Annotated in this window: 43 protein-coding genes and 2 pseudogenes (2 of these 45 running past the window's edge); 23 read left to right on the top strand and 22 right to left on the bottom strand. The window is 73.1% G+C overall.

What is annotated here, in order from left to right; translation table 11 throughout:
- Nucleotides 1-617, top strand: partial view of a DEAD/DEAH box helicase gene (locus AB0F01_RS17645; protein WP_362095963.1) — the final stretch only. Its footprint begins 1,582 nt before the window's first position; only the last 617 of its 2,199 coding nucleotides appear in the window; the start codon falls outside the window, past its left edge; the stop codon is at nucleotides 615-617.
- Between the two features lie 61 nt (nucleotides 618-678).
- On the opposite strand, the gene AB0F01_RS17640 is transcribed toward AB0F01_RS17645, so the two are convergent.
- Together AB0F01_RS17640 and AB0F01_RS17635 are read right to left on the bottom strand one after the other, a co-directional pair.
- Complete coding sequence (locus AB0F01_RS17640; RefSeq protein WP_362095960.1) at nucleotides 679-7,350, bottom strand: DUF3320 domain-containing protein; 6,672 nt, start codon at nucleotides 7,348-7,350, stop codon at nucleotides 679-681.
- Between the two features lie 359 nt (nucleotides 7,351-7,709).
- Nucleotides 7,710-8,040: pseudogene (locus AB0F01_RS17635) on the bottom strand (IS982 family transposase); the annotation flags it as partial.
- 775 nt (nucleotides 8,041-8,815) lie between these two features.
- On the opposite strand from AB0F01_RS17635, the gene AB0F01_RS17630 reads away from it, so the two are divergent.
- The 3 genes from AB0F01_RS17630 to betT all read left to right on the top strand — a co-directional run bounded on the left by AB0F01_RS17630 (nucleotide 8,816) and on the right by betT (nucleotide 14,517).
- On the top strand, nucleotides 8,816-10,282 hold the full coding sequence (locus tag AB0F01_RS17630; protein ID WP_362095957.1) for an aldehyde dehydrogenase family protein: 1,467 nt from the start codon (nucleotides 8,816-8,818) through the stop codon (nucleotides 10,280-10,282).
- A 184-nt stretch (nucleotides 10,283-10,466) separates the two neighbouring features.
- On the top strand, nucleotides 10,467-12,041 hold the full coding sequence (locus tag AB0F01_RS17625) for a GMC oxidoreductase (RefSeq protein WP_362095954.1): 1,575 nt from the start codon (nucleotides 10,467-10,469) through the stop codon (nucleotides 12,039-12,041).
- A 355-nt stretch (nucleotides 12,042-12,396) separates the two neighbouring features.
- Nucleotides 12,397-14,517 carry a choline BCCT transporter BetT gene (betT, locus tag AB0F01_RS17620; protein ID WP_362095951.1) on the top strand — a complete coding sequence of 707 codons (2,121 nt, stop codon included), beginning with the start codon at nucleotides 12,397-12,399 and terminating at the stop codon, nucleotides 14,515-14,517.
- A gap of 288 nt (nucleotides 14,518-14,805) precedes the next feature.
- Here betT and AB0F01_RS17615 read toward each other — a convergent pair whose 3' ends face one another.
- Nucleotides 14,806-15,435: an HD domain-containing protein gene (locus tag AB0F01_RS17615; RefSeq protein ID WP_362095948.1), complete on the bottom strand. Its 630-nt coding sequence runs from the start codon at nucleotides 15,433-15,435 to the stop codon at nucleotides 14,806-14,808.
- Nucleotides 15,436-15,628: 193 nt separating this feature from the next.
- Here AB0F01_RS17615 and AB0F01_RS17610 point away from each other — a divergent pair, with 193 nt between their 5' ends.
- Nucleotides 15,629-16,168, top strand: coding sequence for a hypothetical protein (locus tag AB0F01_RS17610; RefSeq protein WP_362095946.1), 540 nt, complete (start codon nucleotides 15,629-15,631; stop codon nucleotides 16,166-16,168).
- Between the two features lie 36 nt (nucleotides 16,169-16,204).
- On the opposite strand, the gene AB0F01_RS17605 is transcribed toward AB0F01_RS17610, so the two are convergent.
- On the bottom strand, nucleotides 16,205-16,996 hold the full coding sequence (locus tag AB0F01_RS17605) for a CDP-alcohol phosphatidyltransferase family protein (protein WP_362095943.1): 792 nt from the start codon (nucleotides 16,994-16,996) through the stop codon (nucleotides 16,205-16,207).
- Nucleotides 16,997-17,104: 108 nt separating this feature from the next.
- Here AB0F01_RS17605 and AB0F01_RS17600 point away from each other — a divergent pair, with 108 nt between their 5' ends.
- The 5 genes and pseudogenes from AB0F01_RS17600 to AB0F01_RS17580 all read left to right on the top strand — a co-directional run.
- Complete coding sequence (locus tag AB0F01_RS17600) at nucleotides 17,105-18,091, top strand: zinc-binding alcohol dehydrogenase (RefSeq protein ID WP_362095940.1); 987 nt, start codon at nucleotides 17,105-17,107, stop codon at nucleotides 18,089-18,091.
- A gap of 747 nt (nucleotides 18,092-18,838) precedes the next feature.
- Entirely contained in the window at nucleotides 18,839-19,237 is a 399-nt protein-coding gene (locus tag AB0F01_RS17595; RefSeq protein WP_362095937.1) for a 6-carboxytetrahydropterin synthase, read from the top strand.
- A gap of 167 nt (nucleotides 19,238-19,404) precedes the next feature.
- Nucleotides 19,405-20,556: a glycosyltransferase family 4 protein gene (locus tag AB0F01_RS17590; protein WP_362096065.1), complete on the top strand. Its 1,152-nt coding sequence runs from the start codon at nucleotides 19,405-19,407 to the stop codon at nucleotides 20,554-20,556.
- Entirely contained in the window at nucleotides 20,553-21,722 is a 1,170-nt protein-coding gene (locus AB0F01_RS17585) for a class I SAM-dependent methyltransferase (RefSeq protein ID WP_362095934.1), read from the top strand. Before AB0F01_RS17590 ends, AB0F01_RS17585 begins: the two co-directional genes overlap by 4 nt.
- Nucleotides 21,719-22,780 (top strand): annotated as a pseudogene (locus tag AB0F01_RS17580) (lysylphosphatidylglycerol synthase transmembrane domain-containing protein); the annotation flags it as partial. The gene AB0F01_RS17585 and the pseudogene AB0F01_RS17580, both read left to right, overlap by 4 nt.
- Nucleotides 22,781-23,331: 551 nt before the next feature.
- Here the strand turns inward: AB0F01_RS17580 and AB0F01_RS17575 are convergent.
- A complete protein-coding gene (locus tag AB0F01_RS17575; RefSeq protein WP_362095931.1) occupies nucleotides 23,332-24,207 on the bottom strand; it encodes a creatininase family protein in 876 nt (291 codons plus the stop codon).
- Between the two features lie 41 nt (nucleotides 24,208-24,248).
- On the opposite strand from AB0F01_RS17575, the gene ribA reads away from it, so the two are divergent.
- A complete protein-coding gene (gene ribA / locus AB0F01_RS17570) occupies nucleotides 24,249-24,911 on the top strand; it encodes a GTP cyclohydrolase II (protein ID WP_362095930.1) in 663 nt (220 codons plus the stop codon).
- A gap of 64 nt (nucleotides 24,912-24,975) precedes the next feature.
- On the opposite strand, the gene AB0F01_RS17565 is transcribed toward ribA, so the two are convergent.
- Nucleotides 24,976-26,214, bottom strand: coding sequence for a serine hydrolase domain-containing protein (locus AB0F01_RS17565; RefSeq protein ID WP_362095927.1), 1,239 nt, complete (start codon nucleotides 26,212-26,214; stop codon nucleotides 24,976-24,978).
- A gap of 118 nt (nucleotides 26,215-26,332) precedes the next feature.
- Here AB0F01_RS17565 and AB0F01_RS17560 point away from each other — a divergent pair, with 118 nt between their 5' ends.
- Nucleotides 26,333-26,779, top strand: a complete 447-nt coding sequence (locus AB0F01_RS17560; RefSeq protein ID WP_362095924.1) for a PPOX class F420-dependent oxidoreductase — start codon at nucleotides 26,333-26,335, stop codon at nucleotides 26,777-26,779.
- Here AB0F01_RS17560 and AB0F01_RS17555 read toward each other — a convergent pair.
- From AB0F01_RS17555 to AB0F01_RS17535, 5 genes are all read right to left on the bottom strand, one after another.
- Nucleotides 26,749-27,369 carry a histidine phosphatase family protein gene (locus AB0F01_RS17555; protein ID WP_362095922.1) on the bottom strand — a complete coding sequence of 207 codons (621 nt, stop codon included), beginning with the start codon at nucleotides 27,367-27,369 and terminating at the stop codon, nucleotides 26,749-26,751. The genes AB0F01_RS17560 and AB0F01_RS17555 overlap by 31 nt on opposite strands.
- Nucleotides 27,370-27,373: 4 nt before the next feature.
- Nucleotides 27,374-28,261: a phosphogluconate dehydrogenase (NAD(+)-dependent, decarboxylating) gene (gene gnd, locus AB0F01_RS17550; RefSeq protein ID WP_362095919.1), complete on the bottom strand. Its 888-nt coding sequence runs from the start codon at nucleotides 28,259-28,261 to the stop codon at nucleotides 27,374-27,376.
- Nucleotides 28,262-28,366: 105 nt separating this feature from the next.
- A complete protein-coding gene (gene opcA / locus AB0F01_RS17545) occupies nucleotides 28,367-29,302 on the bottom strand; it encodes a glucose-6-phosphate dehydrogenase assembly protein OpcA (protein ID WP_362095916.1) in 936 nt (311 codons plus the stop codon).
- Nucleotides 29,299-30,900, bottom strand: a complete 1,602-nt coding sequence (gene zwf / locus AB0F01_RS17540) for a glucose-6-phosphate dehydrogenase (RefSeq protein WP_362095913.1) — start codon at nucleotides 30,898-30,900, stop codon at nucleotides 29,299-29,301. The genes opcA and zwf overlap by 4 nt, the downstream gene beginning before the upstream one ends.
- Before the next feature lie 614 nt (nucleotides 30,901-31,514).
- Nucleotides 31,515-32,927, bottom strand: coding sequence for a glycoside hydrolase family 16 protein (locus AB0F01_RS17535; RefSeq protein ID WP_362095911.1), 1,413 nt, complete (start codon nucleotides 32,925-32,927; stop codon nucleotides 31,515-31,517).
- Between the two features lie 404 nt (nucleotides 32,928-33,331).
- Between AB0F01_RS17535 and AB0F01_RS17530 the strand changes: the two genes are divergently transcribed.
- The 3 genes from AB0F01_RS17530 (at nucleotide 33,332) to AB0F01_RS17520 (ending at nucleotide 35,828) form a co-directional block, all read left to right on the top strand.
- Nucleotides 33,332-34,666 carry a 6-phospho-beta-glucosidase gene (locus AB0F01_RS17530; RefSeq protein ID WP_362095908.1) on the top strand — a complete coding sequence of 445 codons (1,335 nt, stop codon included), beginning with the start codon at nucleotides 33,332-33,334 and terminating at the stop codon, nucleotides 34,664-34,666.
- Between the two features lie 100 nt (nucleotides 34,667-34,766).
- On the top strand, nucleotides 34,767-35,057 hold the full coding sequence (locus AB0F01_RS17525; protein ID WP_362095905.1) for a hypothetical protein: 291 nt from the start codon (nucleotides 34,767-34,769) through the stop codon (nucleotides 35,055-35,057).
- 207 nt (nucleotides 35,058-35,264) lie between these two features.
- The gene (locus AB0F01_RS17520) at nucleotides 35,265-35,828 is read left to right on the top strand and encodes a DinB family protein (protein WP_362095903.1); all 564 of its coding nucleotides are present in this window, start codon (nucleotides 35,265-35,267) and stop codon (nucleotides 35,826-35,828) included.
- A 232-nt stretch (nucleotides 35,829-36,060) separates the two neighbouring features.
- Here AB0F01_RS17520 and AB0F01_RS17515 read toward each other — a convergent pair whose 3' ends face one another.
- Entirely contained in the window at nucleotides 36,061-37,227 is a 1,167-nt protein-coding gene (locus AB0F01_RS17515; protein WP_362095901.1) for an ATP-grasp domain-containing protein, read from the bottom strand.
- Between the two features lie 331 nt (nucleotides 37,228-37,558).
- Here AB0F01_RS17515 and AB0F01_RS17510 point away from each other — a divergent pair, with 331 nt between their 5' ends.
- Together AB0F01_RS17510 and AB0F01_RS17505 are read left to right on the top strand one after the other, a co-directional pair.
- On the top strand, nucleotides 37,559-38,419 hold the full coding sequence (locus AB0F01_RS17510; protein WP_362095898.1) for a metallophosphoesterase: 861 nt from the start codon (nucleotides 37,559-37,561) through the stop codon (nucleotides 38,417-38,419).
- Between the two features lie 5 nt (nucleotides 38,420-38,424).
- On the top strand, nucleotides 38,425-39,102 hold the full coding sequence (locus AB0F01_RS17505; protein WP_362096062.1) for a 4'-phosphopantetheinyl transferase superfamily protein: 678 nt from the start codon (nucleotides 38,425-38,427) through the stop codon (nucleotides 39,100-39,102).
- A gap of 303 nt (nucleotides 39,103-39,405) precedes the next feature.
- Here AB0F01_RS17505 and AB0F01_RS17500 read toward each other — a convergent pair whose 3' ends face one another.
- From AB0F01_RS17500 to AB0F01_RS17490, 3 genes are all read right to left on the bottom strand, one after another.
- Nucleotides 39,406-39,642 (bottom strand): hypothetical protein, encoded by a 237-nt coding sequence (locus AB0F01_RS17500; protein ID WP_362095896.1) that lies wholly within the window; start codon nucleotides 39,640-39,642, stop codon nucleotides 39,406-39,408.
- A gap of 562 nt (nucleotides 39,643-40,204) precedes the next feature.
- Entirely contained in the window at nucleotides 40,205-40,744 is a 540-nt protein-coding gene (locus AB0F01_RS17495) for a toxin-antitoxin system, toxin component (protein ID WP_362095893.1), read from the bottom strand.
- Nucleotides 40,745-40,775: 31 nt separating this feature from the next.
- Nucleotides 40,776-41,435, bottom strand: a complete 660-nt coding sequence (locus tag AB0F01_RS17490) for a helix-turn-helix transcriptional regulator (RefSeq protein ID WP_362096059.1) — start codon at nucleotides 41,433-41,435, stop codon at nucleotides 40,776-40,778.
- 223 nt (nucleotides 41,436-41,658) lie between these two features.
- On the opposite strand from AB0F01_RS17490, the gene AB0F01_RS17485 reads away from it, so the two are divergent.
- From AB0F01_RS17485 to AB0F01_RS17475, 3 genes are all read left to right on the top strand, one after another.
- On the top strand, nucleotides 41,659-42,327 hold the full coding sequence (locus tag AB0F01_RS17485) for a hypothetical protein (protein ID WP_362095890.1): 669 nt from the start codon (nucleotides 41,659-41,661) through the stop codon (nucleotides 42,325-42,327).
- 459 nt (nucleotides 42,328-42,786) lie between these two features.
- Entirely contained in the window at nucleotides 42,787-43,215 is a 429-nt protein-coding gene (locus AB0F01_RS17480; RefSeq protein ID WP_362095888.1) for a hypothetical protein, read from the top strand.
- Between the two features lie 393 nt (nucleotides 43,216-43,608).
- Nucleotides 43,609-44,241: a TetR/AcrR family transcriptional regulator gene (locus tag AB0F01_RS17475; RefSeq protein WP_362095886.1), complete on the top strand. Its 633-nt coding sequence runs from the start codon at nucleotides 43,609-43,611 to the stop codon at nucleotides 44,239-44,241.
- Nucleotides 44,242-44,433: 192 nt separating this feature from the next.
- On the opposite strand, the gene AB0F01_RS17470 is transcribed toward AB0F01_RS17475, so the two are convergent.
- A complete protein-coding gene (locus AB0F01_RS17470) occupies nucleotides 44,434-45,477 on the bottom strand; it encodes a DUF2510 domain-containing protein (RefSeq protein WP_362095883.1) in 1,044 nt (347 codons plus the stop codon).
- Between the two features lie 809 nt (nucleotides 45,478-46,286).
- Here AB0F01_RS17470 and AB0F01_RS17465 point away from each other — a divergent pair.
- Nucleotides 46,287-48,980 carry an AAA family ATPase gene (locus AB0F01_RS17465; protein WP_362095881.1) on the top strand — a complete coding sequence of 898 codons (2,694 nt, stop codon included), beginning with the start codon at nucleotides 46,287-46,289 and terminating at the stop codon, nucleotides 48,978-48,980.
- A 285-nt stretch (nucleotides 48,981-49,265) separates the two neighbouring features.
- Here AB0F01_RS17465 and pcaD read toward each other — a convergent pair whose 3' ends face one another.
- The 4 genes from pcaD to pcaH are packed head-to-tail and all read right to left on the bottom strand — an operon-like array spanning nucleotide 49,266 to nucleotide 53,120.
- A complete protein-coding gene (gene pcaD, locus AB0F01_RS17460) occupies nucleotides 49,266-50,390 on the bottom strand; it encodes a 3-oxoadipate enol-lactonase (protein ID WP_362095878.1) in 1,125 nt (374 codons plus the stop codon).
- The gene (gene pcaB, locus AB0F01_RS17455; protein ID WP_362095875.1) at nucleotides 50,387-51,733 is read right to left on the bottom strand and encodes a 3-carboxy-cis,cis-muconate cycloisomerase; all 1,347 of its coding nucleotides are present in this window, start codon (nucleotides 51,731-51,733) and stop codon (nucleotides 50,387-50,389) included. Before pcaB ends, pcaD begins: the two co-directional genes overlap by 4 nt.
- Entirely contained in the window at nucleotides 51,730-52,338 is a 609-nt protein-coding gene (gene pcaG, locus AB0F01_RS17450; RefSeq protein WP_362095872.1) for a protocatechuate 3,4-dioxygenase subunit alpha, read from the bottom strand. Before pcaG ends, pcaB begins: the two co-directional genes overlap by 4 nt.
- Nucleotides 52,335-53,120, bottom strand: coding sequence for a protocatechuate 3,4-dioxygenase subunit beta (gene pcaH / locus AB0F01_RS17445; RefSeq protein ID WP_362095869.1), 786 nt, complete (start codon nucleotides 53,118-53,120; stop codon nucleotides 52,335-52,337). Before pcaH ends, pcaG begins: the two co-directional genes overlap by 4 nt.
- Before the next feature lie 333 nt (nucleotides 53,121-53,453).
- On the opposite strand from pcaH, the gene AB0F01_RS17440 reads away from it, so the two are divergent.
- Nucleotides 53,454-53,996 (top strand): MarR family transcriptional regulator, encoded by a 543-nt coding sequence (locus AB0F01_RS17440; protein ID WP_362095866.1) that lies wholly within the window; start codon nucleotides 53,454-53,456, stop codon nucleotides 53,994-53,996.
- 106 nt (nucleotides 53,997-54,102) lie between these two features.
- On the opposite strand, the gene AB0F01_RS17435 is transcribed toward AB0F01_RS17440, so the two are convergent.
- Nucleotides 54,103-55,071 (bottom strand): DUF3048 domain-containing protein, encoded by a 969-nt coding sequence (locus AB0F01_RS17435; protein WP_362096056.1) that lies wholly within the window; start codon nucleotides 55,069-55,071, stop codon nucleotides 54,103-54,105.
- A gap of 309 nt (nucleotides 55,072-55,380) precedes the next feature.
- Between AB0F01_RS17435 and AB0F01_RS17430 the strand changes: the two genes are divergently transcribed.
- Nucleotides 55,381-56,571, top strand: a complete 1,191-nt coding sequence (locus AB0F01_RS17430; RefSeq protein ID WP_362095863.1) for a zinc-dependent alcohol dehydrogenase — start codon at nucleotides 55,381-55,383, stop codon at nucleotides 56,569-56,571.
- A gap of 243 nt (nucleotides 56,572-56,814) precedes the next feature.
- Here the strand turns inward: AB0F01_RS17430 and AB0F01_RS17425 are convergent, their stop codons facing one another.
- Nucleotides 56,815-57,671, bottom strand: the 3' portion of a protein-coding gene (locus tag AB0F01_RS17425) for an ATP-dependent DNA ligase (protein WP_362095860.1). The gene runs 211 nt beyond the window's last position; only the last 857 of its 1,068 coding nucleotides appear in the window; its start codon lies beyond the right edge, outside the window — the gene reads right to left on this strand; it ends in the stop codon at nucleotides 56,815-56,817.

The raw sequence follows: 57,671 nt of genomic DNA, 5'->3' as shown, positions 1-57,671 counted from the left end.
GGCGCCTGCTGCTCGGCGGACGCAGCTGGCAGGTGACCTACATCGACTGGCTGCGTAAACGCGTCTTCGTCGAACCCGCTGACGGTGGCGGCATCGCCAAGTGGATGAACGGCGGCATCGCGGGCCTCTCGTACACCCTCACCCGTGCCATGCGCGAAGTGCTGCTCGGCACGGACCCGCCCGTCTCCCTCACCCGACGTGCCGAGGCGTGCCTGGCGGAGCAGCGCGAATCCGACGCCCCGGACACCGTCCGTCCCAGCGGCACACTGATCACACGCGTCGGCGCTGACGTCCGCTGGTGGACCTGGGCCGGCTACCGGGCCAACGCCACTCTCGCCGCCACTCTCCCCTCGGTGGCCGACCCCTTGCAGCGTCCCACGGATTGCTGGGTGCGCCTGCGCGAAGACCTCACGCCGGCCGACTGGCGCACGGCCCGCGAGAGCGCGGGCGAGGGTCTCGTCCTGCCGGATGTGGACCCGCGGGCCGTACGCGGTCTGAAGTTCTCCGCCGCTCTACCGGAACGCCTCGCCGTCGCCACGGTTGCGGCCCGCCTCGCCGACTTCGAGAGCGCCCGAGCCGTGCTCGCGGAGCCGGTGCGTTTCCAGCACAGATCATGAGACCGGGCGGACAGAAGGAGTCGGCCGCTCCCCTCCGACCGGCTCCGGCGTCACCACTGGATCACGTTGCGGGCCCTTCCAGAGGCACGAGCCCCGACGGCCCTTCCTCGACCGCATTCCGGGCGAGGAGCACGTCGATGTCGTGGTCGAATGCGGCCCGGATGTCCGGCCCCAGACGCAGCCATCCGAAGAACCGGGCCGTTTCCCTGGCCAGTTCCTCGCGGCGCATGCCCGGCGACTCCGACAGAATGCCGAGCATCGCGATCTGCCGTTCCACGGCGGGAACGTGAGACACCTTCTTGCGGTCGAAGTCCGGACTCGGCGTCCGCGCCGTCGTCACGCTGCGGTTGGGCAGGTCCCACACCGTTCCGGACCGGACAGCCTTCTTCTTGCGGCGCAGGCGTGCCAGTGCGTCCCGGACGCTGCTCTGTACGATCTGGCCGGACCGATCGAGCAGCCACGCGGTGCGTACCCGGCCGATCAGAACGTCTTCCTCGATGGGACCCTCCATGGTGACGACATGGAGAGCCACCTCCGCAACCACCCGCTGGGCAGCGGGGTCCCGAAGATCGACGCCCGGCAGGCCGGCGGCAGCGGACAAGGCGTCCTTCAGGTCGTACAGCTCCTTCCACCCCATGGCCCGGTACGGCCGGCTCCACTCCGACCGGTCGGACTCCACGGCCGGGACGATCGACACATCCACCGGCTCCAGCCCAGGCCCGGGAACCGGAGCGGCTTCCGCGGGGGGCGCGTAGGGGTCGGCTGCGCAGGCGGCCTCGACGGCCTCACGCAACCGCCGCTGCGCGTCCCGCCGATTGCGGTACCAGTCCGTCCCCCAGATGCGGTGCAGCTTCCAGCCCAGGCCGCGCAGAATCTCCTCCCGCAGCCGGTCACGGTCACGGGCCGCACGCGAAGAGTGATACATCGCGCCGTCACACTCGATGCCGATCGCGTAGGAGCCGGGAGCTCCGGGATGGCGGACTGCCATGTCGATGCGGAATCCTGCCACGCCAACCTGAGGCTGCACTGCGTATCCCCAGCCGCGCAGCGTGTCGAGTACATCCTCTTCGAACGGGCTCTCCGGCGCGGCATCGGCGTCGGGTGAGGCCGTGGCCAGGATTTCGGGTCCCTGCTCGGCGTACTGCAGGTAGCGCTTGAGGTGCTGGACGCTCTTGTTCGTGCTGTCCGGCAGGTCGGCGCCGTGGAACGAGGCCACGACCTCCACGCGGTGCCGCGAACGGGTCACGGCCACGTTCAACCGCCGCCAGCCTCCCTCGCGGTTGATCGGCCCGAAAGAGGAGTGCAGCTTGCCCTTCGCGTCGGGGCCGTACCCGACCGACAGGATGATCACGTCGCGTTCGTCGCCCTGCACCGTCTCCAGGTTCTTCACGAAGAAGCCGCCCAGGCGGTCCTCCGTGAAGTAACCGTCGAGGTCGGGCCTTGATCTGAGAGCTTCGGCCACAGCGTCCTCGACGGCGTCCGCCTGTGCCTTGGAGAGGGTGACGACACCCAGCGTCAGGTGGGGGCGCGTCGAGAAGTGGTGAATGACCCGCTCGGCCACCAGCTCGGCCTCACGGAGGTTATTGCGCTTGTTGCTCCGGTCATACACCCCGTCAGCCTTGTAGAACGCGACGCCCACGTCGTGGCCGTCGGTGACGGCGCCCGGGAACACGACCATGGAATCGTCGTAGAACTCGTGGTTGCTGAACGCGATCAGGTTTTCGTGGCGACTGCGGTAGTGCCAGCGCAAGGACAGCTCGCGCAGCACCCTGCTGGCCTTGCAGGCGTCCAGAATGGATTCGAACGAGTCGGGAGTCTCGTCGTCCCACTCGTCGTCATCGTCCGAGTCGCTGCCGGCGCTGAAGAACGATGTGGGTGGAAGCTGCCGCGGGTCGCCCGCCACGATCAGCGCGTCACCGCGGTAGACGGCGTTCACAGCATCCTGCGGAAGCACCTGTGACGCCTCGTCGAAGATCACCACGTCGAAGCGGAAGTCCGGGGGCAGGTACTGGCTGACCGTCAACGGGCTCATCATGAAACACGGTTTGATCCGCTGCACGATGTCGCGGGTCTCGTCCAGGAGCCGCCGTACCGGCATGTGCCGCCGCTGCAGTTTCGCTTGTCGGCTCAGGACCGCGGCCTGGCCGGTCGTCACCCGCCGGGGGCGTCGTGCGTTGCAGGCCTCGATCACCATCGCGTGCGCCGCTTGCACCAGCCCTCGGTCCAGTCGTCGATAGCGCTCCACCAACTGCTCGCGGTCGGTTGCCCGTACCAGTGTGAGACGGTCGTCGGACGCCAGTTGATGTTCCACCCAGGCCCGCAGCACTGCGCGCTCCACCGCCGCCGGGAACAACGACGCCGGCACATCTCGATCCGCGAGCTGCGCAGGCAGACCCTCCAGCCCGTACCGGGCCAGCACTGTGCGGGCCTCGGCCCAGCGGAGCCAGGCGTCAGGACCGTAGGGATCGTCGGACATGCGGTCCAAGAGCGTCCGGGCGGACGGAAATCCGGCCTCCAGCTCGGCGCGGATCTCCGCTGCTCTGCCCGGGGTGAAGTGGGCGACGAGGGCCTCCGCCCGCTCCAGCCAGTCGCGGTTGCGGCGGTCAACCGACGAGTCGGGCTCTGCGGTCGACAGCAGACGAGCGGCCTCGGGATCCAGAGGCGCGGCCGAGCCGGTGGCGGAAGCAGCACGCCTGACGCCGAGCGCCCAGTCCAGGGCACTGTGGACCGTGTCCTGGGAGGTCCGCAACCCCTCGTACAGCTCTCCGAGCAGACGGCGGTGGTCAGCCTCGGCGCTCAGCCAGTCCTCCACGGCCGCGCGAGCTGCCACAACGGCCGCGACACAGGACCGGGCCTCACCCAGGGACAGCCAGTCGGCCGTCCCACCCGGGGAGTCCGTGACACGCGACACCGAGTGGATGACGGAAGCGGCCTCGTCGAGTGGATCGAGGTGACTGCGCAGCCAGGCCGCACCGTCGGGGAACGAATGGGCACGCAAGGCAGTGGCAGTGGCCGTCAGCGCGGGGGATTGCGTGAAGTTCTCCCACTCGGCGCACTCCGACCGCAGACGGGCAGCCGTCTCCAGCAATCCCGCACTGGGGGGGTGCTGGGCGCACAGGACGCGTGTCGGACCACTGCGCCTGTCAGGGTCCGCGAGGGCCGGTCCGGCCAAACGGTGGACGTCGGACGCGGCGGCGAGCGCGGCTGCCAGCGCGGCGGTGCGAGGACGACCTTCTGGTGCGTACTCGCCGAGCAGTTCGGCGGACTCGGCAGTGTTGTCTGCCTCGGACCCCTCACCTGAGGCCGAGAGCAGCATGGCCCGGCGCAGCAGGCCGTCCTCGACCGCCGTCGTGATGCCAGGTGCATCCGGCCGGTCGTCCAGGCGGGTGTCCAGGCCCGAATACCAGGTGCAGAGCAGTTCTCGGTCGTCGTCCTCATGGGCGGCGAAATCCGCCTCCTCCCGCTGCGCCGCGTGCGCGGCCGCGACGGCCGCCCGCGCTGAGGCGAGGGTGTGACCCGATGATGCAGAGAACTCGCGACGGCCACAGGCCTGAACCGTGTCGATGAACCGTACGGCGTCCTCCAACGCCGGTACATGAGCGCGCAACCACGCGGCGGCCGCCGAAGGGCCGAGGCGATCCATGTCGGTGGCGTGTCCGCGCAGCCGAGGCTCCAACAGCGCCGAATTCCACGTGTCCAGGTCGTGCTCCAACCGCGTCGCCCATTCGGACAGTGCGACGTCGGGCACAGCGCCGTGGGCCAGTTGCGCCGCCATGCGGTTGCGACGGACGGGGTCCCTCAGCGTGTTCGCTGCGAGCCGGTGGGCGTTCTCGACCTGACGCAGCGCGCCATCCAGTGCCTCGAGGTCGGGCAGTTCGTCACTGGCATAAGTGGCGAGCAGTTCCGCGTTTGCGGTGACCGCGGCACGCACGGCCCGGTGTGCTTGCTGCCATGCCTCCGCCTTGTCCAGCTCGGCCTGCAGGCCGCTGGTCCAGGACCCACCGGTGCTGACAGCGCCAACAACCTTCCGGTCTGCTCTGACCTGAGCGGACAAAGCTGCTGCGAACCTCCGGCCGTTCTCCGAGAGGCGACGCACCGCTTCGGTCAGGCCTTCGGCGTAGGGGGTGCCCGGTCCGAACACGCCTTGCGCTTCCCTGCGGGCTCGGTCGAGTACCTCCATCAGCTGGTGCAGCTCGTCCACCGCACGACGTACGTGCGGCAGCACGTCCGGATCGAACCAAGCGGCCGGAGCCCGGTGGACGGATTCGGCCAATGCGGCCAGTTCACTGACGGACCGCGTCGCGAAGGCGGTGTCCGGTGAATCGCAGCCCAACAGGTCCGCCGCGCGCATCGCACAATCGGCGGTGCCTTCCAGCATGTCGGCGAGGGCCGACCAGCGAGCGGCGAGTGAGACGGCCTCATCCCGGCCGAGGACCGTGACATCGGCAGCGGACGGGTCCAGGACGTCGAGCGCGGCCTCTGCGGTCTCCGGTTCTTTCGGCAGGTGGGACGGCATCTCGGCCCAGCCGGGCCCCGCCTGCTCGCGTGCCGTCGCCAGTGCAGCGGCCGTGCGGTCGCGGCGAGCCTGGAATTCTGTCACCGCGGTCATCACGAGACCCAACGCTGCCTCCTGGGCGGCGGCCAAGCCCTCAGGGGAGAACCACGCCTCGAGCGGGCGGTGAGGAAGAGCGGACAGGTCCGCCAGATCGCACAAGGCCGTCGCCTCCGACAGCGAGCGCGGTTCGTCGAGGCCCATAGCCCCTGCGAGTTCACGAGCCGCGGCAGTGGCCCGCTGGAGCGAGCCGGCAGCCTTCTCGAAGTCCTGGCTCAGATCCCTCATTTGCTGCTCGGTCAGACCGGTGAGCTCCAGTCCTCTGGGCTGGAGCAGGAGGAGAGCCTCCTCTGCCGCCGGCGGCTCGGGGCGAAGCCGAGGGGAAATCTCCTCCCAGCGGTCGCCCAACAGATTCTGCGCGGTCTGCTCGGCACGCCGCACGCGCCGCAGCGTGCCGAGAAGGGACTCGACGGGATCGGTCACGGCGTGTGCCATATCGGCCTCGGTGAGCCACCATTCGGGCGCCGGAAGTCTCTCGTTCAGCAGACGGAGCAACTGGACGAGACGACCCACCTGGTCCGGTGTCGTGAACCGGCCACCCTCCCACGCGAGGGCTCCGTAGCCGTCCAGGGCGCAGAGCAGTCCGTTCAGAGCAGTGCGCGCCTCTTCCAGCACCAGGCCGGGGTGGGCTCGGTCCGTGCGTAGCCCTCGCCACGGGAAGTGCGGGTCGGCTACCGCCTGCCAGGCCTCCGCGACGCCCTCCGCGGCCCTGAGTACGTCGTTCAGGTCGGCTGCGGAGAGTGACGAGGGATCGAACCGACGGGTTGAACCATCTCCCGCAGCGGGAAGGTAGGCGACTGGTGCATCGTCAAGGCAGCCCACCCGGCCCATGACGTCGTGCAGGGTACGACCGAAGGGCTGACGCACTTCGTTCATCGCGGTGGCGTATGCGGACAGCGCCTCGCGGTCGAGGCGTGCCTGCTCCTTCTCCTGGTCGGGAAGTCCGGTCGCCTGGGGCTGTTCGGAGAGCGTGCGGCCGAGTTCCTGTGCCACAGCCCTGCGGCTGGTGTTGTGGCTGTGGAGGGCGAATGCGTAGGAGTCGAGGCCCACGGACTTCAGCCGCTGCAACACGACGTCCAGCGCAGCCGCCTTCTCGCTGACGAACAGCACCTTGCGACCGGCGTGCATCAGACCTGCGATGATATTCGTGATGGTCTGGCTCTTCCCCGTCCCCGGAGGACCGTCCAGTACGAACGACCTGCCCTGAACCGCTGCTGCGACGGCCTGCCGTTGCGACGTGTCTGCGTCGAGGACCAGCGGTGCTTCCTCCGGAGGGGCCAGTTCGTCCACCCGGTCCGCGGGCACTTCCTCGAAGTCGAAGCGGTCGGCGGCCAGGGCATCGCCGGGACCCGTCGCCACCGCCCGCACGAGGTCGCTCGAGAGAAGCCGGTGCTCGTTCTCCAGCAAGTCCCGATACATCGACTCCTTGTGCGACGCGAAGAGCGCCATGACGACTCGCTCCTCCACCTCCCACTGGGGCTTGCCGGCCACGGCCGAGCGCACGGCCGTGAGCACCCCTGTCACGTCACGGCATTCAGGTTCGGTGACGGGCGTCCAGTCGATGCCGAACTGCTCCAGTTTGATGGGCAGCGCGGGGTTGAGTTGGGCGTCCTCGTCATCGTTCGCCTGGAGGAGCACCTGTCCGGTGGGCGTTCGGACCAATTGCACGGGGAAGAGGATCAGTGGGGCCTGACTGCTGGTGGCCGCTCCGTCTTCACGCCAGTGCAGAATGCCGACGCCCAGGTGCAACGTCCACAGGCCGTAGTCGTTGAACACCTGAGTCGCCTTGGCGCGGAGGGAGCGGAGAGCCTTCTGCAGGGCAGGCGCTGTGCTCTTCTGCGTAACAACCTCGTCCTCGCCGGGCGGCGCGCACTGCTGCTCGTCGTCCTCCGTGACCTCGTCCGGGAGCGGCGCGAAGTGCAGCGCACGGCTCTCCAGCAGTCTCACCAGCTCTGCGGGCGCGGGGGCCGACAGCTCCAGCGTGGAGGCGCGGGTGTGTCTGAAGTTCAGCAGCCGGTTGCGTCCGCTGAGATCCACGAGAGAGGTGCGCCAGCCCGCCAAAATCGTCTTCAGGCGGTCCAGCTCGCTTCCGCCTCCAGCGGCACCCGGAATGCTCGTCACTTGTTCCCGCTCTCACGTCGCGCCACTCGGGCCCGGGAGGACGGCGCAGTTCTCTGGCGAGACGTGCCAGTTGGGCAGGCCCGCCGCATGCGGACCGACTCCTCAGAGTGCGACACGGTCGCCCCTGCCACACTCGCCCCCCACGGACGGACAAATTCTATGGTGAGGGTGTGGGAATCAGAAGTAGAACAGGTGAAAGTGATCCTCAAGGGCTTGCGGCCGGAGTGTTGAGTCCACGGATTGCACATGCCCAGGCCCGGCCGCGGTCTCAACTGACGGCGGACGGGCCTCCGTCGCGTACCGATGCGCCGACTTGATGATTGAGTCCGATGTCTTCAGTGGTCGTAGGCGATCAGTGGTCATTCGACTGCGGCGCCAGAGGCCCAGTTGTGCCAGATGCCGGCGGCGAGGGCGAGGAGCCGTTGGCCGGTGCGGGCGGAGACTCCGGCGGGGGTTCTCCCGCCGTGCTGTTCGAGGCTGAGCTGGCCTTTGAGGGTGTCGATGACGGCTCGATCCACTCCGGGCTCAGGCGATCTTTCCGTGTCGGAACGAGTCGTCCTTACGGTCCGGTCGCATGAGGTGGGCGCCGAAGCGCTCGCTGACGAAGCTCTCGAACTCCTCCCCGTCGAAGCCCTTGTCGGCGAGGACCACCTGCCCTTGGCGGACGAGGTGGTGGTCGCGTTCCAGCAGCGCGGCCATCACCTCGTGCGAGCCGGCGGCGCGTGCGTTCAACGCCGGTGTTCGGACGAGGACGTCGTGGAAGTGCTGGAACGGCTTCCCGCTCGTCTCCCGGGCCCAGACGGCGACCCGCAGGTGCCAGGCCAGACGCACCGTTGCCCGTGCGCGGATCAATGCGGCGTCGGGGTCGTCGGGGCCGACTCCCGTTCTCACGCTTGCAGCCAACTCCCGGGATGTGCGGTTCGTGGTCTCCCTACGTCGGCTTGAACGGAGCTGCGTCCCCAGTCACCCAGGTCCCTGCTCCGGGTCGGCAATCGGGCCGCAGCGTCCCGGTCGCCACGGGAGGCTGCGGCGCGTGCCTGTTCCACTCGAGGTCAGCAGCGGCCTGCCGGGTGTTCTGGGCCGACTGCGGAAGTGTCTTTCGCCGGCTGATCGAAGGTTCTGGGAGTGCGGGCCCGAGGCAGCCCCTCGGCACCCGCCATCGCGGTCCGCACGGGGAAGCCCGGAGCCGTCTCTCACCGTGTACGGGGAAGGCCGAGCTGCGCCACGGGTTGAGAACTCACCGTCGCTGGGCTCCGCTGATCGGCCGGGAGAGAATGGCGCCGCGTGACCCGGCCGCCGAGGCCCTTCGGGTGGCCGGACCGGCCCCCGACGTTAGCCCGCGCGGGTCAAGCACACCACCCGCTCGCGACATCGGCCGTGCGCCCCGCGCCGCCCCGCCGCAGCATGGCTTTGTTGCCGACCGGCAACCCGATCGGTTCCGGTCGGAAGCGAAGGAGGCCCCGCGATGGGCGAGCTGTACATCGACGGTGAGTGGACGAACGCGGCTGCGGGCGGGCGGCGGGAGGTGGTGAACCCGTACGACGCCTCCGTCGTCACGACGGTCGACGAGGCCGACGCCGCCGACGTGGACCGTGCCGTGCGTGCCGCGCGGCGGGCCTTCGCTGAGGAGGACTGGGCGAACGCACCCACCCGTCGGCGCGCCGACGTGCTGATGCGCGTCCACGACCTGCTGCTGCGCGACCGGGACGAGATCGCCCGCACCGAGACCCTCGACACCGGCAAGACGCTGACCGAGGCCCGCATCGACGTGGAGGACGTGGCGAACGCCTTCCGGTACTTCGCGGAACTGGCAGGCAAGGACGGCGGCCGGGTCGTGGACGTCGGGCCGGACGTGCTCAGCCGGGTCGTGTACCAGCCCGTCGGGGTGTGCGCGCTGATCGCGCCCTGGAACTATCCGCTGCTCCAGGCGTCCTGGAAGGTGGCGCCGGCCCTGGCCGCCGGGAACACCTTCGTCCTCAAGCCGAGCGAGACCACCCCGCTCACCACGATCGCCATGATCCGGCTGATCGAGGAGGCCGGCGCCCCGCCCGGTGTCGCCAACCTGGTGCTGGGTGCCGGGGCGACCGTAGGGGCGGCGCTCACCTCCCATCCCGAGGTCGACCTGGTGTCGTTCACCGGGGGCCTGGCCACCGGACGCGCCATCATGGCGGCCGCCGCCGAGGGGCCGAAGAACATCGCCCTCGAACTGGGCGGCAAGAACCCCAACATCGTGTTCGAGGACGCCGACTTCGACGCGGCCGTGGACTACGCGCTGGACGCGGCCTTCCTGCACGCCGGGCAGGTGTGCTCCGCCGGTTCGCGCCTGCTGGTGCAGGACTCCCTGCACGACCGGTTCGTCGACGCCCTCGCCGAGCGGGCCCGGGCGATCCGTCTCGGCAACGGCATGGAGGAGGGCACCGAGAGCGGGCCGCTCAGTTCCGCCGAGCACCGGGACAAGGTCGAGCGGCACATCGCCGCCGCCCTGGAGGAGGGCGCCCGCCTCGTCACCGGCGGCACCCGCCCCGACGACCCCGCCCTCAGCAACGGCTTCTTCCTGCTGCCCACCATTTTCGCCGACTGCGACCGCACCATGAGCATCGTCCAGGACGAGGTCTTCGGCCCGGTCGTCACCGTCGAGCGCTTCCGCACCGAGGACGAGGCCGTGGAACTGGCCAACGACACCCGCTACGGACTGGCCGGCGGTGTCTGGACCTCCGAGGCGAGCCGCGCCCAGCGCGTCGCCCAGCGACTCCGGCACGGCACCGTGTGGATCAACGACTTCCACCCCTACGTCCCCCAGGCCGAGTGGGGCGGTTTCGGCCGCTCCGGCGTCGGACGCGAGCTGGGACCCACGGGTCTGCGCGAGTACCAGGAGGCCAAGCACATCTACCAGAACCTCGCCCCGGGACCGTCCGGCTGGTTCAAGGGCTGAACCAGCGTCGCCCAGCCCACGGACGGAGCCGACGCAGCCCCCAGCACCCCGAAGACCACGTCAAGGCATGTCAGAGCACGTCAGCACGTCAGAGCCGTCAGAGCACGCCGGAGCGCGTCAGAAGCACGCCGGAGCACGCCGGAGCAGGCAACAGCACGCGAACAGCCCCGAAGAAAGGCACCCCATGGCCGCCCCCACCACCCCGCACGGCGCCGAGTCCTCGTACGACTACGTCATCGTCGGCGGCGGCACCGCCGGCTGTGTCCTCGCCGCCCGACTGAGCGAGGACCCCGACTGCCGCGTCTGCGTGATCGAGGGCGGCCCCAGCGACGTCGGGGACGAGCGCGTCCTGCGCCTGCGCAACTGGATCAACCTGCTGGGGACCGAGTACGACTACGGGTACACCACCGTCGAACAGCCCCGCGGCAACTCGCACATCCTCCACTCCCGGGCCCGTGTCCTCGGCGGGTGCTCCTCGCACAACACCCTGATCAGTTTCATGCCGCTGCCGCAGGACCTCGACGACTGGGTGGCCGCCGGCTGCACCGGCTGGGACCCGGCGACGATCCTGCCGTACCGGGACCGCCTGCTCACCAAGATCGTCCCGGTGGCCGAGGCCGACCGGAACCCCATCGCGAAGGACTTCGTCACCGCCGCCTCCCGCGCCACCGGCGTCCCCGTCATCGACGACTTCAACGCCGACCCCTTCGCCGACGGCACCGGCTTCTTCTCGCTCGCCTACGAGCCCGAGGGCAACCTGCGGTCCTCCGCGTCCGTCGCCTACCTCCACCCCGTCCTGGACCGGCCCAACCTCACCCTCCTCCTGGAGACGTGGGCCCACCGGCTGCTCACCGACGAGGCGGGCCGGCTCACCCGCGTCGCCGTCAGGGGTGCCGACGGGGAGCCCGCCACCGTGCGCGCCGAGCGCGAACTGGTGCTGTGCGCCGGGGCCATCGACACCCCGCGTCTGCTCATGCTGTCCGGCATCGGCCCGGCCGACGACCTGCGCAGCCTGGGCATCGACGTCCATGTCGACCTGCCCGGCGTGGGGGAGAACCTGCTGGACCACCCCGAGTCCATCATCCTCTGGGAGACGGACGGCCCGCTGCCGCCCAACTCCGCCATGGACTCGGACGCCGGCCTGTTCCTCCGGCTCGACAAGGGGCAGCCGCGACCGGACCTGATGTTCCACTTCTACCAGGTGCCGTTCACCGTCAACACCGAACGCCTGGGCTACCCCGTCCCGGAGCACGGCGTCTGCATGACGCCCAACGTGCCCCGGGCGCGCTCCACCGGACGCATGTGGCTGCGCAGTTCGAACCCGTCCGAGCACCCCGCGCTGGACTTCCGGTACTTCACCGACCCAGACGGCCACGACGAACGCACCATCGTCGAAGGGCTGAAGCTGGCCCGTGAGGTCGCCGCGACCGACCCGCTCAAGGACTGGCTCGTCCGCGAGGTCGCCCCCGGCCCGACCGTCACCTCCGACGCCGACCTGTCGGAGTACGGGCGCCGCGCCGCCCACACCGTCTACCACCCGGCGGGCACCTGCCGCATGGGGGCGGCGGACGACCCGATGGCCGTCTGCGACCCGGAGATGAGGCTGCGCGGCGTCGAGGGCGTGCGGATCGTCGACGCGTCGGTGTTCCCGACGATGCCGACGATCAACCCCATGGTCACGGTGCTGCTCGCCGCCGAACGCGCCGCCGATCTCCTCACCGGCAGGCAGGGGCCGAACGGCGGGAGCGGGACGCGGTGAGGGGGCCTGGGCCGCGACGGGCCGGCGGCGCCTTCGGGTTTCCCTTCTCCGGAACCCGCCCCGCCGGGCGGCCGGCCCCGGCCGTACGTGTCGCACAGGCTCGCGCCCCGGCGGTCCCGACCGCGTCCCACGGAGCACACCCGCCCCATCGACCACGGGGCCGAGTGGGTTTCCAGCCGGTCCGGCCGGTTCGATCCGCTGCCACCGGGGCATCAGGACTCTGCCTCGCCCCACGTGCCCCGTTCCCCGGGGCGTTCGAGCAATGACCTGAGGCCCTGCGAGGGCCGCGGACAACGGCAGTTGCCGCCCGCGCGGGACGGCATGTCCCGGGCCTCAGCGAAGGAGGAATGCGACCATGTCGAGCGCTGGAGACAAGAATCCCGCAGCGGTACCGGACGACGTGCAGGCGGACGAGGAGGCGGGACCGGCCCGGCTCAAGCCGGTCGTCTTCTTCGGCGCCGCCGGCCTGGTCCTCGCCATCTCGATCTGGGCGATCATCACGCCGAGCGGTGCGGAGACGGCGATCGGTGTGGCGGTCGGCAAGATCTCCAGCTGGTTCGGCTGGTACTACTTCGTCGCGGCGACCCTCTACCTGGTCTTCGTGGTGTTCATCGCGCTGTCCAAGTACGGCACCGTCAAGCTGGGCCCGAAGCATTCCAAGCCGGACTACGGCCTCTTCACCTGGGGCTCGATGCTGTTCGCGGCCGGCATCGGCATCGACCTGATGTTCTTCTCCGTCTCCGGGCCGGTCAGCCACTACCTCGCCCCGCCGCAGGGCGATCCGGAGACGCTCGAAGCAGCGCGTCAGGCCGTCGTGTGGACCCTGTTCCACTACGGCATCACCGGCTGGGCGATGTACGCGCTGATGGGCATGGCCCTCGGTTACTTCTCCTTCCGCTACAAGCTGCCGCTCGCGATCCGCTCGGCGCTCTACCCGATCATCGGCCGCCGCATCCACGGCCGGATCGGCGACACCGTCGACCTGGCGGCCATCATCGGCACGGTCTTCGGCATCGGCGTGACCCTCGGCATCGGTGTCGTCCAGCTCAACTACGGTCTGAAGGTCCTCTTCGACGTGCCGGAGGGGCTGGCCGCGCAGATCGCCCTGATCGTCGTCGCCGTGGGTATGGCCACCGCGTCGGCCGCATCCGGTGTGGACAAGGGCATCCGCCGGCTGTCGCAGCTCAACGTCCTCCTCGCCGCCCTGCTGATGTTCTACATCCTCGTCGTCGACGAACCGTTCCGGCTGCTGAACGCCGTCGTCCAGAACGTCGGGGACTACGTCAGCGGCTTCCCCTCGATGACGCTCAACACCTTCGCCTACGACCAGCCCACCGAGTGGCTGGACGCGTGGACGCTGTTCTTCTGGGCGTGGTGGATCGCCTGGGCGCCGTTCGTCGGACTCTTCCTGGCCCGCATCTCGCGCGGCCGGACCCTGCGCGAGTTCATCGCCGCCACGCTGATCATCCCGTTCCTGTTCACCGGCGCCTTCCTGGCCATCTTCGGCAACAGCGCCCTGTTCCTGGTGCGCGACGGGAACAAGGGATTCGGCGAAACCGCCATGAACGTCCCCGAACAGGGCTTCTACACCTTGCTGGACCAGTACCCGGGCTTCCTCTTCAGCGCCGGACTGGCGACGTTCGTCGGACTGCTGCTCTACGTCACCTCCGCCGACTCCGGGGCCCTGGTCATGGGCAACCTCAGCGCGGAGCTGCCCACTCCGGTGACCGACGCGCCCACCTGGCTGCGCATCTTCTGGGCGGTCGCGACGGGTCTGCTCACGCTCGCCATGCTGATCGTGGGCGGCGTCCAGGCCCTCACCAACGCCACCATCATCATGGGTCTGCCCTTCTCCTTCGTGATGTTCCTGATCATGGCCGGGCTCTTCCTGGCGTTGCGCACCGAACGCATGCTCGTCGAGGCCAAGGACACCACCCTTCCCGGATCGCTGTCCGGGCGCATGGCGCAGCACGGTCTGCCGGGGGCGCCGAACTGGCGGCACCGGCTGGCCCGGACCATGTCCTTCCCCGGCCGTCGGACGGCCGCCCGGTTCGTCGACCAGGTGTGCCGACCCGCATTCCAGGAGGTCGCCCAGGAACTGCGGCAGCAGGGAACGGAGGCCGAGGTCGTGGAGGGGGTCGTCGAGAACACCGGCCTCCCGCACGTCGGTCTGCGCGTACCGATCGGCACCAGCGACGAGTTTGTTTACGAGGTCTGGCCCGTCGAGCGGCCGACGCCCGCCTTCGCCACCCGGTCGGTCACCACGCACGACACCTACGTCCGCTTCGAGGTCCGGCTCGCCGAGGGCAACCAGGACTACGACGTCATGGGGTACACGAAGGAACAGCTCATCGCCGACGCCCTCGACCAGTACGAACGGCACCTCGAATTCCTGCGGGTGCGTCACGAGGCCAGCCGCTCCGGCTTCCCGGACCACCGTCCGGACGCCCCGGACGCCCACCTGCCGGAGGCGTAGGACCGGGCCGCGACCCGGCCGGGGTCAGGCCCTCGGCGGCCCCGGCCGCCGGATCGCCGGGCCTGCCGGGGCCACCGCTTGGCTGCTGGGCCGCACGACCGCCGGACCGCCCGACCGCTGGACCGCTGGACCGGCTGCCGGTCAGCCGGACTGCTGGCCTGCCGCGCTGTCGCAGGCGCCCAGGCGCCCAGACGGCTGGCGGGGCCTGCGGCCCGGCGCCCCGGCGGGCAAGGCGGCCCGGGCGTCCGGAGGCGCAGTGGCGCAGTGGCGCAGTGTGCGGCCCCGTCCTCAGAACTCCTCGGCCGGGCGGTTGGGGAGAGGGAGGGCCGGCGCCCCGTGGGGCGGCACGGGGCGCGCGAGATCCGGGTCCCCGAACTCCGCGCGCAGCGCCTCGAAAGCGGTCACCTTGTCCTCACCGAAGCGTCGGACGTGGTCGCGGTACTCCTCGGGGGAGAGGAACGACGACGGCCTGGACTTGGTGTGGAACTTGTCCGCGTACATCACCAGCCTCTCCTCCACCGTCTCCGCCAGGTAGTCGGCGGGAGGCAGCGGCAGGCCCTGCTTCAGGATGTCGTCCCGGGTGAGTCCCACTCCGGTGTGGTGGGAGCAGAACCGGCGCAGGGTCTCGGGAAGTTCCTCCCGCTCGAGGATCTCGTGTCCCAGCAGGCCGTGGCGGACGTAGTTGCGGTGGTCGAGCCGTCCGTCGGCCCCGTAGAGCCGGTAGACCCCGATGTCGTGGAGGAGGCAGCCGGCGCGGACCAGTTCGGCGTCCACATGGGAGAGACGGGGGTCGGAGAGCAGCTGCTCGGCGACACTCCAGACGATCTCGCAGCGCTGGTGGACGAGGTCGAACGCCTCGGCCGTCGGTGCGTACCGCTCGTGCAGGGCGCGGATCTCGTCTGGTCCCGGAATGCGCATCCGGGGAGGGTAACAACGGGGGCCTGCGTCAGCGGGCTGCGGGCCGTGTCACGCGATCGGGTGATGTCTCGGGGAACGGGCACGCGACGACCGGGCGGGCCGTTCGACGGAGTGACGGGGACTTCTTCCGAGGAGGGGAAAGCTCCTCCGTCCGGACGGACACTCACTCACCACACACAACGGGGGCACACAGATGGGTCTGCACTTCCACCGCAATCCTGACGGTACGACGACCGGGCGCAACGAGGCCAACGGCTTCACGGTGACGCACCGCGACGAGGAGGAGGTCAAGCGGCAGTTGTACGAGGACGCCGGGTGGACGTACACGCCCCCGCCGCCACCGGTCCCGCGCGGGTTCCACCGATTCCCGCTGGTGCACGAGGAGTTCGAGACGGCCGGGTTCGGGGACGAACGGTACGCGCAGGTGCGGAGGCATCCCCCGAAGGGGTGCGTTCCCGTCGACTGGGGGTGCTTCGCGCTGGAGTGCGAGCGGCCGGGGCGGACCCTCATGGACGCGGTCGCCGGCACGGTCGCGGAGATCCGGCGCGAGCACGGGCTGGTGATGACCAGCCTGGGCGTGGAGAAGCCGGACGAGTGGCTCGGCTCCGACCGGGACGGCCCGGCGGCGCGGACCGTGGCCCACCTGCTGCTGATGGCCGCCCACCGGGCGCGGATGCTCGGATACGGGCGCAAGGATCTCGTCCGGCTGCTCGACGCGACGGGGATCGCGTAGAGCGGGGCAGGGAGGCGTGCGGCCCCTGGCCCCGTGTCAGCCGGCGACCAGTTCCCGCCGGCCGGACTGCTCGGGCGACGGCTGCTGACCGGCCTGCCCGACCGGCGTCGCCGGGACCCGTGAGGTCCGCCACAGCCAGAACACGTCCCGGCCGAACGACCACAGCAGCAGTCCCAGCGCCAGCGCGACCACCGCGACGTTGGCCGCGTGCGGCAGCAGGGCCGCACCCGCCAGCAGCAACAGCACGCCCTGCAGCGCGGCCACGGTCTTGCGGGCCGTACTCGGCGGCAGAGGGGCGGTCAGCCAGGGCCAGACGCGTGCCGCGGCGACGAAGCCGTACCGCATGCCGCCGATCAGCAGCACCCATGGCCCCATCGTGATCGACAGGTACACGCTCAACACGAGGATCAGAAAGGCATCCACCTCCATGTCGAACCGGGCACCCAGCGCAGTCGACGTACCCGTCCTGCGCGCCACCTTGCCGTCGACGCCGTCGAGGAACAGGGCCACGGCCGTCAGGCCCACGAAGAGGGAGACGGGCGGTGAGTCGTGGAAGGAGTCGGCCACCAGGGCGGTGACGCCGCCGACGAGAACGGTCCGGCCGAGCGTGACACGGTTGGCGGCGCCGAAGGAGCGTGACCCGGACCGGTGCAGCGCCCGGGAGAGGACCGCCCAGGTCGCGAGGGCGAACGCGAGACCGGTGAGCCAGCCCGCCGGCCCCATGCCGATCGCCGAGCCGACCAGCACCAGCAGCAGGATCTGGATGCCCGCCCCCACGGCGGCCTCCTGCTGTACAGGCCTCGCGTCGTAACTGTTGTTCAGGGCCACCGAACACCCTCCGGCCGAGTGACAGATTTGATCAACGCCGCTACCTTGTGCGCGGCCTGTGCACCCCTCGGTACGCGTGCAGGTTCCCGATCGTTCAGGAGGATTTCGATGGACCGCACTGCTCGCGCGTTCTGGCTCGCCTCGCCCGGACGGGGCGAGATCCGCGAGGTGCGGCTGCCTCGGCCGGGCGACGACGACGTGCTGGTGCGGTCGTTGTACACCGGAGTGAGCCGGGGAACGGAGACTCTCGTGTTCCGCGGCGGGGTGCCCGAGAGCCAGCACGCGGCGATGCGGGCGCCGTTCCAGGAGGGCGACTTCCCGGGACCGGTGAAGTACGGATACCTCAACGTCGGGGTCGTCGAGGAGGGGCCGTCGCACCTCACCGGCCGGACCGTCTTCAGCCTCTACCCGCACCAGACGCGGTACGTCGTGCCGGCCGACGCGGTGACCCCTGTGCCCGACGGGGTGCCCGCTGGCCGGGCGGTGCTGGCCGGGACCGTGGAGACCGCGGTGAACGCCCTGTGGGACGCGGCTCCTCTCATCGGTGACCGGATCGCGGTGATCGGCGGGGGAATGGTCGGCTGTTCGGTGGCCGCCCTGCTGGCCCGCTTCCCCGGTGTCCGTGTGCAGCTCGTCGACAGCGATCCGGCCCGGGAGGCCACCGCTCGCGCCCTCGGCGTGGACTACGCCCTCCCGGAGGACGCCCGCGGCGCGTGCGATCTCGTCGTGCACGCCAGCGCCACCGAGCAAGGGCTCGGCCGGGCCCTGGAACTGCTGACCGCCGAGGGCACGGTCATCGAGCTGAGCTGGTACGGAGACCGCCGGGTCGCGCTGCCGCTCGGCGAAGCCTTCCACTCACGCCGGCTGGTCATCCGCAGCAGTCAGGTCGGTACCGTCTCCCCGGCTCGCGCTGGCCGCACCTACGCCGACCGGCTGGCCCTCGCCCTGGACCTGCTGGCCGATCCGGCGCTCGACGCCCTGATCACGGGGGAGTCCGCATTCGAGGAACTGCCGGACGTCATGCCCCGGTTGGCCTCCGGCGACATCCCCGCCCTGTGCCACCGCGTGCGCTACGACAACGACGACAACGCCTGACCCGGCGCACGAGCCCACGAGCCGCTCCGACCGACCGACCGATCCACCCACCCCGGCCGAGCCGCCCATCCTCGACCGACCCGCCCACCCCCGACCGACCCGCCCACCCCCGACCGACCACGCACTGCTCCCACGGCGTCCGCTCCCGAAGGCTGCCGCGCCGGACGGGGTCGGGACATCCGCAGCGCACGTACCAGCCACACTCGCACCGGGGCCCCCGGCGGATGCGCAGCCCGCTGGACCGGAATCTCCGCCGGGTGGGTGCGCGACGTGCCCCACTCGAAACCCGGCTGATTTGCCGCCCTGCCGCCCTGCCGCACTGCCCCCTTCCGTTCCGCCGCCCTGTCGTCCTCGCCACCCATGGCCGCCGCACGCGTCACCTGCGTCGGTGCGCCTCTCCTCGACCACCCGGGGGCACCGCCCCGCGACCATGCCGCCCCCGGTGTCGGCCACCGGAGGAGTCGTTGGCCGTTCGCCCACCGTTCCGGTCACCGGACGAGCCGACTCGTTCCGCCCGCCACGACACCACCGCCCGCCCCACCGGGCCCCACCGCCGGCCCCGCGCCCACTCCCCGGTCTCCCGGCCCGCTCCCCACCACGCCGGCGACCGCAAGGAACCGGCCGCCCCGCTGACCTGAGAAAAGAGGTACCGAAGGCTGAACACGGGAAGGGAGTCAGCCGTACTACACGACATCCCCGGCGGACTTCGGCCGGGGAGCAGACGCGCCGCACCTGGAGGGTCGTCCGTTGTTCAGCATCACCGTCCGCGATCACATCATGATCGCCCACAGTTTCCGCGGCGAGGTCTTCGGACCGGCCCAGCGCCTGCACGGGGCCACGTTCCTCGTGGACGCCACGTTCCGGCGTGAACAGCTGGACCAGGACAACATCGTCGTCGACATCGGTCTCGCCACGCAGGAACTCGGGGCCCTCGTCAGCGAGCTGAACTATCGAAACCTCGACAACGAGCCGGACTTCGCGGGGATCAACACGTCGACCGAGTACCTGGCCAAGGTCATCGCCGACCGGCTGGCGGAGCGCATCCACAAGGGCGCCCTCGGGGAAGGCGCCAAGGGCCTCTCGGGGCTCACCGTCACGCTGCACGAGTCGCACATCGCGTGGGCGAGTTACGAGCGTGCGCTGTGACCGACACGACCCTGCGCACCGCCGACACAGCCGCGACCACAGCCACAGCGACCACCACCGCCACAGCCGCCGAAACCGCTGCCACGGCCGCCGAAGCCGGCCCCACGGCCACCGAAGCCGGTGGCGCCGCCTCCGGCACCACCGCTGAACGGGCGAGGACCACCCGTCTGGGCTATGTTCCCCGACAGGCGTCCTCTCCCAGGAACGACGGGATCATCCCCATGTCCCTGCGCATGGTCCACTTCGTGATGCCGGGCGGTGTCGACGACCCGTCCGCGCCCAGCGGCGGCAATGCCTACGACCGCCGGGTCTGCCTCGACCTGCCCGGATTCGGGTGGGGCGTCCACAAGCACGCCGTGGCCGGTTCCTGGCCCCGCCCCGACTCAGCCGCCCGTGCACACCTCGCCCGCACGCTGCGCCGGCTCCCTGACGGCACCGCCGTCCTCCTCGACGGGCTGGTCGCCTGCGGTGTCCCGGACATCATCGTGCCCGAGGCGGAACGCCTGCGGCTGGCCGTGCTGGTCCACCTCCCGCTCGGTGACGAGACCGGGCTGGAGCCCGCCATGGCCGCGGAGCTGGACACCCGCGAGCGGGCGGTGCTCCGCGCGGTGCACGCGGTCGTCGCCACCAGCGACTGGGCGGTACGCCGCCTCGTCTCCCACCACGGCCTCGACCCCGAGCGGGTCCACGTGGCCGCGCCCGGAGCCGACATCGCGCCCCTCGCCCCCGGCACCGACGGAGTCTCCCGGCTGCTGTGCGTCGCGGCCGTGACCCCGCGCAAGGGCCAGCACCGGCTGGTGGAGGCCCTGGCGACGGTGGCCGACCTGCCGTGGACGTGCAGCCTCGTGGGCGGGACCGCCCACGACCCCGAGTACGTGGCCCACCTGCAGTCCCTGATCCGCACACACGGGCTGGAGGACCGGCTGGAACTGGCCGGGCCGCGGTCCGGCGCCGACCTCGACGCCAGCTACGCCGCCGCCGACCTGATGGTCCTCACCTCCTACGCCGAGACGTACGGGATGGCGGTCACCGAGGCCCTGGCCAGGGGCATCCCGGTCCTGGCGACCGACGTGGGCGGGCTGCCCGAGGCGGTCGGGCGCGCACCGGACGGCGGAGTGCCGGGCATCCTGGTTCCGCCGGAGGACCCGGCCGCCATCGCCGCCGAACTGCGCGGCTGGTTCGGCGAGCCGGACGTCCGGCGCCGGCTGAAGGCCGCCGCCCGCGGACGGCGTGCCGCGCTCGGCGGCTGGGCGAGCACCGCTCAGAGTCTGGCCGGCGTCCTGCGCCGGCTGCCGGCCGAGTCCCGGAGGGCCGCATGACCGAGCAGGTGACGACACCGCACGCCGGGGTGATCCCGGCCCAGCCCGGACCTCGGCAGGCCGCGGACACGGCCACCGGTCCGCGAGGGGGAACCATGCACGCGGGGAACCACACCGCAGGAACCCCGGCCGGGTCGGCCGGGTCGGCCGGATCTGCCGGATCCTCCGTCATCCCCGGTGCCGGCCCCGTCGCCCCACCGGCGGCAGCCGCCCCCGCTGCCCCGCCCCGATCACCCGCCGCCGCAGACGACGCGGCGCCCGGGCCCACCGCCCCCGGCGCGCTCCGGCCCGGCGAGCGGGCGACCGTGAAGCTGCGCGACACCGGCACCGAGGAACCGGCCCGGTACGCGCCCGAGTGGCTGCAGCTGCGGGAGCCCGCCGACGCGGTCGCCCGCTCCCACGACCTCCTCGACCCGCTGCGCATCCGGCTCGCCAACCTGCCGCAACGGGCCGACGGCCTGGTCATCCACGACATTGGCTGCGGCACTGGTTCCATGGGCCGCTGGCTCGCCCCGCACCTGGACGGTGCCCAGCACTGGATCCTGTACGACCGTGACCCCTACCTGCTGCACTTCGCGGCGGTGGGCTCTCCCCGGTCCTCCGCCGACGGCAGCCGGGTGTCCGTCGAAACCCGGCGCGGCGACGTCGCCCGGCTCACCCCGGACGCCCTGTCCGGCGCGTCCCTCGTCACGGCCTCCGCGCTGCTGGACGTCCTGACGCGAGAAGAGGTCGGCGCCCTCGCCGCGGCCTGTGCGGGTGCGGGCTGCCCGGCCCTGCTCACGCTGTCGGTCGCCGGACGCGTCGAACTGACCGCCCCGCATCCGATGGACCAGGAGATCACCGAGGCGTTCAACGACCACCAACGCCGGGGCGGTCTGCTCGGTCCCGACGCGGCGACGGCAGCCGCCGACGCGTTCGCCGAGCACGGCGCGACCGTGCGGCTGACGCCGAGCCCCTGGCGGCTGGGCCCGGAGCAGGCCGCCCTGACCGAGCAGTGGCTGCGCGGCTGGGTCGGCGCAGCGGTCGAGGAACGTCCGGCTCTGGCGGAGCGCGCCGGGCAGTACCTGAAGGAGCGCCTGGAAGCCTGCGCGGCAGGGGAGTTGCGGGTGGTCGTCCACCACACCGACCTGCTGGCCCTCTGTCGGCCGTCGGGCAGCACCGCATGAGTGCGCGGCTAGCGCCCGCCCCCGCTGCCGGGCCGTCCGCCACCCCGGCCGACGCGCCGCGGACAGCAGCGGGCCGGCAGGAGACGGGGGAGGAGTCGGCGGGACTGCCCGGCGCCCGAGGCCGCGCGCGGGTCCTGCTCGCGCGGCTCAACACCCCGGTCGTGCGCACCCGTCTCGGCACCCTCGCCGGGGTGGCCATCCTGGCCGTGCTGATGTGGCGCCTGGGCACCGGGGTCCTCCTGGACGGACTGCGCCGGATCGACGGCCCGGCCCTGCTCGCCGCGCTCGTGGTCGGGCTGGTCACGACCGTGTTCAGCGCCTGGCGCTGGTCCCTGGTGTCCCGGGGCCTGGGCATCCGGCTGCCGCTCGGCCGCGCCGTCGCCGACTACTACCGGGCCCTCTTCCTCAACGCGGCCCTGCCCGGCGGCGTGGTGGGCGACGTCCACCGGGCCGTGCACCACGGGCGCAGCAGCGGTGACCTGGGACGCGGCGTGCGGGCCGTGGTCCTGGAACGGGCGGCCGGGCAGCTCGCGCTGTTCGCCGCCGGTGCCGCCGTGCTGCTCATCATGCCCTCCCCGGTGCTCGACGAGGTCCGGCACGCCGCTCCGCTCGTGGGCCTCGGCGCGCTGGGTGCCTGTGCGGTCGCCCTCGCACTGCGCATGAACCGGGCGGCACCGTCCCGGCGCGGCCGGGCCCTGCGCCGGATGCTCGCCGAAGCCCGGGAGGGCCTGCTCTCCCGCAGCAACGGCCCCGGGGTGCTGATGTCCTCGCTCGTCGTCCTGACGGGGCACGTCGCGATGTTCGTGCTCGCGGCCCGCGTCACCGGGACGGACGCGGCGGTGAGCCGCCTGCTGCCGCTCGCCGTGCTGGCCCTGCTCGCCATGAGCTTGCCGCTGAACGTCGGCGGGTGGGGGCCCCGGGAGGGCGTCACCGCGTGGGCGTTCGGCGCCGCCGGACTCGGTGCGGGCCAGGGGCTGGCCGTGGCGGTGGTGTACGGGGTGCTGTGCCTGGTGGCCAGCCTGCCGGGGCTCGTCGTCCTCGCCGTCCGCTGGCACGCGGGACTGCGTGGCGCCCGGCGGGCCGTCGCCGCTCCCGAGGCGCCGGGGGCGGGCGGCGCCGGCCACCCGTGCGCCTCGCTCCACACCGTGGTGCCGGACGTGTCAGGGCCGTCCGGCACCCAGGTCGCCGCGCCCGCCCCGTCCGTAGTGCCCGCCCAGGTCGCCGTGCCCGCCCCGTCTGTAGTGCCCGCCCAGGTCGGACTGCCGGCCCCGGCCGCAGTGTCTGCCTCAGCCACAGCACCCGTCCCGGGCGCAGGGTCGACTTCGACCCCAGCGCCTACTTCGGCGCCGGCAGAAGCTCCGGCGAGAGCACCTGCCCCGGCCACCCTGTCGACCTCCGTAGCAGCAGCCGCCCCGGCGCCGGACTCCGCGCCAGTCTGTGCGCAGGACACCGCGCCAGCCTCCACACCAGCCTCCGCGCCGGACACCGCGCCGGTCTGTGCGCAGGACGTACGGACGACCGGGGCGCCCGCCGCGGTCACGTCCGTACCCGCACCTGCCGTACCACCGTCAGGAGTCCCACCGGTCCCGGCAGGTGTCCCGGTGACAGCTCACTCCGTGACGCTCACGTCGCCTCCCGGAGCCTCCGGTCCGCTCCCCGGGCCGCCACCAGGGGCGCCGCCCGAGAGGTCGTCCGGGGCCTCGCCCGAGAGGCCGTGCGGGGCCTCGCCCGTCAGGAGGGTGAAGTACGCGCCGAAGGAATCCGCGAAGGCGGCGAGAAGTTCCTTCCCCTTTTCCGCGGAGCCCAGAGAAGGGCGTCCGATGACACCGGAATCGGTATAGGCGGACATACCGAGGGTGAGCAGATGGCGCCGGTCGTCCGCGACGAAATCGGCGTTCTCGTATCCGGGACGGAGCAATTCGGGATGAGCGTGCAGAAGGATGGACGTCTCGATTTCCCCCGCGTGCATGTCCGTGAGCAGCGAGGTGGCCACCCCGGCCCGTTCGAGGGCGGCCTCCCAGTCCTCCACGGCCGGGAAGAGCGCCATGCGTTCGCCCCGCGCGGACGCCTCCTGGACGACGTTGCCGAGGACGTAGTTGCCTCCGTGCCCGTTGACCAGGACCAACGTGTCCACGCCGGACCGGCGCAGCGAGTCGGCGATGTCCCGTACGACGGCGTGCAGGGTCACGGAGGAGATCGATACGGTCCCCGGCCAGGCCGCGTGCTCGTGCGAGCAGGAGATCGTCACCGGAGGAAGGAGGTGCACCGGATACGCGCCGGCGATCTCCCGCGCGACGGCACAGGCCACCAGCGTGTCCGTCGCCAACGGCAGGTGGGCGCCGTGCTGTTCGTAACTCCCCACCGGAAGAATCGCGATCTGCCGTGAGACGACGGAGCCCCGCTTGCGTACATCCTCTGTAGTATCCGCCGGCAACAGACCGTGCACCGGGCCGGATGCCGCCGACCGCTTTGGTGAACCACTCATATCGTCACGGCCTTTCGTCTCTGCTTAGGAACCCGAGAATCATGACAGAAAACGTAGGCGTACTCGGCAAGAAGCCCCCGCGGCGGACCGGCGTGGAACGCGTCGTCAACGCCCCCCTGCCCACCGTGTACGGGCCCTTCCAGGCGATCGGCTATCTGGACCACGACCGCGGGGACGAGCAAGTCGCCCTCGTGCACGGTGACATCGGAGCGGAGGGCGTCCTGGTCCGGCTGCACTCGGAGTGCCTGACCGGGGACGCGTTCGGCTCGCAGCACTGCGAGTGCGGTGACCAGCTCGACGCCGCGATGCGTGCCGTGGTCGCCGAAGGGGCGGGTGTGGTCGTCTACTTGAGAGGTCACGAGGGCCGGGGCATCGGTCTGCTGGCGAAGCTGCGGGCGATGGCTCTGCAGGCCGAGGGGCTGGACACCGTCGAGGCGAACCTCGCTCTCGGCCTGCCGGTGGACGCCCGTGACTACGCCGTCGCCGCCGGCATGCTGCAGGACCTGGGCGTGCGCTCGGTGCGGCTGATGTCCAACAACCCCCGCAAGCGCGAGGCGCTGGTGCGCCACGGTGTGCAGGTCGCCGAGCAGGTTCCGCTGCTCATCCCGCCGTGCGAGAGCAACATCACCTACCTGCGGACCAAGCGGGAGCGCCTGGACCACCACCTGCCGCACCTGGACGCGGTGGCCGCCCACCCGTCCTGACCGGCGGCGCCGGCCGGGACCCCGGGGTCCCGGCCGCGGCCGCGGGCGGGCGGCGAGGCTCCGGTCAGGTGACCGCCTCGTGCACCAGCCGTCGGAGGTCACGGAAGACCGTGTGCGAGGACCTGGGCCGTACCTGCGTGTAGAACTGCACGGTGAGATCGCGGCCCGGGTCCACCCAGAACGCGGTGGTGGCGACCCCGGTCCAGCCGAAGGTGCCCGCGGACGACGGCTCCCGCGTCCGGGACGGATCGATCACCACGGACACGCCGAGACCGAAGCCGACGCCGTCGTTGCCGGGATCGTCGTGGGCCGGGCGGCTGCCGAACGCCCGCAGGTCGGCGCCGCCGGGCAGATGGTTGCGGGTCATCAGGTCCACCGTGTCCGGACGGAGCAGCCGCACACCGTCGAGTTCCCCGCGCCGCCGCAGCATCTCCGTGAAGCGGTGCACGTCGTACGCGGACGCCACCATCCCGCCGCTGCCCGACAGGAACCGCGGACGCCCCCGCAACGGCAGCCCGGCGACGGGCTCGATACCGCCGTCCTCCGTCTCCCCGTACAGCTCGGCGAGCCGTTCCGCCTGCTGCTCGCTCACTTCGAACCCGGCGTCCGGCATGCCCAGCGGGCGGAACACCCGCTCGGTCAGGAACACGTCCAGCGGCTGCCCGGACACCACCTCGATCACCCGGCCCAGCACGTTCGAGGCGACCGAGTAGTTCCACTGGGTGCCCGGATCGAACTGCAACGGCAGCCGCGCGTAGGCGTCGACGGTCCCCGCGAGGTCCGACCCCGGCAGTACCGAGGACTCCAGCCCGGCCTCCCGGTAGAGGGAGTCCACCGGATGGGTGCCGTAGAAGGCGAAGGTGAGGCCCGCGGTGTGCGTCATCAGGTGCCGCACCAGCATCGGTCCGGCCGCCGGCCGGGTCCGCACCTGCGGGCCGGACCCGCCGTCGTAGACGCGGGGCTCGGCGAACGCCGGCAGGTGGCGCCCCACCGGGTCGTCCAGCGACAGCAGGCCCTCCTGCACCAGCAGCAGCGCGCCCACCGCCGTCACCGGCTTGGTCATGGAGTAGATCCGCCACAGCGTGTCCGCGCGCACCGGCCGCCCGGCCGCCACGTCGCGCTGCCCGTACGCCGTCAGGTGGGCGACCCGTCCGTTCCGCGCCACCGACACCAGGAATCCCGGCAGCCGCCCCTCGTCCACCTGCCGGGCGAAATGCCGGTCCAGACGCTCCAGCGCCCCCGCGTCCAGCCCGGCCCGCTCCGGCCCGGTCTCTTGCTCCAGCACGGCTTCTTGCTCCCGCACGGTCATCGTTCTCCTCGGTCGTCCGCCGCACGCGCCGTGATCATGCGTGCGGTGCCTGCGGACTACCCCGCCGGGCGACCGGGGGAACGCGCGCCCCCGGCGAACCGTTGATCGAGGTATGACCCAGGACACCGCTCAGCACGCACTGCTCGCCCTGCTCGCCGAGGGCAACAGCGGGGTGCTCGCCACCCTCAAGGGCGACGGACGGCCGCAACTGTCGAACGTCAACCACGCCTACGACCCCGACGAACGGATCGTCCGCGTCTCCGTCACCGACGACCGGGCCAAGACCCGGAACCTCCGGCGCGACCCCCGGGCCTCCTACCACGTCACCACCGACGACCGCTGGGCCTACACGGTCGCGGAGGGCACCGCCGACCTCTCACCCGTCGCCCGCGACCCCTACGACGCCACCGTGGAGGAACTGGTCCGGCTCTACCGCGACGTGCAGGGCGAGCACCCCGACTGGGACGACTACCGCGCCGCCATGGTCCGCGACCGGCGTCTCGTCCTGCGTCTGCACGTGCAGCGGGCCTACGGCATCCCCAGACGCCCCGCGTCCTGACCGGGCCGCCCACGGGTGTTCCACTCGGCGATCACCGGACGCCCGTGCTCCAGTGACAGCCGGCTCAGCGTGCCCGTCTCCAGCCGGAACAGCCGGCCGTACGCGGCGGACAGGCCCAGCCGGCGGGCCGTGAGGACCCGCAGCAGGTGACCGTGCGCCACCAGCATCACGTCTCCGTCGTCGAGGGACCGCGCCGCCCGGGCCAGCACCCGGTCGGCGCGCGTGCCGACCGCGTCCGGCGACTCACCGGGCAGCTCCGGGCCGGGCGGCACCCCGTCGGTCCACAGGTCCCAGTCGGGGCGGGTCCGGCGGATCGTCGCGGTGGTGACGCCCTCGTAGGCGCCGTAGTCCCACTCGCGCAGGTCCGGCTCCGGCTCCGCCCCGGTCAGGCCGGCCAGCTCGGCGGTGCGGCGCGCCCTCTCCAGCGGACTGGTCAGCACCAGGGCGAAGTCCCGGCCCGCCAGCAGCGGTGCCAGCGACCGGGCCTGTTCCTCGCCGTGCGGCGTGAGGGGCAGGTCGGTACGGCCGGTGTGCCGCCCCGACCTGCTCCACTCCGTCTCACCGTGCCGCGCCAGCCACAGATCGCCCACGCCCCTACGGTTCCTTCCGCGACGCCTCGACGGCGTGCCCGCCGAACTGGTTGCGCAGCGCCGCGATCATCTTCATCTGGGGGGAGTCCTCCTGCCGGGAGGAGAACCGCGCGAACAGCGACGCGGTGATCGCGGGCAGCGGCACCGCGTTGTCGATGGCCGCCTCCACGGTCCAGCGGCCCTCGCCCGAGTCGTCGGCGTAACCGCGCAGGTTCCGCAGGTGCTCGTCGTCGTCCAGCGCGTCCACGGCGAGGTCCAGCAGCCAGGAGCGGATGACGGTGCCGTCCTGCCAGGAGCGGAACACCTCGCGGACGTTGTCCACCGAGTCCACGGCCTCCAGCAGCTCCCAGCCCTCCGCGTACGCCTGCATCATGGCGTACTCGATGCCGTTGTGGACCATCTTGGCGAAGTGCCCGGCGCCCACCTTGCCGGCGTGCACGAACCCGTAGGGGCCCTCCGGCTTCAGGGCCTCGAACACCGGCCGCAGCCGGTCCACGTGCTCCTCGTCGCCGCCGACCATCAGCGCGTAGCCGTTCTTCAGCCCCCACACGCCGCCCGAGACGCCGGCGTCGACGAAGCCGATGCCGCGCGTGCCCAGCTCCCGGGCGTGCCGCTCGTCGTCCGTCCAGCGGGAGTTGCCCCCGTCGACGACGGTGTCGCCGGGCTTGAGGAGACTGGCCAGCTGGTCGATGACGTGCTGGGTCACCTCACCGGCGGGCACCATCACCCACACCGTGCGCGGGGCGTCCAGCTCGTCCACGAGGTCCGCCAGGTTGGCGACGTCCGACCGTTCGGGGTCGGTGTCGAAACCGACGACGGTGTGCCCGGCGTTGCGCAGCCGTTCGCGCATGTTGCCGCCCATTTTCCCGAGGCCGACAAGACCGATCTGCATGTCTGTTCCACTTCCTGGAGTTCACGGCGGGCGGCCGGCGGCACGCCCGTGGACGGGGAACGGGACCCCGGCCGGGCCGCCCCGGCCCGGGTCCCGTGGTGGCTGTCAGGCGGGGACGGCGGCCCCCTCCGCGTCGTCGCCCCGCAGGGCGACCGCGTACATCTCGTCCGCGTCGAGCCTGCGGAGCTCCTCGGCGATGAGTTCGGAGGTCGGCCGGATCTTCAGCGCGAGGCGCCGCGACGGCTGCCCCGGCAGGGACAGTGTGGCCAGCGGGCCCTCCGGGCGGTCGATGACGATCTCGCCGTCCGCGGTGCCCAGCCGCACCCCCGTCACCACCGGGCCGGCCGTCTCCACCCGCTCCACCTGCACCCCGAGCCGGGCGTGCAGCCAGCGGGCCAGGAGCTCGGCGCTGGGGTTGTCCGCCTCGCTCTCCACGGCCGCCGAGGTGACGGTGAGCCGGGCCTGGTCCAGGGCGGCCGCCAGCATCGAACGCCACGGTGTCAGCCGCGTCCACGCCAGATCGGTGTCCCCGGGCGCGTACGAACGCACCCGGGTCTCCAGCATCTCCAGGGCGTGCTCGGCCGCGTACAGGTCGGTGATCCTGCGCTGGGCCAGCGCGCCCAGCGGGTCCTTCGACGGCACGTCGGGAGCCTCCACCGGCCACCACACCACCACCGGCGCGTCCGGCAGCAGCAGCGGCAGCACCACCGAGTCGGCGTGGTCGGACACCTCCCCGTAGGTCCGCAGCACGACGGTCTCGCCGGCTCCGGCCTCCGAGCCCACCCGCACCTCGGCGTCCAGCCGGGGATGCGTGCGGTCACGGGGAGTGCGGGCGTGGCGCTTGATGACGACCAGGGTGCGCGAGGGGTGCTCGTGCGAGGCCTCCTCGGCCGCCTTGATCGAGTCGTAGGCGTTCTCCTCGTCCGTGACGATCACCATCGTCAGGACCATGCCGACGGCCGGGGTGCCGATGGCGCGGCGGCCCTTCACCAGCGCCTTGTTGATGTTGCTTGCCGTGGTGTCGGTCAGGTCGATCTTCATGGCCTGCGCCAGCTCCGTCCGTCTCGTGCGAGCATCTCGTCGGCTTCCACGGGGCCCCAGCTGCCCGATTCGTACCGGGCGGGCCTGCCGTGGGACGCCCAGTACGCCTCGACCGGGTCGAGGATCCTCCAGGACTCTTCCACCTCCTGGTGACGGGGGAACAGGTTCGCGTCCCCCAGCAGCACGTCGAGGAGCAGCCGTTCGTACGCCTCGGGGCTGGACTCGGTGAACGACTCGCCGTAGGCGAAGTCCATCGACACGTCCCGGATCTCCATCGAGGTGCCCGGCACCTTGGAGCCGAACCGGACGGTCATGCCCTCCTCCGGCTGCACCCGGATGACGATCGCGTTCTCGCACAGCTCCTCGGTCGCGGTCGCGTCGAAGGGGGAGTGCGGGGCGCGTTTGAAGACCACCGCGATCTCGGTGACCCGGCGGCCCAGCCGCTTGCCGGTACGCAGGTAGAAGGGGACACCCGCCCAGCGGCGGTTGTCGATGCGCAGCTTGACGGCGGCGTAGGTGTCGGTCTTCGAGGAGGCGTCGATGCCGTCCTCCTCCAGGTAGCCGCGCACCTGCGTCCCGCCCTGCCAGGCGGCGGTGTACTGGCCCCGCACGGTGTGCAGGCCGAGGTCGTCCGGCAGCCGCACCGCCCGGAACACCTTCAGCTTCTCGGTCAGCAGCGAGCGCGCGTCGAACGCGGCCGGCTCCTCCATCGCGGTCAGCGCCAGCAGTTGCAGCAGGTGGTTCTGGATGACGTCGCGGGCGGCGCCGATGCCGTCGTAGTAGCCGGCCCGGCCGCCGATGCCGATGTCCTCGGCCATGGTGATCTGCACGTGGTCGACGAACGACCGGTTCCACACCGGCTCGAACATGGTGTTGGCGAAGCGCAGCGCCAGGATGTTCTGGACCGTCTCCTTGCCCAGGTAGTGGTCGATCCGGAAGACCTGCTCGGGCTCGAACACGTCGTGCACGATCGCGTTCAGCTCCTCGGCCGACCTCAGGTCGTGCCCGAACGGCTTCTCGATGACCGCCCGCCGCCAGGAACCGTCGGGCGCGTCCGCCAGGCCGTGCTTCTTCAGCTGCTGGACCACCTTGGGGAAGAACTTCGGCGGCACCGACAGGTAGAAGGCGTGGTTGCCGCCGGTGCCCCGGGAGGCGTCCACCTCCTCCACGGCGGCGCGCAGCTGCTTGAACGCCGAGTCGTCGTCGAAGTCACCGGGCACGAAGCGCATGCCTTCGGCGAGCTGCTGCCAGACCTCCTCCCGGAAGGGGGTGCGGGCGTGTTCCCTGACGGCGTCGTGGACCTCCTGCGCGAAGTCCTGGTTCTCCCAGTCCCGGCGGGCGAAGCCCACGAGTGAGAAGCCGGGTGGCAGCAGACCCCGGTTGGCCAGGTCGTACACGGCCGGCATCAGTTTCCTGCGGGACAGGTCGCCCGTCACCCCGAAGATGACCAGCCCGGACGGGCCGGCGATCCGGGGCAGGCGCCGGTCCCGCGGATCGCGCAGCGGGTTCGACCAGCCGGCCGCCGTGGACCCCGCCCCGGCGTCGCCCGGGTCGGTGGCGCCGCCGGTGGTGTCCGCCTCGGTCGTCTCTTGGGCCATTCCGCGTCAACTCCCTGGTCGTGAAGCCGCTTCCGCACCGCGTCGGGCAGGCCCCGCCGGGTGCCGCGCACACCGCGCCGCCCCGACGGTGCCGGGCCCGGCCGGTTCCGCCGGGTACCGGGTGTCCCGGCACGCCGGGTCCGTCACCTGCGTGGACGAAAACACCTGCGAGTCGCCTCGTCTGTGTGAACCGGTACCACGTCCGCCGTGTTCCTCAGCCGACCGCAACGCGGACCGGCACGGACGGCGGCACGGTGCGGGTGAATGTCCGGTGGGGCGGGCGAGTACCGCGCGATCGCGCCGGACATGCGGAAAGGGGCCCCACGGACGGGTGGAGCCCCTTTCGGCGGGGAGCCGGTGCGGTGACCGGTGGGACGGTGGGGGTGTGGGCGGACGGGGTGCCCGGGAGGGGGTCGGGCACCCACCGTGGGCGGACGGGGGTGCCCGGTCGGGGGTCGCCGCCCGCGGTCCCTCCCCGGGTGCTGTCCCGAGGCGTCTCAGGTGCGGTTCGCGCCTCCCGCGACGGCCCGGGGCACGGACCCGAGGGGCGGCGGCCTTCAGGCTGGTGGGCCCCCGCCGTGCTTCGTGACGTGCCGCTCGTCGTCGCGGTGACGTCAGCGGCCGAACGTGAACCAGTTGACGTTCACGAAGTCGGCCGGCTGGCCGCTGGTGAACGTCAGGTACACGTCGTGCGTGCCCATCACGGGGCTGATGTTCGCCGGGACGGTCCGCCACGACTGCCAGCCGCCGGTGTTGCCGACCGCGAAACTCCCGATGGGCGCATTGCTCCGGCTGTCCAGCCGGACTTCGACCAGGCCGCTGACGCCGTTGGCCGCGCCGCCGGCCACCCGGGCGGAGAACTGCCGGGCCGGGGACGAACCGAAGTCCACGCCCTTGTAGTGCAGCCAGTCGCCGTCGGCCAGCGCCCCGACGTTCTGGCCGCCCCCGGAGTCGGAGGTGGACTCGGTGATCACGCCGGACTGGCCGTCGTAGGACTCGGCCTGGATGGTGCCGTAGGCGTCGCGGTCGCCGGGCGGCGGGGGAGTGGTGCCGCCGCCACCGGAGGTCAGCACCTGGACGTAGTCGACGAGCATCGAGTGGCCGGGCTGCGTACCGGCGTCCGGACCGCCGCCGAAGGCGTCGGGGAAACCGCCGCCCATGGCCACGTTCAGGATGATGAAGTAGCCGTGGTTCGTGGCGTTCGCCCAGGTCGTGGCGTCCACCTGATTGGCCCGCACGGTGTGGAAGTGCCGGTCGTCCAGGTAGAAGCGGATCTCCTCCACGCTGGTCGAGCGGTCCCACTCCAGCCGGTAGCGGTGGAATCCGGCCTGGCAGGTGGTGCCCTGACAGGTCGTGGAGCTGCCGATGCCGCTGTGCTCGTTGCAGGGGCCGCCCGGGGCGGTGCCACAGTGCATGGTGGCGAACACCGTGTTCTGGCCCTGCGTGTTCTCCATGATGTCCAGCTCACCGACCGAGGGCCAGTTCCACCAGTTGCCGCGGTAGGGGGCGCCCAGCATCCAGAACGCCGGCCAGTAGCCCTTGGCGGCGGCGCCGGTGACGTTCGGCACCTGGATGCGGGCCTCGACCCGGAGCTTGCCGCCCGCCGGGGGCTGGAAGTCGGAGCGGTTGGTCTCGATGCGGCCGGAGGTCCAGTTCCCGGCGGCGTCGCGGCGGGGGGTGATGCGGAGGTTGCCGCTGCCGTCGAGCGAGACGTTCTGCGTGCTGGAGGTCATCGTCTCGATCTCACCGGTGCCCCAGTTGGCGGGGCCGCCCGGGTAGCCCGTGCCGGTGGCGTAGCGCCAGTCGGCGGTGTTGACGCCGCTGCCGGCGGGGCCGTCGAAGTCGTCGAGGAACACCTGGTTCCAGCCGGACGGAGGCGGTGGGGCGGACGCGCTCGCGGACGGGGTGGCGGCCGTCGAGGCCGCCGCCGCGAGACCGAGCGTGCTGACGACGGCGACCAGTGCCCGCCGCACGCGCCGGGTCCGGGGTCTGCGGGGGGTGGGGAGGATGCCGGAGGTGGCACTCATGTGGGGAGCCCTCTCGGGTGCGGGTGCGGAGGTGGGGAGGAGGGGGGTGGAAAGGAAAGGGGTGGAGATGTGGGGGTGGGGGGTGTGAAGGCGGGGGCGTGGGGGCCGGCAGCGGTCCGGGGGTCGGCCAGGGGCGCGGGTGTGTGCGGGTGGGGCCGGGGCACGGGCGACCGGCCCGGACTGAGAGCGCTCTCAGGCTGACGACAATGTGCTCTTCGGCCCCTCCGCCGTCAAGAGGTGGCACCGAGAAAGTCCGTGCATCCGGGCCGAGTTGCCGAGTTCGACCCGTGAAGGAAGCGCGCCGTACCGCGTCCACACGTCCGCAGCCGGTCCGCCCCCGTGCGCGTGAGCCGGAAACCCGGGGCCCGTGCCGGTTAGGTTGGCCCGGTGGGAAGGGTGCAGACGTGAAGCTGACGATTCTGGGCGGCGGCGGATTCCGGGTGCCGCTGGTGTACGGGGCGCTCCTCGGGGACCGGGGGGAGGGCCGGGTGACGCGGGTGGTGCTGCACGACGTGGACGACCGCAGGCTGCACGCGATCGGCCGGGTGCTGTCCGCGCAGGCGTCCGGTGTCCGCGACGCGCCGGAGGTGACCGGTACCACCGACCTCGACGAGGCCCTGCGCGGTGCCGACTTCGTCTTCTCGGCGATCCGCGTCGGCGGGCTCGAGGGCAGGGCGCAGGACGAGCGGATCGCCTTCGCCGAGGGGGTCCTCGGTCAGGAGACGGTCGGCGCCGGCGGCATCGCCTACGGCCTGCGCACGGTCCCGGTCGCCGTCGACATCGCCCGGCGCACGGCCCGTCTCGCGCCCGACGCGTGGGTCATCAACTTCACCAACCCGGCCGGCCTGGTCACCGAGGCCATGTCCCACCACCTCGGCGACCGCGTCATCGGCATCTGCGACTCGCCCGTGGGCCTGGGCCGCCGTGTCGCCCGGGTCCTCGGGGCCGCCCCCGAGGAGGCCCGGATCGACTACGCGGGCCTGAACCACCTCGGCTGGGTGCAGGGCCTGTGGGTCGACGGCCACGACCGGCTGCCGCGCCTGCTCGCCGACCCGGCGCTGCTGGAGTCCTTCGAGGAGGGCCGTCTCTTCGGCGCCGAGTGGCTCCGCTCCCTGGGCGCCGTCCCCAACGAGTACCTGCACTACTACTACTTCCACCGCGAGGCGGTCCGCGCCCACGGCAGCGGTCCCACCCGCGGCGCCTTCCTGCACGACCAGCAGGCCGGCTTCTACACCCGCGTCTCCGACCCGGGGACCCCCGCGCTGGACCTGTGGAACCGCACCCGCGCCGAACGCGAGGCCACCTACATGGCCGAGAACCGGGAGACCGCCGGCGCGGGCGAGCGAGCCGAGGAGGACCTGTCGGGCGGCTACGAGAAGGTCGCGCTCGCCCTGATGCGGGCCATCGCCGGCGACGCACGCAGCCGGCTCATCCTCAACGTGCGCAACCGCGGCGCCCTCGCCGGCCTGGACACCGAGGCCGTGGTGGAGGTGCCCTGCCTCGTGGACGCCCGCGGGGCGCACCCCGAGCCCGTGAGCCCGCTCCCGGACCACGCGGCCGGCCTGGTCCAGGCCGTCAAGGCGGTCGACCGCGCGGTGCTCGCCGCCGCCGGCTCGGGATCCCGTGACCTGGCGGTCAAGGCGTTCGCGCTGCACCCGCTCGTCGACTCGGTGAACGTGGCCCGGCGGCTCGTCGACGCCTACCGGGGCGTGCATCCGGGGCTGGCGTACCTGGGGTAGTCGGGGCGCCTCGTCCCGGGCGCCGGGCGGGGCCGTCGTGCCGTCCGGGCGGAGCCGGGGGCGGTCGACGGCGGTCGCCCCCGGGTGACAGTGTGGGGTGATGAGACCGTGGAGCACCTCCACCGAGGACGGCCTGCGGCACCTGCTCAACGAGTGGGACCCGGTCGGCGTCGCCGAGGACGCGCCCGACGAGTACGACTGCCTGCTCGCTCCTCTCCTGCACCGGCTCCGGTCCGGCGCCGACGAGGCCGCGATCGGCCGGTTCCTGCGGTACGAACTGGAGGACCACTTCGGGCTCGACCCGCTGGGCCTGCGTCCGGAAGCCATGGCCGGCCGCGTGCTGGTCTGGTGGGCTTCGCACTGTCCGACGGACGACGTGGGCCGGGCGTAGCGGTAGCCGCTCCTCCCGAATCGTTCGACGTGTGCGTCTCCGTGGGCCGTAGGAGGTTGCGCAGGGGATGGCGCGAGCCTGGGCGCAAGTCGCCGCTGACGCAGTGAAGTCGACCAACCGGCACGGGCTGACGGGTCGTTGCGGCGCAGCGTGGAACGGCGCCCGCGGGGCTCGTGGCCGCGGGTCCGTGATCGGTAGGGTGCCGAGATGACCAGAAGCGAGCGCATCGCGGAACAGTTGGCCTGGCACTGGCGCCAGAACCTCCGGCCGAGGCTGGACGGCCTCACCGACGACGAGTACCTCTGGGAACCCGTGCGCGACTGCTGGAGCATCCGCCCACGCGGCACGGCGAGCGCACCTCTGTCGCTGGGCTCGGGCACCTGGACCATGGACTCCGCATCGACCGAGCCCGTGCCGGCTCCGGTGACCACGATCGCCTGGCGGCTCGCTCACGTCATCGTCTCGTGCCTGGGGTACCGGGTGGGCTGGCACTTCGGCGGCAAGGACGTCGACGCGCGGACGTTCGCCTACGCGGGGACCGCCGACGAGGCGCTGCGGCAGCTCGACGAGATGTACGGGATGTGGGACGCGGGGGTCCGTGGACTCTCGGACGCCGAGTTGGACCGTGAGCCCGCCGTGGGCTCCGAGCGGCGTGCCATGGAGATCATCGTCCTGCACGTGAACCGCGAGCTGATCCATCACGGCGCGGAAATAGCCCTGCTGCGCGACCTCTACCGCCGGCGGGACGGAGCCGAGCCGCGCCTCGTGTGAGGTGTCGCCCACGGCATGGTGTGTCTCCCGCCGCGCCCACGTCGTCGCCCCGCTGACACCTCCCGGGCCGGTTCCGTCGGTCCCTCGCGCAGGCGGGGGCGCCGGACGGCACCCCGGGCCGGCCGTCGTCGCATGACGGTCGGTTACCGGGGGGAGGCCACCGGGGAAGGCCGCCGGGCGAGTGGGCACGCCGACGGGAGCACAGGACGTGAGCGCGGGGCAGGTACGCAGGTCAGTACCGGCGGTGCGGCCCTCCCGCGGGGGCGCCCGCGCCCACGCCGGGCGCGGGTACCGGCTCCGGGGCGGACGGCACGGGTTCCGGAGAGACGGCTGGGGTGGACGCCTGCGGAAGCAGGTCGGTGCGGACGGGCAGGCCGGCCGGGCGCAGGGGGCGGGGCCCGGTCACCACGCTGTAGTCCTGGCCCAGGAACGGCGGGGTCAGCACGCCCGGGTCGTCGCCCAGCGCCAGCCGGACCGCGGCCCACGGGGCGTTGATCCCGCACAGCGACAGCTGGTGCAGGCCGCCCGCCGGGCGGGTGTTGACGTCCATCAGCACGGGCCGCTCGCCGAACATCCGGAACTGGATGTTGGACAGGTGGTGCAGGCCGAAGCCCTCCGCGATCCGCCGGGCCGGCGCCAGCCACTGCTCCTGCAGGGTGAAGCCGCGGCGGCGCCCGTTCTTCGTCCGGCCGACCGCGAGGCGCACCGTGTCGTCGGTGCCGGTGAGGCAGTCCACCGAGACCTCGGGCTGGCCCAGGTGCGGCATCACCAGCCAGTCCACCGGTTCCTCCGCCTGACGCACCGCGTCCATCACGAGGTCGTAGGGCACGTGCGGGCTGGGGAAGCCGTTCAACTGGGCGAGCGAGTACGGGGCGCGGGTGATCACGCGGAAGCCGACCCCGCCCGCACCGGACGCCGGCTTGAAGCACGCCCGGTGCCCCTGGTCCTCCAACTCCGCGACGGCGCATGCGAGTTCGTCGGCGGAACGGACCCGCCACCACGGCGGCACCGGCACGCCGATCGCCTGGACGGCCTCGTAGGCGATGACCTTGTCCTGGAAGACGGCCACCGCCTCGGGCGGCGGTGCCAGCAGGGCCGTGCCGACGGCCTCGAACTCCGCGCGGTGCGCCACGACAGCGGCCTGGTGCAGCCGGGGCACGAACACGTCGATGCCGCGCCGCTCGCACTGCGCGAGGGCGTACTCCACGTACGCGGCCGGGGACAGAGCCTCGGGCTCCAGTTCGGCGGTGTCGGCTGCGGCCAGCACGGGCGAGTCGGGATCGCCGTGGGTGGCGTGGATCTCGACGGCCCGGTTGCCCGGATTCCGCCTCAACTGATCGATGAAGAACACGTTCTCCGCGTACGTGCGGTTGAGCCAGACGCGTACGCAGGAGACCATGCATGCCGCCTTTCACGGTTCGCGGGCAGGGCCGAGCGGCCCGTGCCCGGGCAGGAGGTATGGAGGGTCACCGGACCGCTCAGCGCGAAGGACCGTTCGCGGCGGTGGTGTCGCGGCCGATCATACGTCTTCGGCGGCCGCAAACGTGCAACGTGTGGGTCACGGACCCGGCGGGTGCCCCCGCCCGGCGCGCCCCGAGGCGGAAAGCGCCGGTCAGCGCCCTCGCGCGGGACACGCCGCTCTTGTCCCGCGCAAACGGATGTGATCTCGTGGAGGGCGACCGGGGGTTCGCGGGGAGGGCCGGTGGAACCGGCCGAGGGGGGAAGCACGGGTGAGGTCGGCCGACGGCGGCGGGGGACGGGTGTGGGCCATCAGCGACCTGCACATCGGGTACGCGGAGAACCGCGCGCTGGTGGAGGGGATGCGTCCGGCCTCGGACGAGGACTGGCTGCTGGTGGCCGGTGACGTGGCGGAGACCGTCGACGACGTCGAGTGGGCGCTCAGGACGCTCGCCGGCCGGTTCGCGAAGGTCGTGTGGGCACCCGGCAACCACGAGTTGTGGACCCACCCGAAGGACACGGTGACCCTGCGCGGTGTCGCCCGGTACGAGCATCTCGTCGACCGTTGCCGCGCCATCGGCGTGGTGACGCCCGAGGATCCCTACCCGGTGTGGCGGGGCCCCGGCGGACCGGTCGCCGTCGCCCCGCTGTTCCTGCTCTACGACTACTCGTTCCTGCCGGCCGGCTGCGCCACCGCGGCTGAGGGCCTGGCCTACGCGCACGCTACCGGTGTGGTGTGCACCGACGAGTACCTGCTGCACCCCGACCCGTACGACGGGCGGGACGAGTGGTGCCGCGCGCGCGTCGCCACGACCGAACGGCGGCTCGCGCAGCTTCCCGCCGATCTGCCCGTCGTCCTCGTCAACCACTACCCGTTGCACCGGCACCCCACGGACGTGCTGCGGCACCCCGAGTTCGCGATGTGGTGCGGCACCACGCTGACGGACGACTGGCACCGCCGTTTCCCGGTGCACACCATGGTCTACGGCCACCTCCACATCCCCCGGAGCACACGGCGCGACGGCGTCCCCTTCGAGGAGGTGTCGGTGGGCTACCCCCGGGAGTGGCGCACCCGCAACCGCCCACCGGGCCGGCTGCGCGCGATCGTCCCCGCCGCGGAGGACGAGCGGTGACCGGGGTGATCGCACACCTGCTGCCGTCGGCCGTGGCCGTCGAGGAAGCCCACGGGGAGGAGGGCGCCGACGCCCCGCTGTACCCGCAGGAGGCCGCCTGCGTGGCGCGCGCGGTCGACAAGCGTCGCCGGGAGTTCACCGCCGTACGGCACTGTGCCCGCCGTGCCATGGAGCGGCTGGGGGTGCCCGCGCAGCCCGTGGTGCCGGGGGAGCGGGGCGCCCCGCACTGGCCCTCCGGGCTGACCGGCAGCATGACCCACTGCGCGGGGTACTGTGCGGCGGCCCTGGTCCGGGACGACGACCTGGCCTCCGTCGGCATCGACGCCGAGGTGCACGGGCCGCTGCCCGAGGGGGTGCTGCCCTCGGTGTCCCTGCCGCAGGAGGCGGAACGGATCGGGCGGCTCGGCCGGGACCGGCCCGAAGTGCACTGGGACCGGCTGCTGTTCAGCGCGAAGGAGTCCGTCTACAAGGCGTGGTTCCCGCTCACCGGCAAGTGGCTCGACTTCATGGAGGCCGACATCGAGCTGTTCCCGGATCCCGGTGAGGTCACCCGCGGCGGGTTCCGGGCCGAACTGCTCGTCCCGGGGCCCCGGGTGGGGGGACGCACCGTGGGCTGCTTCGAAGGGCGTTGGACGGTCGGCCGCGGCCTGGTCGCCACGGCGGTGGCCGTACCGCACGCGTGATGCCGTGGTACCGCACGGCTGATGCCGTCGCGGGGTGGGCTGGGCTGCCCCACAGGCCACTGAGTCGCGTGCCGCTGAGCAGCCGGTCCGTGCCGCCGAGCACCACGTGCTGTGGAGCCGCGGGGCGTCGCCTCGTCGGAGTCGGGCGGCCGTGCGCGGCCCCGGCGGCGGTCCGGGGCCGCGCTGTCGCTCCAGCACCGGGCGGCGGCCGGTAGCCGCGGTGGGTCCGGCACCGCGGCCGGGGACCGGTGGCCGAGTACCGAGCCGGGGCCCGTCACCTCCGGCGCCGCACCGGGACGGGGGTCACCCTTGGGGGCACCACTCGCGCAGCATCCGGAAGAACTCCTCCTCGTTGCCGCTCAGTCCGGCCCGCGCGAGCGCCGTCTCCGCCTCCGCCAGGACGGACGGCGGGACGACGGGAGGCAGCACCGGACCGGTCGGCCCGCTCGGCGTGTCGAGGGTGGCGCGCACCGTGTGCAGCAGGCGCAGATAGGCCTGGACGGCGGTGCGCTCGCGGTCGGTCAGTACGGCGGTCGGCATCGCTCGGCTCTCCCCGTGTCGTGATCGTCGGTCCGGTGCTCCACACAGCGGGAGCACCCCTCCAGCTTGCCGCCCGCCACTGACAATGGGGCGGCGCCGCACGCCAATTCGCCCACCCGGCGGAGACCGTCACGCCCAGGACAGCGGGCGCCGGGGGCTCACACGCCGGAGTGCACGGCCGCTCACGCCCCGCCGGGCCGCCCCTCGCCGGTGCGGGCCCGGCAGGGCGGGTGCCCGGAGCCGCCGTCGGGCCGGACGGGCAGCCGGTCCGGCGGCCACGGCGGCAGCACCCGGACGAGCCCGGGGGCGGCCACAGGCTGGCCGGCAGCAGCGGTACGGGCGCGCGAGCCCGAGGGCCGACCGGTGGGATCGGTGCACCAGGGGGCGTGGGGGCGGGTGTACATCCCGCCAAGGTCGGCCGGGAGCCGGGAGCCGGGAGCCGGGAGCCGGGAGCCGGCAGCCAGGAGCGGGCGCCGGGAACGGGCCGGGAGCCCACGGGGTCCCTGACGCGGCACCCTGGCCCGGAGTCCGGGCGGAGGGCCGGGACCGGCGGGCACCCCGCTCAGCCCTGCGGCCCCAGATACCCCAGGGACGCCTCGATCCGTCCCGCCAGGTGGTCCCGCTGCACCGGGCCGCGCAGCGACGAACCCGCCAGCCACGTACGGCACTTGCTGGCCAGCAGCAGGCCGAAGGCCTCCGCCTCCTTCTCGTCCGCCAGGTCGAAACGGGTGCGGGCCGCGACCTTCACCACCGTCGCCCGGAGGGCGTCCTCGTCGGGGTCGTCACCGAGCAGCCGGGTCGCGACCTCGGCACCCGCCACGTGGTGCCCGCAGTGTCCGGCCTTCATGTGCCACAGCTCGTGGCCGAGGATGACCAACTGGTGGGCGGGGGCGGTGCGTTCCTCGATCACGACGAGGTCCCGGTCGGGCATGTCGAGCCACAGCCCGCTCGCGGTGCCGGGCGGGAACGCGGCCATGCGGAACTGCACCGGACGCCCGCGACGCCTGCTCATCGCCGTGCACAGCGCGCCGTAGAGGTCGGCGGGCCGAGCCGGGACGGGGAGCGTCAGCTCAGCGACCAACTCGCCGCACAGGCGGCGCATTTCCCTACCGATGCCCACAGTTCTCCCCAGATCACGACTCGGGTCGCTTGACGCTTTCCAGGAGCATGTCCAGCCACTCCGCGACCTTGTCCCGGTGCTGGTCGGTGGGCAGCTGCGCGGCCCGCCACGCGATCCCGCGCACCCCGTGGTCCTGCAACAGCCGCTCCAACGGGTCGTCGTCCGCGGCGGCGGCCGACTCGCGCTCCCGGTCGGCCAGCTTCTGGAGCAGTTCCTGCTCGGTGTGCTGAAGGGTGCCCGCCAGCGCCTCCGGGTCCTCCGCCGTGAGGAACCCGGCGTGCACCCGGAAGAACCGCTGGATGGCGTCGCAGTGCTCCATCGTGGGGCGCCGGTCCCCGTTGATGAGGGCGCCGGCCTGTTGACGGGACATGCCGGCGCCGTCGGCGATCTCCTGCTGGGTGTACTTCCGGCCGTTCGGCTTGAGCCGGGTGCGGCGCAACAGGTCCAGCCGCTGGAGGAAGCGCGCCTGCACGTCGCGCTCCCCGGCCGGACGGCCGCTCAGCAGGGCTTTGACCACGGACTCCGGTACGCCGGAGGCGGTGGACAGCCGGCCGGTGTCGAAGACTTCGGCGTGGGGAACGCCGAGCCGGTCGGCGAGTGCGGCGACGCGGGCGACGACGGCCGGCAGCGCGGTCGTCGGCGCGGTGTCCGGACCCTCGAAGCCACCCGTCACCGGCAGATCTCCTACGTCTCTCACAGGCTTCTCACAACCCGTCGCCGTGAACTTCACGGAGACTAGCCGGTGCTTCGAACTCACATCCAGGTCTCGCCACAACTGTGGCCAATTTCAGCCGTCAACCGGCATGGAATGCCACGATAGTTGACATGCTCGGGCGGCGGGCAGCAGGATCGGGGCGCCGCGTCAGGGCCGCACAGGCAAGAGGGGTGACCTCCCGATGGCACATCAGGCAGCAGGAGGGCAGCGGCAGGCACCGCGGCTCGTCCCCGGCACGTCCGAGGCACGCGCGTACCTGGCGGACTACGCCGGGTACCTGGAAGCAGTTCCCTTCCCGTCCCTCGTGGTGGACCGGCGGTGGGACGTGCTCCTGGCCAACGGTCCCTTCCGGTCGCTGTTCCGGCAGGTCGAGCCGCACCCGACCGCCATGCCCGACGACAACTTCCTCCGCTTCGTCCTCTTCCACCCGGACGCCGCCACGGTGCTGGGCGAGCACGAGGCGAGCTGGTGCCTGCCGATGCTGGCCCACTTCGCGCGGGCCGTCGAACACGGCGCCCCCGACCCCGGCCTCCAGGCCATCCGCCGCGACATCGCGGAGGACCCGATCATGGAGGTCGCCTACCGACACGGGGTGCCGCACTGGCTGCGGGTGGTGGGCGAGAGGGCCGCCGAGCAGGACGGCGCGGTGCGTCCGCTGATCCACCCCGATCCGCGCTGGGGCGCCACCGACTGCCGGATCGTCGTCGAGACGACCCCGGCCCTGGAGGAGTTGGGCTGCACCCGGCTCACCCTGGTCCTGCGGGACGCCCGCCGCCCGTCCGCCGTCACGACGGCGCGCCGCCCCCGGCGCGGGACGGCCCGCCTGAGGGTCGTGCCCGCCGCGGACTGATCGCGCTCCCGGGCCCGCTGCCTCTCGGAGGGCGGGTCGCCACCAGGTCGGTCGGACAGGGCCGGGTGCTGCTGCGGCACTGCCCCTTCCCTGGACTCGCCGAGGAATACGGGGACGTCGTCTGCCCGCTCCACCTCGGCCCCGTGCGGGGCGCGTCGGAGCAGCGGCGGGCCCCGGTGGCGGCCGTACGGCTGGAGCCGTTCGCCGAACCGGACGTCTGCGCGGCCCATCGCGCGCCTGCACCCTAGCCAGGCTCTGTCGCCGGCCTGCCCGTGTGCCGTGCGGCGTCGTGCACGCACTCTCGCACCTTCGGCCTCGCACCTTCGGACTCTCGCACCTTCGGCCTCGCACCTTCGGACTCTCGCACCTTCGGACTCTCGGACCGAGGCCTGTCGCACACCGGAACGAGCCGCTATAAACCGTCATGGACCGGTGGAGAGCAGAAGGAGCGCTACGGACGTGAACGCCACATCAGCGGCGGTGGCCGGGGCCGCCGTCTTCGTCTGGCTCGGCATGGTGCTGGCGATCTCCTTCCTGGAGGCCCCGCTGAAGTTCCGCGCCCCCGGGGTGACCGTCCCGCTCGGGCTCGGCATCGGCCGGATCGTGTTCCGGGCCCTCAACGCGGCCGAGGTCCTCCTCGCGGCCGTCGTGCTGGTGGCGGTGGCGGCGGGAGGGCCGGGGGTCGGGGTGGTCGTGGCGACGGCCGCGGTGGTGGCGGTGCTGGCCGTGCAGCTCGGCATCGTGCGGCCGCGGCTCAACCGGCGCTCGGACCGGGTGCTCGCCGGCGAGCAGGTGCCCCGGTCCTCCGCGCACTGGTACTACGTGGCGCTCGAAGTCGCCAAGGTGGTAAGCCTCCTGGTCCTCGGCGTCCTCCTGCTCGGCGCCTGAGTCCGCCTGCCGCGGTGAAGCGCGCGGCTCGGTCACGCGTCCCGCCCCCCCCGTCGTCCGGCCGGGGGCGGGACCCGTCGTCGTCACACCGCGTCGCACCGCTTCCGCGCGGCCGGTGTCCCGGGCCGCCAGTCACGGGACACCGTCCCCGTCCCCATGGCCGGAGCCCCGCGGCGGGTGCCGTCGGACCGGGCGGTGTCCCGCCGCGTGCGATACGGTCGCGTACCGATACGCGAGCGTTCCGGTACACTTGCGTTTCGATGGTGCGAACCGGGCTTCGGGCTCGGGAACCGCACCGGTGCACGGACCGGTGCACACGAGGACGAACACACGCAACGAGAGGCGCACGACCGGGCGCAGGTCACCCGAGGTCGGGCATGAGGAGCCGAACCCATGACGTCGCAGGCCCTGCCGCCGGCGGAGTCGGCCGGTGCCGAGCGGCGTTCCAAGATCACCCCGGAGCGCGAGCAGGAGTTCTTCGACGCGGTGCTGGAGCAGATCCGCGAGTCCGGCTACGACGCGGTGACCATGGAGGGCGTCGCGGCGCGCACCCGGGCCGGCAAGTCCACGCTCTACCGGCAGTGGGGGACGAAACCCCGGTTCGTCGCGGCCGCCCTGCGCTCCGGCCCACGGGCGCGGCTGTCGGGCATCGACACGGGGACGCTCGCCGGGGACCTGCGCGAGGCCGCGCGGCTGGCCGGTGAGTGGTCGACGCGGGACACCCCACTGCTCCAGGCGCTCGCCCACGCGGTCACCCGGGACCGGGAACTGGCCCGGGCGCTGCGGGAGGCGCTGGTCGACCCGGAGGTCGCCGCCCTGGAGCAGATCCTGCGCCGCGGCGTCGAGCGCGGGGAGGTCGAGGCCGGCAACCCGGCCCTGGCCCACGTGCCGGCGCAGATCTTCGGCGTGCTGAGGGGCCGGCCCCTGCTCGAGGGCCGCCATGCCGACCCGGAGTACCTGCTCGCGTTCGTGGAGGCGTCCGTCCTGCCGGTCCTGGGCCTCACTCAGGGCGGGTCCCGTACGTAGCGCCGTCAGGCAGGCGGGACGTTCGACACACGCTCCGGACCCGGGGCGCCGTCATCGGGATGACCGGACGGCGGCCCGACCGCGCCGCACCGTGGGGACGGGGGCGGCGCGCACCCCCCGGCCGGGTGGGTGCCCTTTGAGCGGAGGGGCGCCCACCCGGCCGTCGTGGGACGGGAGGCGGCGGGCACGAGGTCAGACCTCCTGCCCTGTTCCGCCGCCGCCCTTCGCCGCCTCAATGCCCCGGGTGATCTCGTCGATGACGCTCGGCTTCTGGTCGGCGTCGACCCCGGCCCGCACCACGACGATCTGCCGGGGCCGCGTGGGGGAGGGGAAGGCCAGCGACTGGACGTACCCGTCGGACCCCTTGCTGGTGACCGCCTTCCAGCGCACCAGATAGCCCTTCTGCCCGGCCACGGTGACCGCCTTCGACTCGAGCACGTCGTGCGAGGTGATCTTCCCGTACGACGACCCGCCGTAGGACTCCTCGGCGTTCACGGCGATGTCGGCCTTGGCGACCTCCTCGGCCGTGGAACCCCGGGTGCCGAGGGCCACGGCGGGAGCCGAGTAGGCGCCGCCCTTGACGCAGGTCCTGGACGTGTCGCCGGGGCAGTCGTAGGAATCCTTCGAGGACACCTGGGCGCCGGCCCCCATCTCCTGGCCGTACCAGCCGTCGGGGATGGGCAGGCTGATGCCGCTCAGCGCGTCGGTCACCGACCCGCTCTCGATGCGGGGCGGCTCGCCCCCGTCCGGTCCCGGCCGCTCCCCGTCGGAGCCGCCCGATCCGCCGTCCTCCCGGTCGCCCGGCGCCCGCTCCCGGTCCCCGGGGCCCTGTGACGTCGTCGGACCGCCGCGCCCGTCGTCGGTGAGGGCCCACACGCCGACGCCGATGCTCGCCAGCAACGCCACCGCCGCGGCCACGGCTATGCCGATCCGCAGGCCGCGCCCGCGGCGGGGCGGCGGCGCGACCGGGTACGCCGGGTAGCCCGGATGCATCGGGTAGGGCGCGGCGGCCGGTGCGCCAGGCCCGGCGACCGGTCCGGCCACCGGGCCCGGCCCCGTGGCCGGCGGCGGCGTCGGGGCTGCCGTGGACGGGGTCGGCGGGGCCCAGCCGCCGGCCTGCTCCGCCGGGCGGACCCGGTCCGTCCAGGCACTGCCGTCCCACCAGCGTTCGGTGGATGGTCCGTCTTGCGTCTGCCCGGGGTCGGGATACCAGCCGGGGGGAGTCACCTGCGTCATGCCCCCACCGTATGAGGCGTCGGTGAAAGCGGGATGAGAGACGCCTCCGGGAACCGCCGGGCGGCGCCCTGCGCGGGTCGCCCTCGGCGCACGGCCGGCCGCCCTCCGCCTCCACCCGGCACGCCGCTCCCTCCCCCGCGCGGCCGGCCGCCCCGATCCCTCGCCCCGCCGTTCCCGCCCTGGTGCCGGAACACATCACGAACCGCGGCACCACGGCCACCGCCACCACCCCTGACGCCCCGCCGGCTCTCGTCAGGACGCCGCCCCGGCCCGCCCCTCGGTGCTTCGGCCGACTGCCCGCGCCCCTGAGCCCGTGCCGGAGATCCGGAACGCCGCCGCCCTCGCCGCTCCCGCCACCCTCCGTCGACGACTTCTCGAAGCGCCCGCGAAGCCGCGCGACCCGCACCCGCCCCACGCTCGACGGGCAACGCCACGTCCTGGTCCGGGGCGGAGGCGACACGCGCCGACACGCCCGGGCGGACGACCTCGACGGGGAGGGCGGCGCCCGGCGCGCGGAAGGCCCCGCGCGAGCCCGTGACCGGGTGCCCGGCACCCCCGCCGGGGTGCCGGTGCCGTCGCACCGGGGCGCCGGCTCGACCGCCACCCGACCACATCTGTCGGATCGTCACCATCCGTCCCCTTGACAGAAGTTGATATTGAGACCCGCTGGTGGCGGGCCACGGCGTCGACCCCCGTACCCCCGAGTCACCCGTCACGGCAACACGTGCCCGGTCCCGCCTCCGTGACGGCGACCGGCCCGCTACGCTCGAGTTGCGTACGTCGTTCGGGCGACTTGGGGAGGTAGCGGGATGACGGAGGTACGGCGGACGGCCGCCGCCTCGGCGTCCCTGTGGGAGCGCGACGAGGAAGTCGCCGCTCTCGCGGAGGCGGTCGACAGCCTGTGCGCGGACCGCTCCTCGTCCGGCAGTCTGCTCGTGCTCCGGGGCGAGGCCGGCCTGGGCAAGACGGCCCTGCTGGCGGAGACCCGGCGCATCGCCGAGCAGCGCGGCTGCACGGTGTGGTCCGCCCGCGGTGGCGAGACGCTCCGCTCGGTCCCCTTCAACGTGGTGCGCCAGCTCCTCCAGCCCGCCCTGGTGCCGATGCTGCCGGAGGAGGCACGGGAGTACCTCGGCGACTGGTACGAGATCGCGGGGCCCGCGCTCGGCATAGCGGAACCCGGCGAGGGCCACGCAGACCCGCAGAGCGTCTGCGACGGACTGGTCGCCGCGGTGACCCGCCTGGCCCGGCGCGACTGGCCGCTGGTGCTCCTGATCGACGACGCGCACTGGGCCGACCAGGAGACGCTGCACTGGCTCGCCGCGTTCGCCGAACGCCTCCAGGACCTGTCCGTGCTGGTCGTCGTCGCCCGCAGGCCCGGCGAGATCTCCGGCGTGGCGGCCCGCCACCTGGACGCCGTGGCCGCCGCGGCCGACCGCCCCACCACCGTCCTCAGCGCCCTCACCCCCGCCGCCGCGGCCGGACTCACCCGCGCCACCCTGGGCGAGACCGCCGACGCCGCGTTCTGCCGCGAGGTGTGGGCCGTCACCGGCGGCAACCCCTACGAGACCGTCGAACTCCTCGCCAAGGTGCAGGACAGCGAACTGGAGCCGGTCGAGAGCCACGCCGGCGAGCTGCGCGACCTCAACCGGTCGGCCCGCGGCGGGGGACTCGTCGCCCGCCTGGAGCAGCTCGGCATCGATGTCACCCGCTTCGCCTGGGCGGCCGCCATCCTCGGCACCGACATCACCGTCGACCTGGTGGCCCGCCTCGCCACCCTCGACCCCGACGACGCGACCCGCTGCGCCGAGCGGTTGCGCGCCGCCCGCATCCTCACCACGCCAGACCGGGCGACCGGCCGGACCGGCCCCGCCGACCTCGAGTTCGTCCACCCGCTGATCGCCACCGCCGTCTACAACTCGATCCCGGACGCGCTGCGGCGCGCGATGCACGGCATCGCCGCCCGCCTCGTCACCGACTCCGCGCTCGGCGCGGCGGCTGCCGCCCGCCACCTGCTCGAAGTGCACCCGGACGACGACGAGGAACTGGTCGCGCAACTGCGGGAGGCCGCCCGCGAACACCTCGCCGTCGGCGCCCCCGACGCCGCCCGGCGCTGCCTGGAACGCGCGCTGGAGGAACCGCCGCGCCCCGAGGTCCACGCCGGTGTGCTCTACGAGCTGGGCCGCGCCACGTTCCTGACCGCGCCCGCGCGCACCATCGGCCACCTGCGCACCGCGCTCGGCATGACCGGGCTCGACGAGGACCAGCGCGTGGACGCCGTGGTCCGCCTCTCCCAGGCACTGCTCCACAACGACCAGATGGAGGAGGCCGTCCGCACCGTCGAGGCGGAGGCCGCCCGGATGGAGCCCGGCCCCGCCCGGATGCGGCTGCAGGCCGTGCAGTACATGTGGGAGGGCCTCCACGCCGGGGAGACCACCTCACCCGACCGCTCGGAGCGGCTGGCCGAACTCGCCGCCACCTGCACCGGACGGGACAACTCCGAACGCGCGCTGCTCATCCTGCGCGGATTCGACGCCATGATGCGCGGCGAGAACGCCGAGGAGATCCTGGAACTCGTCGACCGCGCCCTCGTCAACGGCCGCCTCGCACCCGGCATGGGCTGGACCGACTCCGAGTGGGGCGTCGAACTGCTCCTGATGCTGGCCGGTGTCTACGCCTACACCGACCGCCTCGACCGCGCCGAGAGCATGTACAACGAGGCCCTGCGCTCCTACGAGTCGGCCGGCTGGAGCGGCGGCCACCTCGCCCTCGCGCACGCGTACGTAGGGCTCGGGCACCGCAGGCGGGGCCGTCTGGAAGCGGCGGAGACGTCTCTGCGGGCGGCCCTGCGCATCGCCGAACGCGTGGGCCGCGGACTCCCCCTGTACTGGACGGCGACCTGCAACCTCGTCGACACGCTCCTCGCCCGCGGTCACGTCGAGGAGGCGCAGCAGGTCGCCGAACAGCACGCCTTCGCCCCGCCCTACCCGTCCACCATCGCGCTCCCCGACCCGCGCTCCGTGCGCGGGCGCCTGCTCCTCGCGATGGGCCGCACCAAGGAGGGCGTCAACGAACTGGACGCCGCCGGAAAGGCGGCCACCGCCCGCGGCCACCACAATCCCGTGCACGTGTTCTGGGCCGCCGACCTCGCCCGCGCCCTGGCCACCGAGGACCCGGCCCGCGCAGCCCGGCTCGCGGTGGACCTCCGCCGCCGGGCCGAGCGCTTCGGCACCGACACCGCGATAGGGGAGGCCCTGCGGGTGGCCGCCGCCCTGGAGACCGGTCAGCGCGCGGTGCGTCTCGCCGGGCAGGCCGTCGCCTACCTGGAGTCCTCCCCCTGCCAGTACGAACACGCCGCGGCCCGCATCGAGTTCGGCGCCCTGGCCCGTTCGGAGGCCGACCTCACCCGAGGGCTGTCGTTGGCGCGCTCCTGCGGCGCGGACGGCCTGACCGCCCGCGCGGAGGCCGAACTGCGCACCGTGGCCGCCCGGGTGCCCTCCGGCTGAGGCGAACCGCCCACGCGCGCGAACCGCCGATGCGTGCACGGCCACCGCGTGCCGGCCGAAGCGTGCACAGTCACCGCGCGCAGGCCGATGCGCGAACGGCCATCGCGTGCACGGCCACCGCGCGCACGGCCCACGGTGGACAGCGGACGATCGAGGGCCGAACGGAGGGAGCCCGGGGAGGGGGAATTGGAACACGCCGGCCCGCCCGCTGCCCTCCCACCGCGTGTCCGCCCTCCCACCGCGTGTCCGCCCGCCCGCCCACCACCGGGCGGCGCGGCGCGGGGGTCAGGCGCCCTCCCGCTCCTCCTCCAGGACCCGCTGCGCCGTCGCGAACGCCGCGTTGGCCGCAGGCACCCCGCAGTAGACCGCGGTCTGCAACAGCACCGCGCCGATCTCGTCGGGCGTGAGCCCGTTGCGCAGGGCCGCCCGGACGTGCAGGGCCAGTTCGTCGTGGTGGCCGTGGGCCACCAGCGCGGTGAGGGTGATCATGCTGCGTTCGCGGCGGGTGAGCGTCGGGTCGGTCCAGATCTCGCCCCAGGCGTAGCGGGAGATGAAGTCCTGGAAGCGGGCCGTGAAGGGCGTCTGACGCGCCTGCGCCCGGTCCACGTGCGCGTCGCCCAGCACCTCGCGCCGCACGTCCGTGCCCCGGCCGGCGTCGCCGGTGAGGTGAGTGCGCAGGGCGGTGAGCACCGCGTCCGGACGTTCGGCCGGGGCGAGGTGGGACGCACCGGGCAGCTCGACCAGGGTCGCGCCGGGCACCGCGTCCGCGATCTCGCGCAGGTGTGCGGGCGGGGTCGCCGGGTCCTGCCGGCCCGCGACCAGGAGGGTGGGCGCGGTGATCGAGGCGAGGCGGTCCCGCAGGTCGAAGGCGGCCAGCGCGTCGCAGCAGGCGGCATACGCGGCCGGGTCGGCCGCGCGGTGGTCCCGGATCAGGCCGGGGACGGTGAAACCGGGGGTGAACCAGCGGGCGTCGGCGCCGTCGGCGAGTCCGCCCAGTCCCTCGCGCCGGACCAGGGCGGCCCGCTCCTGCCACGGCCGGGCGCCGCCGAAGTGCGCCGAGGAGCAGATCACGGCGAGCGTGCTCAGCCGCTCGGGGTGGTGCGCGGCCAGGTGCAGTCCCACCGCGCCGCCGAGTGAGACGCCCGCGTACCCGAACCGCTCGACGCCGAGCGCGTCGGCGAGCGCCAGGACCAGCCCGGCCAGGTCGCCGACGGTCGCGCCGGGACCGATCAGTTCCGCGGCCGAACCGCCGTGCCCGGGCAGATCCCAGCGCACCACCCGGCGGAAGGCGGCGAGTTCGGGAGCCACCCGGTCCCACAGCGCGTACGAGGTGCCGAGGGAGGGACCGAGCAGCAGCGGAGGAGCCGACGCCGGGCCCTCGGCACGGTGGTGGAGGAGGGGGCGGGTCACGCGCGCTCCAGGGCCCGGTCGGTGAGGACACCGGCCGCACCGACGGCCTCCTCGGGGTCGGTGGCGCCGGACAGGTCGACACCGGTCAACTCCGGTTCCTCTGCGAGGAGTTCGCCGAAGTCACGGTGCTCCTCGCGGGCGCGCCGGGCCAGCCGCGCCAGCAGGTCCCGCGCGCGGGCCCGGCCGAGCACCGGGGTCAGCCGGGTGGCCGACTGCTCGGAGGTGATCAGGCCGCGGGTGAGTCCGAGGTTCCGGCGCATCGCCTCCGGGTGGACGCGCAGGCCCTCGGCGAGCTCGGCGGCGTCCCGGGCGGCTCCCCCGGTGAGTCGCAGCAGGTCCCGCAGCGGCTCCCATTCGGCGTGCCAGGCGCCGGCCGGCCGCTCGTCCTCGGCGGCCAGCGACCCGTACAGGGTGGCCGCGAGCTGCGGTGCGCGCCGGGCCGCCGCCGCGACCAGCGTGGCACGCACCGGGTTGGCCTTGTGCGGCATCGCGGACGAGCCGCCGCCGCTGCCCTCGGAGACCTCCGCGATCTCGGTGCGGGACAGCGTGAGCACGTCCGCCGCCGGCTTGCCCAGCGCCCCGGCCGTGAACGCCAGACAGCCCGCCAGGTCGGCGACCGGGGTGCGCAGCGTGTGCCACGGCAGGGCGGGGGCCCGCAGCCCCAGTTCGCGGGCGTAGGCCGCGGGCAGGTCGGTCGCGTTCCGTGCCCCGAACACCGTGAAGGCGCCCAAGGTGCCTGCGGCACCGCCGAGTTGAGCGGGCAGGGCATCGCGGACGGCGGCCACCCGGTCCCGGGCGTCGAGGACCAGCGAGCGCCAGCCGGCGGCCTTGAGACCGAACGTGGTGGGCACGGCGTGCTGGGTGAGGGTGCGGCCGGGCAGCACGGTGTCCCGGTGCTCGACCGCGAGCCGGGCCAGCGCCCGCTGGGTACGGCCCAGGTCGTCCAGGACCGGGTGCAGGGCGCGGTGCGCGACCAGCATCATCGCCGTGTCCATGATGTCCTGACTGGTGGCGCCCCGGTGCACGTACGGACCGTGTTCCTCCCCGACGGCCCGGGTGAGGTCCGCGACCAGGGGGATCACCGGGTTGCCGCCGCCGCGGGCCCGTTCGGCGAGCGAGGTGATGTCGAAGCCGCCGGTGTCGTCCGCCGCCCGGGTCACCGCCGCGGCGGCCTCGGCCGGGGCCAGGCCCAGCGCGGCCTGCGCCCGGGTCAGTGCCGCCTCCGCGTCGAGCAGCGCCCGCAGGAACGCGTCGTCACCGGTCGCGGCGGCGGCGGGCGAGCCGGCCCACCCCGGGCCGAGCAGACCCGTACCGGACGCCGCACCGGATGCGCTTGATGTCACGAGAACTCCAGGAAGACCGTCTCGCCCTCGCCCTGAAGGCGGATGTCGAAACGGTACGTGCCGTGGCCCTCGTCCGCCGCGATCAGCGTGTCGCGGCGGTCCGCGTCGAGCCGGGACAGCAGCGGGTCGGCGGCGAGCGCGGCCGGGTCGCCGGGCAGGTGGATCCGGGTGAACAGGTGGACCAGCAGGCCGCGCGCGAACACGCAGACGCTCAGGTACGGTGCGTGCCGGCCGCGGGCGCCGGGGCGCAGGGTCCGCACGTACCAGTGGCCGTCGGCGTCCGTCTGGACGCGGCCGAAACCGGTGAACTCCACTCCGTTGCGCCCCAGATGGCCGCCGCTCGCCGGGTCCCTGCGCATCGAGCCGTCGACCGAGGGCAGCACGCCCCGCGGGTCCGGCCCCCACACCTCCAGCAGGGCGTCCGGCACCGGCCGGCCCGCGCCGTCGTACACGTACCCGTGCACGGTGACGGTGTCGGGGTGCCCGAACGGCGCGACGTCCTCGCCGCCGCGGAAAGGCAGCGCGTAGCCGTAGAACGGGCCGACGGTGTGCGACGGAGTGGGCGGCACGGTCTCGGCGCCGTCGTCGGGGGCGTTCCGCGTCATGGTCGGTGTCCTTCCTCGGTCCAGGTGGCCCGCGGCCCGTCGAGCACGATGTCCCAGCGGTAGGCGAGGGAGAACTCGGGCACGGACAGGCTGTGGTCGTAGGCCGCGACCAGCCGCTGCCGGGCGGCGTCGTCCGTCACCGACTGCAGGATCGGGTCGTACGGGAAGAGCGGGTCGTGGGGGAAGTACATCTGCGTCACCAGCCGTTGGGTGAACGCGGTGCCGAACACGGAGAAGTGGATGTGCGCCGGCCGCCAGGCGTTCAGGTGGTTGCGCCACGGATAGGGGCCGGGCCGGACGGTCGTGAACCGGTAGGCGCCGTCCGCGTCGGTGAGGGTGCGGCCCACGCCGGTGAAGTGGGGGTCCAGCGGCGCGTCGTGCTGCTCGCGCCGGTGGGCGTACCGGCCGGCCGCGTTGGCCTGCCAGATCTCCACCAGCTGGCCGGCGACCGGGCGTCCGGCACGGTCCAGCAGGCGCCCGGAGACGGTGATGCGCTCCCCGACGGGCTCCCCGGTGTGCTGCACGGTGAGGTCGTTGTCGTGCTCGGTGACGTCCCGCTCACCGAAGGCGGGGGAGGACAGCTCGACGAGTTCCGGGTCCCGGGCCACGTCGATCGTGACCGGGGGCCGCAGCGGATGGCGCAGGGCCGAGGAACGGTAGGGGGCGTAGTCCCGGCGCGGATGGTGTTCGACGGGCGCGCCGTCGGCGATCCGCTGCCGGTAGGCGGCGCGTTCGGCCGCGATCTCCCGGTCGATGTCGGCCTGGGTGAGGGCGTCGGTCATGGGCGGCGTCTCCCTGCGGCGGTCGGGCCGGTCGGGCCGGTCGGCCGGGGGCGTGGGCGGGGCGGGCACGTACTCGGAGTGCTCCGTGCCCGTGCGGGCAGGTGTGCGGTCTGGGTGGGGCACCCGTGGCGCCGGTGATGCTCAGTGCACTGAGCATCTCGGTCGCCGCTCACGCTGCCATCCGGCCGAGCGGCGCGTCAAGACCCGCGGTCCGAGAGGCGGAGACCACCACGACCGTGGGCCGTAGGGGCACCAGGGACCTCACGGGTTAGTGTTCCGTGCACAGATGATTCGACGCAGACGACCTCAGTGGATCCGACCGTGGGAGCGCGCATGGCGGCCGTGGACCTCGCCACTCATCCCGGGCACCTGGCCCGGCGGCTCCAGCAGGCGCACCACCTGCTGTGGACCACGATGGTCTCGGAGGAGATCACCTCGCCGCAGTACGCGGTCCTCAACGCGCTCGTCGCCGAACCGGGCCTGGACCAGCGCACCGTGGGGGAGAGGGTGGGGCTCGACCGGTCGACCATCGCCGACGTGGTCGCCCGCCTCGTGCGTCGGGGACTGCTGGGCAAGGACCGCCATCCCCAGGACGGCCGCCGTTTCCTGCTGCGCCCGACCGGCGAGGGTGAGCGCGTCCACCGCCGGCTGACCGTGCGCACCGCCCGCATGAACCACGTCTTCCTGGCACCGCTCGACGCCGCCGAGCAGGCGGTCTTCCTCGACCTGCTACGACGGGTCGCCGATGCCGCCGAGAGCCTGCGCCACCCCGACGGCCGTCACGGCGCGGGCGGCGCGGGCGGCGCGGACGGCACCGACGGTGACGCGGGCGGCACGGGCGGCACGGGCAGCGCGGGCGGTGCCGACGGCGGATGACGCGGGTGCGACCCGTGGCCGGTTCCGACGGCCCACGGCAGCAGGAAGGGGGCGGCTGCCGGCGGACCGTGGGAGGCGTCGCCCGGGTGCCGTCGACCGCGCCCGGTCAGGGCGCCGCCGCGTACACCACCCAGACCTGCCCCCGCGCGAAGTTCACCGGCTCGCCCCCGTCGGTGGTGAACGTGGTGCCGTCCTCGGGGTCCGGGCGGTTCCAGTCGACGTCGTAGGCGCGTCCGTCGCGCAGTACCGTGGCCCGGCCCGAGCCGGTGGTCTCGGTGTAGGGGGTGTTATTGCCCAGGAAGTCGCGGTAGTCCGACGGCCGGACAGTCACGTACTGCACGACGACGGTCGCCGGCGCCAGGGGACCGCCCCGCGCGGTGGTCGCCGGGGTGCCGTCCATGGCGACCAGCCAGCCGTCGCGGGCGTCGGACCAGGTGAAGGTGAAGCGCGCCGACGGATAGTCCACCGTCCGGGTCGGCTCCGGTCGCCCGCCGGCGGGGGGCGGGCCCTGCCGGAAGCCGGTGGTCAGGGCGTCCTGGCCCGGCTCCTCGGGCAGCAGGCGTGCCGACCGCAGGTAGAGGTTGTGCGGGGCGGCCCGGTCCGCGCGGCGGACGTACATCCCGGCGGCCGACTCGGGGGTCAGCGGGGTGAGCGGCGCGCTCTCGATCTCCGGCAGCAGCCTGCTCTGCGCCCCCGAGAAGGCCAGGACCGGCTGTTCGAACTGGCGCAGCAGTTCCAGGTCGGATTCCCGGGCGCTGCGCACCGGGCCCACGGACTCCGGAACGCGGGTGGCGTACACCGCCATCAGCCTGCTCAGCCCGCCCTCCACCTGCTCGACGTACACCACGTCGGCGTCCTCGAGGCCCGTGTGGGGCCGGGCCGTGCGGGCGTTGTCGAGCTTCACGGCGAGGACAGGGGGGCCGTCCTCACCGGTCACCGGCGGCTCCTGCCGGACCGGACTGCTGGGCGAGCCCCGGCCGTCGTCGGAAGGGCTGCCACCGGTGCCCGTGCAGCCCGCCGCCAGACCGGCCGCCGCCACCGCCGCCACCAGCGCCCTGGCGGTCGTCCCCCGCAGTCCGCGCCGCCCGCGCCTGCCGCGCGACCCGGAGCGTGCGCCCCGGCGTGCACCGGCCCGCGCGCTCCCCGGTGAGCTGCTCCGTGTGCTCCCGCTCGTGCTCACTGTGGCCACCCTGCCTGCCCGAATCCGTCGATGTCTCAATTGTGCGCTTTTCTGATCGTCGGGTGTCGTACCCGATCAGGAGCGATCCGGCGCGCCGCTTCCGCCGATCGGCGCAGCGCTCCGCGGTTCGGTGCGGATCCGCTCGGGTACCCGGGCGCCACCGCACGCGGGACACACCGGTACCGACGGAAGGAGCGGGCGGCCATGAAGGCAGTCACCTGGCAGGGAAAGCGGGACGTACGGGTGGAGACGGTGCCCGACCCCCGGATCGAGGAGCCCACCGACGCGGTCATCCGCGTCACCTCGTCCGGGCTCTGTGGCTCCGACCTGCACCTGTACGAGGTGTTGACCCCGTTCATGACGCCGGGCGACATCCTCGGCCACGAACCGATGGGCATCGTCGAGGAGGTCGGCGCCGCCGTGCCGGACCTCCAGGTCGGGGACCGGGTGGTGGTCCCGTTCCAGATCGCCTGCGGCAACTGCTGGATGTGCCTCACCGGCCTGCCCACGCAGTGCGAGACCACCCAGGTCGGCGCCGAGGGCATGGGCGCCGCCCTGTTCGGCTACACCCGGCTGTACGGCGCCGTGCCGGGTGCCCAGGCCGAGTACCTGCGCGTCCCGCAGGCCCAGTACGGCCCCATCAAGGTGCCGGAGGGTCCCGCCGACGACCGCTTCCTCTACCTCTCCGACGTCCTGCCCACCGCGTGGCAGGCCGTCGCGTACGCCGGTGTGCCGAAGGGCGGCAGCGTGGCGGTGCTGGGGCTCGGCCCGATCGGGGACATGGCCTGCCGCGTCGCCATGCTGCAGGGCGCCGGCACGGTCTTCGGCGTCGACCTCGTCCCCGAACGGCTGCGCCGGGCCCGGGAGCGCGGCGTCGAGACCTTCGACCTGCGTTCCTTCGACGACGAGAAGGAACTCGTCGCCGCCGTCCGCGACCGCACCGACGGCCGCGGCCCCGACGCGGTGATCGACGCCGTCGGCACCGAGGCGCACGGCAGCGGAGCCGCCCGCCTGGTGCAGAACGCCTCGGCGCTGCTGCCCCGCAAGCTGAGCGGGCCGATGGCGGAACGCTTCAGCGTCGACCGGCTCGCCGCCCTCTACACCGCCATCGACATGGTCCGCCGCGGCGGCACCATCTCGCTGTCCGGCGTGTACGGCGGCATGGCCGACCCGATCCCGATGCTGACCCTCTTCGACAAGCAGATCCAGCTGCGCATGGGGCAGGCCAACGTCCGCCGCTGGTCCGACGAGATCATCCCCCACCTCACCGACGAGGACCCCCTGGGCGTGGACGACTTCGCCACCCACCACGTGCCGTTGACCGACGCACCGCACGCCTACGACATGTTCCAGCGCAAGCAGGACGGCGCCGTCAAGGTCGTCATGCGGCCCTGAGCCGACGCCCCGGCCGGTCTGCCGAGCCTGCCCCTGAGCTGCGCCGGCCGGTCTGCCGAGCCTCGCCCCGCGCCGCCCCGGCCGGTCTGCCGAGCCTCGCCCCGCGCCGCCCCGGCCGGTCCGCCGAGCCTCCCCTTGAGCTGCCCCGGCCGGTCGTGCGCCCGCCCTGCCGCTGCCCCGGCCTGCCACCCTCCCCGGGCGGCTGCCCCGATCGCCCGGGGCAGCCGCCCAACGCGACTCACGTCACCCCCCGCCGAGGATCTCCCCGAGGTCGTAACGGACCGGCTCCTCCAGCTGGGCGTAGGTACAGCTGAGGGGGTCGCGGTCGGGGCGCCAGCGGCGGAAGCGGGCCGTGTGCCGGAACCGCTGACCGTTCTCCATGTGGTCGTAGGCCACCTCGGCCACCCGATCCGGCCGCACAGGCACCCAGGACAGGTCCTTCTTGCCCGACCAGCGGCTCGGCGCGCCCGGCAGCCGCGCCGTCTCGTGCGCCGACTCCTCGGCCCACGCCGCCCACGGATGGCCCGACACGTCGTCCATCCGCAACGGGGCCAGCTCCTCCACCAGCTCCGCCCGGCGCTTCATCGTGAACGCCGCCGACACCCCCACGTGCTGCAGCACACCCTGGTCGTCGTACAGACCGAGGAGCAGCGACCCCACCACGGGACCGCTCTTGTGCAGGCGGTAGCCCGCCACGACGACGTCGGCCGTGCGCTCGTGCTTGATCTTGTACATCGCCCGCTCGTCCTGGCGGTAGCGCAGGTCCAGCGGCTTGGCGATCACCCCGTCCAGGCCGGCCCCCTCGTACTGCTCGAACCAGCCGCGGGCCACCTCGATGTCCGTGGTGGCCGGGGCCACGTGCACCGGGGGCGTCACCCCGTCCAGCGCCCGGGTCAGCAGGGCCCGGCGGTCGGAGAGGGGGACGTCCAGCAGCGACTCGTCGTCCAGGGCCAGCACGTCGAAGGCGACGAACGAGGCGGGGGTGCGCTCGGCCAGGGTGCGCACCCGGGAGTCCGCCGGGTGGATCCGCTCGGTCAGCGCGTCGAAGTCGAGCCGCTCGCCGCGCGCGACCACGATCTCCCCGTCCAGCACGCACCGCT

Origin of the sequence: Streptomyces sp. NPDC029526 (genome assembly GCF_040637405.1) — a bacterium.
Lineage (GTDB): Bacteria > Actinomycetota > Actinomycetes > Streptomycetales > Streptomycetaceae > Streptomyces.
Note: the sequence above shows the minus strand (reverse complement) of the source record. Positions and strands in the feature narration are given on the sequence as shown.

Bases quoted from the DNA above. Each gene is read 5' to 3' on its own strand.
- AB0F01_RS17525 (WP_362095905.1), top strand. From the start codon at position 34,767: ATGAGACCGTGGAGCACCTCCACCGAGGACGGCCTGCGGCACCTGCTC.
- zwf (WP_362095913.1), bottom strand. From the start codon at position 30,900: ATGGCCCAAGAGACGACCGAGGCGGACACCACCGGCGGCGCCACCGAC.
- AB0F01_RS17495 (WP_362095893.1), bottom strand. From the start codon at position 40,744: ATGCGCCGCCTGTGCGGCGAGTTGGTCGCTGAGCTGACGCTCCCCGTC.
- betT (WP_362095951.1), top strand. From the start codon at position 12,397: ATGTCGAGCGCTGGAGACAAGAATCCCGCAGCGGTACCGGACGACGTG.
- AB0F01_RS17630 (WP_362095957.1), top strand. From the start codon at position 8,816: ATGGGCGAGCTGTACATCGACGGTGAGTGGACGAACGCGGCTGCGGGC.
- AB0F01_RS17585 (WP_362095934.1), top strand. From the start codon at position 20,553: ATGACCGAGCAGGTGACGACACCGCACGCCGGGGTGATCCCGGCCCAG.
- AB0F01_RS17560 (WP_362095924.1), top strand. From the start codon at position 26,333: ATGACCCAGGACACCGCTCAGCACGCACTGCTCGCCCTGCTCGCCGAG.
- AB0F01_RS17500 (WP_362095896.1), bottom strand. From the start codon at position 39,642: ATGCCGACCGCCGTACTGACCGACCGCGAGCGCACCGCCGTCCAGGCC.
- gnd (WP_362095919.1), bottom strand. From the start codon at position 28,261: ATGCAGATCGGTCTTGTCGGCCTCGGGAAAATGGGCGGCAACATGCGC.
- AB0F01_RS17625 (WP_362095954.1), top strand. From the start codon at position 10,467: ATGGCCGCCCCCACCACCCCGCACGGCGCCGAGTCCTCGTACGACTAC.
- AB0F01_RS17515 (WP_362095901.1), bottom strand. From the start codon at position 37,227: ATGGTCTCCTGCGTACGCGTCTGGCTCAACCGCACGTACGCGGAGAAC.
- AB0F01_RS17485 (WP_362095890.1), top strand. From the start codon at position 41,659: ATGGCACATCAGGCAGCAGGAGGGCAGCGGCAGGCACCGCGGCTCGTC.
- pcaH (WP_362095869.1), bottom strand. From the start codon at position 53,120: ATGACCGACGCCCTCACCCAGGCCGACATCGACCGGGAGATCGCGGCC.
- AB0F01_RS17575 (WP_362095931.1), bottom strand. From the start codon at position 24,207: ATGAGTGGTTCACCAAAGCGGTCGGCGGCATCCGGCCCGGTGCACGGT.
- AB0F01_RS17475 (WP_362095886.1), top strand. From the start codon at position 43,609: ATGACGTCGCAGGCCCTGCCGCCGGCGGAGTCGGCCGGTGCCGAGCGG.
- AB0F01_RS17430 (WP_362095863.1), top strand. From the start codon at position 55,381: ATGAAGGCAGTCACCTGGCAGGGAAAGCGGGACGTACGGGTGGAGACG.
- AB0F01_RS17615 (WP_362095948.1), bottom strand. From the start codon at position 15,435: ATGCGCATTCCGGGACCAGACGAGATCCGCGCCCTGCACGAGCGGTAC.
- AB0F01_RS17535 (WP_362095911.1), bottom strand. From the start codon at position 32,927: ATGAGTGCCACCTCCGGCATCCTCCCCACCCCCCGCAGACCCCGGACC.
- AB0F01_RS17610 (WP_362095946.1), top strand. From the start codon at position 15,629: ATGGGTCTGCACTTCCACCGCAATCCTGACGGTACGACGACCGGGCGC.
- AB0F01_RS17470 (WP_362095883.1), bottom strand. From the start codon at position 45,477: ATGACGCAGGTGACTCCCCCCGGCTGGTATCCCGACCCCGGGCAGACG.
- AB0F01_RS17520 (WP_362095903.1), top strand. From the start codon at position 35,265: ATGACCAGAAGCGAGCGCATCGCGGAACAGTTGGCCTGGCACTGGCGC.
- AB0F01_RS17465 (WP_362095881.1), top strand. From the start codon at position 46,287: ATGACGGAGGTACGGCGGACGGCCGCCGCCTCGGCGTCCCTGTGGGAG.
- AB0F01_RS17440 (WP_362095866.1), top strand. From the start codon at position 53,454: ATGGCGGCCGTGGACCTCGCCACTCATCCCGGGCACCTGGCCCGGCGG.
- AB0F01_RS17600 (WP_362095940.1), top strand. From the start codon at position 17,105: ATGGACCGCACTGCTCGCGCGTTCTGGCTCGCCTCGCCCGGACGGGGC.
- pcaG (WP_362095872.1), bottom strand. From the start codon at position 52,338: ATGACGCGGAACGCCCCCGACGACGGCGCCGAGACCGTGCCGCCCACT.
- ribA (WP_362095930.1), top strand. From the start codon at position 24,249: ATGACAGAAAACGTAGGCGTACTCGGCAAGAAGCCCCCGCGGCGGACC.
- opcA (WP_362095916.1), bottom strand. From the start codon at position 29,302: ATGAAGATCGACCTGACCGACACCACGGCAAGCAACATCAACAAGGCG.